We start from the raw sequence: 57,671 nt of genomic DNA on the forward strand, positions 1-57,671 counted from the left end.
TATTACCAATAAGTAATAGTGTTTTTGTTTTTAATGCCATTATATTTCTATTTGTAACGGTTATAATTAATTCATCACATGACATGTTGTATTTTCCGCCTAAGCTGAATTATGACTTTATCAATCTATTGAGGTTTGCCATGACAGAACAACATCATAATCATTTTCACGTTGGTCAAATTATTGAAAACCACCCATTTGCAGCGGGAGATGGTGCTGTTCTGGAAATGTTCCGCAATGATATGACGAACGTTGTATTCATCGGTTTAGAAAACATCACTGAAGATGAGCAACAATTACTATCTCAATCAGGCGCAGAGTTTGGTGTATTAAGCACTGAAAATGGCGGTTGTTTAGTGGTACTGAAATTAGGTGAACTAGCCTTTGATATTCAGTTTAATGCAGCAGTGATCCCTGATGAATTTCTTGCGCAACCAGCAGAAGATACAACAACACTGACATTAAATATGATGGCGGTAGATACTCGCAGTAATGAAATGAAAGTGATCCGTGAGTTTTCATTACCAGCTGAGATCAGCCAAAAAATGATCGCAGTTGTTAACAAGCAGCGTGAAATTAACGATGCGATGGCAGTAAATGCAGAGAATATGCACTTACTTAATACCATCAGCACTGAAGAGCTGCTAAAACAAATTACTCTAACGCAGATCCAAAGTGTCGTCGCACCAAGCTGTAGCTGCGGTCACGATCATCACCACCATCACTAAGCTTTGAAAGATTTTAAAAACACCGCCTTGTGCGGTAACACCTATCACTTAAGAAATTGATTGGTTGCACGATCTTTCAGATAGTTAAAAATACCCTCAGTTTTGCAAAACTGGGGGTATTTTTTATGTTGTCACATTGGCTCATTGATGTAGATGCGTTTGCAGCACCAGAATCACTCTCATTATTTCAAAGAGACTTACCTCTTGAGTGGATTCAACAAGCATTAGATGAAACCAATAAGGCCAGTATACGCAGACGAAAATTACCTGCGGAATTGGTTGTTTGGTTAATCGTTGGAATTGGCCTATATCGTAATAGATCGATAACCGATGTCTTGAATAAACTTGATTTGCAATTATCGCGATCACAAGGTGATTCTATTGCACCAAGTGCTATCCCTCAGGCGCGAAAACGATTGACAGCACAGCCTCTAAAAGCACTTTTCTCACTCACTGCCAAATATTGGACGAAAGCCGAAGATAGCGGAGACACATGGAAAGGCTTACGCCTTTTCTCTGTCGATGGAACTCAATTTAGAAGTCATGATACTCCAGAATTAGCGAGTCACTTTCAGTATGTCAAACACGGTAAGATACAGCATACAGAATACCCTATCGTCAGGTTATGTGCTTTATGCTCCCTTCGTAGTCGATTAATACACAACGTAGCATTTGGTCCCAGCAATATTGGTGAAGAGAACTATGCTAAACAGCTTATATCCTCAATAACGCCAGATTCTTTAACTATTTTTGACCGATGTTATCTTGGCGCCGAGTTGATGATTAATTGGCAACGTCAGCATGATTCGAGTCATTGGATGACTCCAATTAAATCAAATACGCGATATACCGTCATTAAGCAGCTTGATGAAGCAGGACGAGATTTGATTGTAGAAATGGATGTATCCAAATATGCAAGAGCTAAAGACCCAAGCCTTCCTGAAAAATGGCAAGCTCGATTAGTGCTTTATCCAGAAAAAACTCAAAAATATCATATCCAAGGGCTTCTTACTTCCTTAGTTGGTGAGCATTATAGCTATCAAGCTTTGCTTGATGTTTATTTCGAACGTTGGGAGATAGAAAACAGTTATGGTGAAATAAAACATGACATGCTTGAAGATGAAATATTATTGCGTAGTCAATCAGTAGAAGGTATTGAGCAAGAAATATGGGGAATATTGATAGCTTATAATCTTGTTCGCTTAGAAATAAGTAGAATAGCGGCAGAAGCGAATGTTTCACCATTACGGATAAGTTTTATGATGGCGTTAAGAGATATTCAAGATGAATTAATGTGGTGTGCCATCGCTTCGCCAGGTTCAATTCCTCAAAAACTGAGAGCAATGAGAAAACAAGTAAAGCGTTACATATTACCTGAAAGAAAAAAACGGCCCAAGCAGAGAGCCGTTCGTATCAATAAAACTCGTTATCCAGTTCGTTCCAAACACCTTAAGTGATAGGTGTTAGCCTTGTGCGGTGTTTTTTTTCATCTGAATAAACTGATGTCGTTATGATCAGAAAACGTAAGATGCACCGAAGACAAAAGCATTATTGGTATTATCGGTACCATTTCCTTGATTGCGATACTCAAAGTAAGGCTGAACACCTAAGCGAGTCCAAGTGGCACGAAGCTCGTGATCCATTGAGTTATCAGCATCCCCATCATTTCGTACATAGACATTGTTATAACTCAGTGCGAGCTGTTCTGTTGCACTATAGCTAATGCGGTTATCAAAACGAATTTGATCTTCACCGTCTTTCACAAAGTGATAGCGCGTTCGGTTACTGATTGAAATACCATTATCGAAGTTATAACCAATTTTCACTAAAGGGCGCTCCTGCACCGTTTCACCGTTATTGATTAAATGGTGATAACCAATCGCCACCCATAGATGATCATTAAACGCGTAGCTTTGCTCAATACCTAATGTGATGTAAGGGGAATAACCTTCACGCGCGTCTTGAATCGTATCGTCGTCGTATTTACCTAAAGAGATGCCATCAAACTCAGTCAAAATGGTGGTGCCTGTATCAAAGGTATGTCCAGCCTCAAGGGTAGATGTAGCATTAGGTTGTGCATCGGTATGGAACTGCACATTACCTGTGACATAGGAAGAGTCGGCAAATGCATTTGATGCGAATACGATAGGTAGGATGCTTAGAGTTAGAATCTTTTTCATGCTTAATTTCCTTTGTTAAATAAAGCGCACTATGCGTTCAGGCTGGGGCTGATTTGTGGCTTAAAAATTAAATTGTTTAGGCTTGTAATCATCTTGCGAGAATTATTTGGCTTAGAAAATCGCAGTGAAAAAGAGTGAGATCTTGAGCAAAAATAAAGCAGATAAAAGAACTTAAATGTTTTTAATCAGTTGGTTATAAAAAGTAAAAAAAGCTAATAGATGTAAAAAGGTGACGTTGATTGCCTTTATTGATCAGAAATCACCTATAAAAAGTATGGAGATCACGCCAGTTTTAGCTTTTAGTTAATTTTAGGGGTGAAATAAGCGATCTGACTCACGAATAAATAGCACTATATTCACTTGTTTTATGTGTATTACGGCTAGCGAATAATTGTGATCTCATTCGATAAACAAGAAAACAATGTTTTTTATTTGTTTTCTTTCGTGCTGACTTATTATAAAAATAAACTCAAGAGTTTACTTTTTGTTGAGGTTTACCATGAAAAAAGCGATTGTTGGCGTGTTACTCGGGTTTATGGCGATGACATCTCTTCCTGCACAAGCAGATAAGTGGGGAGATTGGGGTGAATGGGGCGCTCGACAAAAAGGACGCGTTGAACGTGCAGCTATTTGCGGTCGTGATGGTTATATCTTTAGAGTGAGAGATGCTTTTTATGTTGCGAAGTACCAATCAGGAAAACGCTTTGCGGTTGGCGTTCCTGTGAAGGCACGATTTGGTCGTAACAAATGGGTCAAAATCGAAGGGATCAAAAATGATGAGTACTACATTCTAAAAGGAAAGTACTACAGCATTGCCAATGCAAAGGCACAAGCCTGTAATTTATGGTAAACCTCGCCATTTAGTCTACTGACATTGAAAGTGGTGTTGAGACAATCAATCTAGCTATTGCAAAAAGGGCTTTGAACAACTGCTGTTCAAAGCCCTTTTCTAAATTCATTTCTTCAGTAAGAAGTGCAATGTCTTACTTGTTGTTGCCGCTTTTGTATAGAGAAGAAAAAGCTGGAGTGTATAGAGCAACAATTTTATTTACGATGCGAGTCATGGAATTACCTATAAAGTTTAAGCTGTTTTTTACTGTACAACCTTCGCCCAACCCTGAGATATATAGGCATTCGGTCGTGTTTCGATGCGCGCCATTATAGGTATTTTTATTAGCGTGAAAAATGAAAAAAACTAGTATTTTGATATTAGTTTTTCTAATGAATTGGTGGTGTGTGTTGATAAGTAAAAATACGCTTTTAAGCTGAGCTATTCCGGTATCGTTGATAAAAGTAATACCATAAAAAAAGGCGATGTATTTCACTACATCGCCTTATCTATATTAGGTTCGTTTTAATGCTTAGCGCATTGTCACGAATTCCTCAGAGCCTGTTGGGTGAATAGCCACAACGCTATCAAAATCAGCTTTCGTTGCGCCCATCTTCATCGCTACACCAAAGCCTTGGATCATTTCGTCAACCGCGAAACCAATACCGTGTAGACCGACTACTTTCTCGTCATCGTAAGCACAGATCAGCTTCATCTTACATGGTTGACGGTGCGCAGTAACGGCTGTGTACATTGCTGTGAAGCCTGACTTGTACACTTTCACGTTTTCTTCGCCGTATTGCTCAATCGCTTCCGCTTCAGTAAGGCCGATAGTACCAATTGGTGGGTGGCTAAATACCACTGTTGGAACTAACTTGTAGTCCATCTTCGCATCAGGTTTGTTGTTAAATAGACGCTCAGAAAGCTGGCGACCTGCTTTAACAGCAACAGGCGTTAGTTCGATACCACCTTCCATGATATCGCCTACACAGTAGATACCAGGAACGTTAGTTTGTTGGTATTCATCAACTTTGATGAAACCACGGTTATTGGTTTCAACACCCGCAGCAGCTAGGTTGATGGCATCTGTGGTTGGCTCACGACCGATAGCCCAGATCAGTACGTCAGTGTTGTGTGATTCACCGTTTTCAAAGTACAGCGTGATTGAGCCGTCTTTTTCTTTCACTACTTCTTTTGGCACAGAGTGCGTATGTAGTGATGGACCTTCAGCAGCCATAACTTCAACTAGCGTATCTACAATCATTGGATCGAAGCTACGTAGTGGTGATTCTTTACGTACGAACAGGTGAGTATCTGTACCTAGTGCATTTAATACACCTGCGATTTCAACTGCGATGTAACCTGCACCAATGATAGCGGCACGTTTTGGTTGCTCTTTTAGTTCGAAGAAACCGTTAGAGTCGATACCGTAGTGTGCGCCTTGGATTGCAGGAATTGATGGACGACCACCAACAGCAATAAGAATGTGATCAGCTGTGTAGTGTTCACCGTTTACTTCTACTGTTTTCTGGTCAACAAAATGGGCAAAACCGTTGATCACTTCAACTTTGTTATTGCCTAGTACGTTGTCGTAAGAAGTGTGGATACGGCTGATGTATGCTTCGCGGCTTTCAACCAGTTTGCTCCAGTCAAAACCTTTTACATCGACATTGAAGCCGTAATCTTTTGCGTAAAGGTGCATAGCTTCAGCGATTTGAGCGCCGTGCCACATTACTTTTTTAGGCACACAACCCACGTTTACACATGTACCGCCTAGTGCTTTTGCTTCGATAAGCGCTACTTTAGCACCATACATTGCAGCACGGTTTGCCGATGCAATACCGCCGCTACCACCGCCGATACAGATGTAATCAAAATGCTTTGCCATGACTTTACTCCGTTAATTCTTTTTGATGTTCAATACGAGCTATTGACCTAGTGTAATAAAGATTGGGGTGTCTGACGAGGATTTAAAATCGGAAAATACGATTGATTTGCTATAAATTCATCGATAATTGGGATTGTGGCACGGATTATTTGATACAGGCGGAGGGCTCCGCCTGTATTTTTCTGGGGTGGGAGGCTTACTCAGGCACAATCCACTCAACGGTATGATGACCATGATTTGGTGCAATGGCTTGTTGTAACCAAGGTAGAATTTCACGCATTTGGCTTTCTAGCTTCCATGGTGGGTTGATCACAATCATGCCTGAAGCTGTCATGCCACGCTCTTCACTGTCAGGTTCTACACCTAATTCGATTTGCAGGATTTTACGGATCTCTAGATCTTTTAAACCTTGGATCATCTTATCGATGGTCTCGCGATAAACCACAGGGTACCAAATTGCATAGGTACCCGTTGCCCAACGCTGGTGGCTTTGCTTGATCGCTTTTACCACATCTTGGTATTCGTGCTTTAGTTCGTAAGGGGGATCGATAAGTACCACACCACGACGCTCTTTTGGCGGCAAGCTGGCTTTTAGGCGAGCAAACGCATCTTCTTTATAGATCTTTACTTGGCGATCACCACGGAACTCTTGCAGTAGCAGTGGAAAATCACTTGGGTGTAGCTCAGTTAACACCATGCGGTCTTGGTCGCGTATTTGCGCTCGTGCCACTTTCGGTGAACCTGGGTAGTAACGTAACTCTTCACCGTCGTTTAGGGCTTTGATTGCCTCAATGTAGCTAGCAATTTCTGCTGGCATATCATCACGAGACCAAATTCGGGCGATACCTTGCTTAAACTCACCGGTTTTTTCGCTGCGCTCATCTTGCAGATCGTAACGACCAACACCTGAGTGGGTATCGTGATAGACGAAAGGTTTATCTTTTTGCTTGAGTGCATCCAGAATTAAGCTTTGAACAATGTGTTTAACCACATCGGCATGGTTGCCTGCGTGGAAGCTGTGACGGTAACTCAGCATGAAATCAGTCTCTATCAGTGTATAAAGGAAGGGTTATAGCGCCGTATTATCGTTAATTCTCAACTATTATCCAACTATGGTGCGACGCTTTCGGTTTTTCATCGGATGTGAAATGCCGTATTGCTAATAATTTTCACTCCGTAAATAGCGCTAAGGATTGAAATTTACCCGTGGTGGGCGCATGTTAAGAATAAGATAAAAATAAAGGAAACGCTTATGTCCAACCCATTATTGACGATGACAGATTTGCCACCGTTTGCTCACATCAAGCCTGAGCACATTAAACCTGCGGTAGAAAAAGCCATTGCAGATTGCCGTGAAAACGTTGAATCCGTATTGATGGAAATGGCAGAGCCGACGTGGGAAACCATTTGTGCGCCATTAGCTGAAACGGATGATCGCTTAAGTCGTATCTGGTCACCGGTTGGACACCTGAACGGGGTGAAAAACAGCCCTGAGCTGCGTGAAGCGTATGAAAGTTGCCTACCATTACTGTCTGATTACAGCACTTGGTTAGGTCAGCACAAAGGCTTATACGAAGCGTATAAAGCACTAAAAGCAAGCGATAAATTTGCTGAGCTTAGCAAAGCACAGCAAAAATCAATCAAAGATGCCTTAAAAGAATTTGAGCTATCAGGGATTGGTTTGCCAGCTCAAGAGCAAGCTCGCTACGGTGAGATCAGCAAGCGTTTATCTGAGCTATCTTCTAAATTCAGCAACAATGTACTTGATGCCACCATGGCGTGGAGCAAGGTGATCACAGATGTTGAGCAGCTAAGCGGCCTACCTGAATCAGTATTGCTCGCAGCGAAAGCTAACGCAGAAGCCAAAGGCGAAGAGGGCTATTTATTTACCCTAGATATGCCATCTTACCTGCCTGTTATGACCTACTGTGATAACCGCGAGTTACGTGCTGAAATGTATGAAGCTTTCGGTACTCGTGCATCGGATCGTGGTCCTAATGCTGGTGAGTTCGATAACACCGAAGTGATTGCTGAGAAGTTAAAACTAAGCCATGAGCTTGCACGCATGCTTGGTTTTAATAGCTACAGTGAAAAATCACTGGCAACAAAAATGGCGGAATCTACTGAGCAAGTACTTGGCTTTTTAAACGATTTAGCTGATCGCGCAAAACCTCAAGGTGAGCGTGAAGTGGCTGAGCTTCGTGACTATGCTCGTAACGAGTTCGGTGTTGAAACATTAGAGCCGTGGGATTTTGCATACTACTCAGAGAAGTTAAAACAACACCGTTACAGCATTTCTGATGAAGAGCTTCGTCCATACTTCCCTGAGAAGAAAGTGGTAGCTGGTCTATTTGAAGTGCTTAAGCGCGTATTTGGTCTTGAGATTAAAGAGCGTGATGGTGTGGAAGTGTGGCATGAGTCGGTGAAATTTTACGATATCTTCGACAATAAAGGCACACTACGTGGCAGTTTCTATCTTGATCTCTACGCTCGTGAGCACAAGCGTGGCGGTGCATGGATGGATGAATGTGTGGTGCGTCGTACACGCATCGACGGTAGTCTACAAACGCCAGTCGCTTACCTAACCTGTAACTTTAACCGTCCAGTGGGTGATAAGCCTGCGTTATTTACTCATAACGAGGTAGTAACCTTATTCCACGAAACAGGTCACGGTATCCACCACATGTTAACGCAAGTGGACGTTGCAGCCGTTTCGGGTATCAACGGTGTGCCATGGGATGCGGTAGAGCTACCAAGCCAGTTCTTAGAAAATTGGTGTTGGGAAGAAGAAGCGCTAGCGTTTATTTCTGGTCACTATGAGACAGGCGAGCCGCTACCAAAAGCAATGCTGGATAAGATGCTGGCGGCGAAGAACTTCCAATCAGCGATGTTTATTTTACGTCAGCTTGAGTTTGGTCTGTTCGATTTCACGCTATACACCGAATACGATCCAGAAGTGGGTGCACAGGTGTTAGATACCTTATTTAAAGTGAAATCACGTGTATCAGTGGTTCCAAGCCCAGAATGGGGACGTTTCCCACACAGCTTTAGTCATATTTTTGCTGGTGGCTACAGCGCAGGCTATTACAGCTACTTGTGGGCGGAATTATTGTCTTCTGATGCGTTCTCACGCTTTGAAGAGGAAGGAATTTTCAATCCGCTAACAGGACAAGACTTCTTAACTTGTATCCTTGAGCAAGGTGGTAGTGAAGAGCCAATGGCGCTATTCAAACGCTTCCGTGGTCGAGAGCCTGAGCTAGATGCAATGCTGCGTCATAGCGGTATTACAGGTTAATGTAATAAGTGCAGTGAGTGACTGAGGATGGTCACTTGCTGCATGCAATTAGTGTAGAGAGCAGTATTCATGGATAGATACGGGGCGATAGCTCGCCAGTCAAAAGGATTTAGCCTCATCGAATTGGTTATCGTGATTGTCATTTTAGGCATTCTCGCCGTCACTGCAGCCCCGCGATTTTTATCTATTTCATCAGATGCAACCAAAGCGTCGCTAAACGGCATAGCTGGTAGTGTGCGTACCGTGATTGATTTGGTGGAATACAAAGCCATTATGCAAGGCAAAGAGCATCAATATGGTGTGGAAGTCGATGTGGATGGTAATAAAATCTTTACCTACTTTGGAGCTCCTCGCGCTAAATGGACAGCAGGTAGTGATCATGATGGTTTGATGACGATTATGACGCAGGATTTTAAGTACTTAGGTAACGCAAGTGGCTTTAGCAAAGATAAGGTTGAGACAACACCTTGTACTGATGCAGAGTTCTGTGTGATTGATCAAATTCGCCCTGGTAAGGTGTTTCCTGAGACTGATGGTTGGTCGCTGGCAATTATACCGCAAGGTAAAACCCTGCAAGATAAGTGCTTTGCATATTATTCTGCCAAAATGGATGAAGCCACTCAGCAAGTGCTATCTAAGAAAATTTCTACTCAAGAAGATGGTTGTTAACACTGATATTTTCTAACGCTAATTGAGATAAAGAAAAGGCTCCTAACGGCTGTCTCTTATACACAAATCCCTAAGCCAATGCTTGGGGATTTTTTTGAACTAATTTTATGTTTCATGATCTGATCATCTAAGCAATGATAAGGATGATTATGATGACCTATATAGAACCAACTCTTTGGGCTCAAAAACAATTCGGTCAAGCCGATCTTAATGACCCAAGACGCACTCAAAGACTCGTTGCTCTAGCTACCTCTCTGGCTGAACAACCTGGTATCCCTATCTCAAAACTCATCATCTCCCCAGCCGATATGGAAGGGGCTTATCGCTTTATTCGTAATGACCAAATCAAAGCAGAAGATATTGCAGAAGCTGGATTCTATGTCACAGCACAAGAAGCTTTTGAACAACAAACACTGCTTGCATTGGAAGATACCACTTCTCTAAGTTACTCACATCACAGCATACAAGATACACTCGGGCATTCCAATCAAGGTAATCGACACCGAGCAATGTTCGTTCATTCAACGTTGCTTTTTGCTCCCGAAACTCACACTGTAGTTGGTTTAATCGAACAACAACGCTGGACCCGAGATATTGAAAAACGTGGTCAAAGACACCAGCATGCAACTCGACCATACAAAGAAAAAGAAAGTTATAAATGGGAACAAGCATCTCGCCATGTTGCAGAGCGACTAGGCGAGAAAATGTCAGAGGTTATTTCTGTATGTGATAGAGAAGCCGATTTATTCGAGTACCTCACTTACAAGCACGAGCAACAACAACGATTTATCGTTCGCTCAATGCAAAGTCGCTGTATCGAGGAGCATGATAATCGTCTTTATGACTACGCTTCCAAGTTGTTATCAGCAGGAAGCAAAGAGCTAAAAATACCGCAAAAAGGCGGTCGTAAGTCCCGCACGGCTCATCTAGACATCAAATATGCTCCCGTGACACTTAAGTCTCCCGCTAATAAAAAAGAGTTCGATAATATCTCTCTCTACTATGTTGGATGTATAGAGCAAGGTGAGAGTGACGACAAGCTCGCATGGCATTTACTGACATCAGAGCCTGTAACGAACAAAGAGGAAGCACTTAACATCGTCAGTTATTATGAGCGTCGTTGGCTGATAGAAGATTTTCACAAGGTTTGGAAAAGTGAAGGCACGCAAGTTGAACAACTGAGAATGCAAAGTAAAGATAACTTAGAAAGGCTCAGTGTTATTTTGGCATTTATTGCTACTCGTTTACTCCAGTTAAGATTTATGAACGAATCTAAAGAGTTATCTAGTAGCTGTTGTGAACGGGTGTTAAAAGGTAAAGCGTGGAAGCTTATGTGGTTAAAATTGGAGAAGAAAAAGCTGCCCAAAGAAGCACCAAATATATCGTGGGCTTACAAAAGTATTGCACGGTTAGGTGGTTGGAAAGATACCAAGCGGACGGGTCGCGCTTCTGTAAAGACATTATGGCAAGGATGGTTTAGGTTACAAACCATCCTTGAAGGATATGAACTAGCTAAGTCTCTTGAACACAATGACTTGTGATCAAGAGACAGACAGATGGTCGCCTTTTTTGATCGTATTTGATACTTAGTCTTGTGACGTTACCACCATTGGTCAACCCATGTCAGTTTGACGGGTCGCTTCTTGGTGCAGTTCACTGCGGGTCAGTGGGTTGTTGATCAACCATTTGGCGGGCAATAGCAGGGTAATTTTTTCCCCGTCGACTTGCAGGCTAAATGGTGCCAAACAACGAGTATCACGACGATGACAAACAATCACCGCAATACGTAATAGACGCAGTAAACGGGCTGCACTTTGTGCTGATAACGCATGTTGTTCAGGTAAGCTGGTGAGTGGTCCTGTGTAACGACGCAAGATCTCAGCCAGCAAGTTACGCTGTGCGCGGGTAAAGCCTGGTAAATCAAGGTGCTTGATCAGATAAGCCGCATGCTCTGCGCTTTTCTTAAACTCAATACTAGCGCCGATTTCGTGCAGTTTTACTGCCGCTTCCAAGATGTTTTGTGCTTGTGGTTCAAGTTGCCAATTCGGGCATTGGCTTAACATCGACATTGCCATGTCGTTGACAATATCGGCATGTTCGGTATCAATTTGGAAGCGTTGTTGGACACTCTCAATGGTACGGGTACAGACATCATGATGGCGCATTTGATCCATCATTTCATACACCATACCTTCACGCAGTGCGCCACAAGCTAAGGTCATAGATTCGATTTTTAATGACTCAAATAGTGCGATTAAAATCGACAAACCACTTGGGAATACCAAGGCACGTTCAAGGGTGAGACCTTCAATATCAAGATCTTCTAGACGTTCATACTGCATGGCTTGACGTTGTAAACGCTTTAGCTTTTGCAGGGTGATAATTTCATCCATCCCTTGTGCAAGCATGATTTCTTGTAGCGCTTGAACGGTACCACTGGCACCTACACAGCTTTCCCAGCCCAGCGCAGTGTAACGGTCGATGATAGGTTCAATGGCTTCTTTTGCACCATTGATCGCTGCATCGAAGTTTGCGGAGGTCAAGCTGCGATCTTTAAAGTAGCGCTCAAGCCAAGTGACACAGCCAATTTTAAGGCTAGTGAGGGCACTTGAATCAAACCCTTCACCGATGATCACTTCGGTACTGGCGCCACCAATATCGACCACTAAGCGTTTATCGCTACCACCAGAGGTATGCGCCACACCTTGATAGATAATGCGGGCTTCTTCTTCACCCGGAATAATGTTGACCGGATAACCAAGGATCATTTTCGCCTTGGAAAGAAATTCTTCTGCGTTCACCGCTGTGCGTAGCGCAGCTGTACCGACGATACGGATATGATCTGCTTTGATATCTTGTAAGCGTTCGGCAAATAGCGCTAAGCAGTCTAGACCGCGCTGCATCGCTTCTTCACTGAGTACGTTCTGGCTGTTAAGACCAGCAGCTAAACGCACTTTACGTTTAATTTTAGCTAACGTCTGAACACTGCCATTCACTTCGCGCACGATCCACATGTGGAAACTGTTTGAGCCTAAATCGATAGCGGCATAAAGCGGTGATACTGAATTTCTTTCCATAGACATACTTACTTCTAATTATTATGCAGGCTTATTGTTTTGGGGACGACGGCGATTATTACGCGAACGTTGTTGTCCCTGACCTTGGCCTTGGCGTTGAGTATTACGGCGACTACCTTGGCGCGGATTACGCTGTAAGCGGATCGGTGCTGGTAGATCTTCTAGCAGTGCATCGGAATCATATTTTGATTGTGGGATACCGTGTTCGATGTAGGTTTCGATCGTCGGTAAGTTAATCGCGTATTCTTCACAAGCAAAGCTGATAGAGTGACCGCTTGCGCCTGCACGACCAGTACGACCAATGCGGTGTACGTAATCTTCTGCATCGTCTGGCAGATCGTAGTTAAACACATGCGTTACTGCAGGAATATGTAAACCACGGGCTGCAACGTCAGTCGCCACTAAGATATCAATATCACCTTTTGTGAATTGATCAAGGATACGCTCACGTTTTTTCTGTGGTACATCGCCAGTCAAAAGACCAACACGGTGACCGTCAGCAGCTAGGTGACCCCAAACATCTTCACAGCGGTGCTTAGTGTTAGCGAAGATAATTGCACGCTCTGGACATTCTTCTTCGATTAACGTTTGTAGCAAACGCATTTTCTCTTGATTTGAAGGGTAGAACAGCTCTTCTTGAATGCGGTGACCTGTTTTTTGCTCAGGCTCAACAATCACGCTTTCAGGGCTATTCATGTGCTCAAACGCAAGCTCTTTCACTCGGTATGATAGGGTTGCCGAGAACAATAGGCTTAAACGCTCAGTTGGTGCTGGCATACGGCGGAACAAGAAGCGGATATCTTTAATAAAGCCAAGATCGAACATGCGATCCGCTTCATCAAGTACAACAACTTGAATGCTATTTAGCTCAATAACACGCTGCTTGTAGAAATCAATAATACGGCCACACGTACCGATCAAGATATCTACGCCTTCATCAAGAATCGCTTTTTGCTTCTCGTAAGGTTCACCGCCGTAAGCAAGACCAGCCTTAAGGCCTGTGCTCGCAATCAGAGAAGATGCGTCGTTATAAATTTGGATCGCCAATTCACGCGTTGGGGCCATGATAATGGCACGCGGTTGATTGGTTTTGCGATGCGCAGGCGCTGCAGTCTCCAGTAAGTGGTTAAAAGTAGCGGTTAGGAAGGCAATGGTTTTACCCGTACCTGTTTGAGCCTGTCCCGCAATGTCGTGGTCAGAGAGCATAACTGGCAATGCCAAGGCTTGGATCGGGGTGCAATTATGGAACCCTTTATCTTCCAATCCTTTTAAAACTAGAGGGTTTAACCCTAGCTCGGCAAATTTCTGCTCTGTGATGTGAGTCGTCTTCATTGCTATAGAATATCAGCTTAGGGTTGCAATACGAAACGTATTCCATTCAAATAGGAGATCGATTTGCTGGTCAAAATAAGATCGGCTAACAAAATCAACTGTTGGAGTGGAAGATGAGCGACAAGATTGTGCAGCTTACAGATGCGAGTTTTGACACTGATGTTATCAATGCTGCTGGCCCTGTATTAGTCGATTTTTGGGCTGAATGGTGTGGTCCATGTAAAATGATTGCCCCTATTCTTGACGAAATCGCTGATGAATACGAAGGCAAACTGACTATCGGTAAACTAAATATCGATCAGAATGCGGGTACACCACCAAAATTTGGTATTCGTGGTATCCCGACATTACTACTGTTCAAAGACGGTGGTGTAGCGGCAACGAAAGTTGGTGCATTGTCGAAAACTCAGCTTAAAGAATTCCTAGACGCGAACCTTTAAGTGCAATTATTACAAACCATGGACAATTTCTAAGTTGTGCATGGTTTGTCTAACGTCTATGCTAGACGGATAGAACGTTTAGTGTTACCTTAGCGCACAGAAATTACATTTTCGTTCATTTCTTGACCAGGCCCTATTGGTCATCCTTATCTCAACTAATATAGAACCCCGATTTTGACAGACAAGAAACCCACCACTATGAACCTTACAGAACTGAAGAGCCAACCGATTTCTAAGTTGGTTGCACTTGGCGAAAGTTTAGGATTAGAAAACCTTGCCCGCTTGAGAAAGCAAGACATCATCTTCTCCATCCTCAAGCAACATGCGAAAAGTGGTGAGGATATTTTTGGCGATGGTGTTCTAGAAATTTTACAAGATGGCTTCGGCTTCCTACGTAGTGCAGATAGTTCTTACCTTGCTGGCCCAGATGATATTTACGTATCTCCAAGTCAAATCCGTCGTTTTAACCTTCGTACTGGCGATACTATTGCCGGAAAGATCCGTCCACCTAAAGACGGTGAACGTTACTTCGCACTACTGAAAGTTAACGAAGTAAACTACGACAAGCCAGACAACGCCCGCAACAAGATCCTATTTGAAAACCTTACACCGCTACACGCAAACTCTCGTATGCGTATGGAGCGTGGTAACGGCTCTACAGAAGACATCACCGCACGTGTTCTTGATTTAGCATCACCAATCGGTAAAGGCCAACGTGGTCTGATCGTTGCTCCGCCAAAAGCGGGTAAAACCATGCTACTTCAAAACATTGCGCAAAGTATTGCCCACAACCACCCTGAGTGTGAGTTGATGGTATTGCTTATCGACGAACGTCCTGAAGAAGTAACAGAGATGCAGCGCCTAGTTAAAGGTGAAGTGATTGCATCAACGTTCGATGAGCCAGCATCTCGTCACGTACAAGTGGCAGAAATGGTAATTGAAAAAGCAAAACGTCTAGTTGAGCACAAGAAAGATGTGGTTATCCTACTTGATTCAATTACTCGTCTAGCACGTGCATACAATACCGTTATTCCTTCATCTGGTAAGGTACTAACAGGTGGTGTTGATGCTAACGCGCTACACCGTCCTAAGCGTTTCTTCGGTGCTGCACGTAACGTAGAAGAAGGCGGTAGCTTAACTATCATCGCAACAGCGCTAGTAGATACTGGCTCTAAGATGGATGAAGTTATCTACGAAGAATTTAAAGGTACAGGTAACATGGAACTTCACCTTTCTCGCAAGATCGCTGAGAAACGTGTATTCCCTGCTATTGATATCAACCGCTCTGGTACTCGTCGTGAAGAGCTATTGGCGAAAGCTGATGAGCTACAGAAGATGTGGATCCTACGTAAGATCGTTCACCCAATGAGCGAAACTGACAGCATGGAATTCTTAATTGATAAACTATCAATGACGAAGACTAACGATGAATTCTTTGATGCGATGCGTCGTCAGAAATCATAATACGCTGTACTGAGTCACAGATTTTGAAAACGTCGCCTACGGGCGGCGTTTTTTATTGACAGAAATCACCTTGTACTGCGATGGTATGGGCAAGGAAGAAGAGTTTTACTTCGTTAGGGAGGCGTTATGTTACGACATTGGTGTGCACTAGGCCTGCTGATAGCCTCGGCATTACAGCCTGTTTCTGCGACAGAAATTACCGAAGCGAAAATCCAGCATATTAAGCAAATGCCACAATTTGTCGCTCATATTGAAGCGCTCAAACCTTATTACGATCACAGTGATTTTCAGTCATTGGAAATTCTGCTTGATCAACTCCCGCCATTAACTCAAGAAGTGGCTCGTAGCCAATTGATCAAATACGCCGATGAAGTCGGTAGTTTTAACACTGCTCGTATTGCGTGGCTGAAAATTCAAGCGAAGCGACAATCACCGTTTACCATTACCGAGCAAGGTGATGGTTATACCGTTAACCGAATGGCTTTCTTTTATAGTAATCAAGCCAACGGATTGCTGCGTGAGTGGAAAAAAGACTTAGTGAGCCAGCGTGCTGTGATTAATTTAGAGCGTGGAAAACTGACGTTATCTGAATGGCTAAAAGGCGATTTAGAACAGCAACAGAAGCGCAGCCAAGTGATAGCACGTGCGATCCCGCAATTATCACCGCCCGCAATTAATGCGCTAGTTGAGCAGTTTCATTCTGATCCTCAGCTGATTTGGCTGCCAGATAACAGCATCTTAGCCACCTTAGCTGCACACTCTAATGATGCGAAGTTATATGATGTGTTATGGCGTCGCCGTACTGATCAATACAGCTTGGCGGAATTAACCCGTTTATCTCAAATTACTGCTTCAGATTTTGTGGTAGACCAATTAATTGCAGCAACGGCGAATCCTTCTTTAAAAGAGCCTGCATACCGCGCCTTAACCAGTTTTAAGCCATTGTCAGATACAGCCAAAACCTTTTTACAGAATCAGTTAGGTAATGAAATAGAACGTTTGTTGATCACGCCTCACTTGCTTAAGCAAGGCCATGGTCACTGGTTGCAACAACTCTTAACCGCTAGCAGTGATCCTGATTTAGTTGCTCATATTGAAGAGCTGTTATCGATGGACTCTGTGTCTACAATTAAACCCTAACCCCTTTATTTACTAGGGTTATAGCCAGCTTAATTGAAACATCTTGTGGTTAAATTAGACCGCAGAACGGGTGTTTTAGCCTCTACAACTGGTTATACTAGCGAAAATCATTCTCATCACTACGCTGTTATTTTCAGTTATGGCGTAGCTCAATCGTGGTATCAGATATGAAATTCAAGGATCTGCGAGACTTCATTGCGTATTTAGAGCAAAACGGGCAATTGAAGCGAATTAAACAAGCAGTCGATCCCGATCAAGAAATAACGGAAATTAGCGATCGCACTTTACGTGCTGGTGGCCCTGCGCTTTTGTTTGAAAATCCTATTGGTTACAACATGCCTGTGCTTGCCAACTTGTTTGGTACGCCACAGCGTGTAGCGATGGGAATGGGGCGCACAGAAGTTAAAGAGTTGCGCGAAGTTGGTAAATTATTAGCGTATTTAAAAGAGCCCGAGCCACCTCGTGGTTTTCGTGAAGCGTTAGATAAGATCCCCGCATTTAAGCAAGTGCTGAACATGCCCGTGAAACGCCTACGTAACGCACCATGCCAAGAAATTGTGTGGCAAGGTGATGAGGTTGATTTAGATAAAATCCCAGTGATGAGCTGTTGGCCTGATGATGTGGCACCATTGCTAACATGGGGCTTAACTATTACTAAAGGCCCACATAAAAAGCGCCAAAACTTAGGGATTTATCGTCAGCAAAAAATCGCAAAAAATAAAATCATTATGCGCTGGTTAGCTCACCGTGGTGGTGCGTTAGATCTACGTGAATGGATGGAAACTCATCCCGGTGAGAAGTTCCCAATTACAGTCGCTTTTGGTGCTGATCCTGCCACGATTTTAGGTGCAGTAACGCCAATTCCAGATACCTTATCTGAGTACGCATTTGCAGGCTTACTGCGTGGGCGTCGTACTGAAGTGGTGAAAAGTTTAACCAATGATTTAGATGTGCCAGCAAGCGCTGAAATTGTCATGGAAGGCTATATCGACCCTGAAGAATTTGCGGATGAAGGCCCGTATGGCGATCACACGGGTTACTATAACGAGAAAGAGCGTCATCACGTCTTTACTATCACGCATATCACCATGCGTAACGATCCGATTTATCACAGTACTTACACCGGTCGTCCGCCCGATGAGCCTGCGGTATTAGGTGTGGCACTGAACGAAGTGTTTGTGCCGATTTTGCAAAAGCAATTTCCTGAGATAGTTGATTTCTACCTGCCACCTGAAGGTTGTTCATACCGCATGGCGGTGGTGACGATGAAGAAGCAATATCCGGGTCATGCCAAACGTGTGATGATGGGCGTATGGTCTTTCTTGCGTCAGTTCATGTACACCAAGTATGTGATTGTGTGCGATGAAAGTGTCGATGCCCGTAATTGGGACAGTGTGGTGTCTGCGATGACAACTCACATGGAGCCTGTACGTGACACATTGTTCATTGATAACACCCCAATTGACTCATTAGATTTTGCTTCGCCTGTGGTTGGGCTTGGTTCTAAAATGGGCTTAGATGCAACGGTGAAATGGGATGCTGAGCTTGCTAGTACATCATCGACTGCAGCCAAATATGATGAGCAATTTGATGTTGAAGCGGGCATTGCTGCTTTGCGTGACGCTTATCCTGAGATCATTGATATTGACTTACCGACGGCAAGTAAGCAGCAGATGGCGATTGTAAGTATTACCAATACCGAAGCGGATCAAGCACAGCGTGTGATGCAAGGTGTTTGGGACTTCATGGCGCAGTTTAGTGATGCAAAATTTGTCATCTTGTGTGATCAAGACGTCAACGTGCGTGATTGGAACGATGTTATTTGGGCGATCACTACACGTATGGATCCTAGCCGTGATACGGTACAGCTAGCGCCAACATTAGACCAAAGTAGTAAGCTTGGACTAGATGCTACTAATAAATGGCCTGATGCTGTGGCACGTGAATGGGGCAACCCAATAGTTAAGAATCCGCAAGTTGTCGCAAGAATAGATGCGATTTGGGACCAACTTGGGATCGAGAAGTAACGGTTTATCGCTATACTGAGCGGTAGAGTGAGTATTATTTATTGCTGCTTCAAATAGTCAGTAGTAAGAGAAAATTATGTATCAAGTACGCCTGTTGCCAAACAACATCACCTTTACTGCGTCAACGCAGCAAACGGTATTACAAGCAGCGCTCGACGCAGGCATTACTTTTCCCAATCGCTGTCAGGTAGGGGCATGTGCTATGTGTATGTGCCGTAAAACATCCGGTGAAGTGAGTTATCAGTTAGAGCCAATGCTCACTGAAAAAGAACAAGCGGAAGGATGGATTTTTACCTGCCAAGCGGTAGCGGAAAGTGACTTGGTGTTAACGTTAGACTAGAGGAAAACCATGTCTATCCAGTGCGAAGTAAAGTCAGTACAACCCTTAGCCGCGAACACGTATCGCATTTTGTTAAAGCCTGAGCAGGCGATTGATTTCAAAGCGGGACAATACCTGCTTGCGGTAATGGGCGAGAAAGATAAACGTCCATTTTCAATTGCTAGTAGCCCATGCCGTGAAGGCGAGCTTGAGCTACATATTGGTGCGGCAGAGCAAAATGCGTATGCATTAGAAGTCGTAGAAGCGATGAAAGCGGCATTAGATTGCAATGAGCCTGTCGTGGTTGATGCAGCCCACGGTGAAGCATGGCTGCGCCATGAAAGTGAGCGTCCACTACTGATGATTGCAGGTGGTACTGGTTTTTCTTATATCCGTAGCATGCTCGATAACTGCATTAGCCGTGGTTTAACTCAGCCTATCTTCGTTTACTGGGGCGGTCGTGGTATCGATCAGCTATATGCCAATGAAGAGATGCAGGCGTTAGCGGCAAAACACGGCAACATCACCTATGTGCCAGTGGTTGAAAATGCCCCTGAAAATTGGTCAGGCAAAGTCGGTAACGTATTGGATGCGGTAGCAGAGGATTTTGTTTGCTTATCAGCGTACGACATCTATGTTTGTGGTCGTTTTGAAATGGCTGGTGCGGCGCGTGAACGTTTCTGCAATGAAAAAGGTGCGCACCGCGAACACATGTTTGCCGATGCCTTTGCTTTTATCTAAGTAATAAAGATTCATTAAAAAGCCAGCGTTAACGCCTGTCTCTTGATCACAAGTCATTGTGTTCAAGAGACTTAGCTAGTTCATATCCTTCAAGGATGGTTTGTAACCTAAACCATCCTTGCCATAATGTCTTTACAGAAGCGCGACCCGTCCGCTTGGTATCTTTCCAACCACCTAACCGTGCAATACTTTTGTAAGCCCACGATATATTTGGTGCTTCTTTGGGCAGCTTTTTCTTCTCCAATTTTAACCACATAAGCTTCCACGCTTTACCTTTTAACACCCGTTCACAACAGCTACTAGATAACTCTTTAGATTCGTTCATAAATCTTAACTGGAGTAAACGAGTAGCAATAAATGCCAAAATAACACTGAGCCTTTCTAAGTTATCTTTACTTTGCATTCTCAGTTGTTCAACTTGCGTGCCTTCACTTTTCCAAACCTTGTGAAAATCTTCTATCAGCCAACGACGCTCATAATAACTGACGATGTTAAGTGCTTCCTCTTTGTTCGTTACAGGCTCTGATGTCAGTAAATGCCATGCGAGCTTGTCGTCACTCTCACCTTGCTCTATACATCCAACATAGTAGAGAGAGATATTATCGAACTCTTTTTTATTGGCGGGAGACTTAAGTGTCACGGGAGCATATTTGATGTCTAGATGAGCCGTGCGGGACTTACGACCGCCTTTTTGCGGTATTTTTAGCTCTTTGTTTCCTGCTGATAACAACTTGGAAGCGTAGTCATAAAGACGATTATCATGCTCCTCGATACAGCGACTTTGCATTGAGCGAACGATAAATCGTTGTTGTTGCTCGTGCTTGTAAGTGAGGTACTCGAATAAATCGGCTTCTCTATCACATACAGAAATAACCTCTGACATTTTCTCGCCTAGTCGCTCTGCAACATGGCGAGATGCTTGTTCCCATTTATAACTTTCTTTTTCTTTGTATGGTCGAGTTGCGTGCTGGTGTCTTTGACCACGTTTTTCAATATCTCGGGTCCAGCGTTGTTGTTCGATTAAACCAACTACAGTGTGAGTTTCGGGAGCAAAAAGCAATGTTGAATGAACGAACATTGCTCGGTGTCGATTACCTTGATTGGAATGCCCGAGTGTATCTTGTATGCTGTGATGTGAGTAACTTAGAGAAGTGGTATCTTCCAATGCAAGCAGTGTTTGTTGCTCTAAAGCTTCTTGTGCTGTGACATAGAATCCAGCTTCTGCAATATCTTCTGCTTTGATTTGGTCATTACGAATAAAGCGATAAGCCCCTTCCATATCGGCTGGGGAGATGATGAGTTTTGAGATAGGGATACCAGGTTGTTCAGCCAGAGAGGTAGCTAGAGCAACGAGTCTTTGAGTGCGTCTTGGGTCATTAAGATCGGCTTGACCGAATTGTTTTTGAGCCCAAAGAGTTGGTTCTATATAGGTCATCATAATCATCCTTATCATTGCTTAGATGATCAGATCATGAAACATAAAATTAGTTCAAAAAAATCCCCAAGCATTGGCTTAGGGATTTGTGTATAAGAGACAGGCGTTAACGCTGGCTTTTTTGTCTCTGAAGTAGGGGATTAAGCGGTAGCTTGTGCTTTGCGTTTAACCCAAGTTTCGTTGATCCACAGTGACAACATGATAATGATACCGCCGATAATTAAGCGCGGATAATCCACATCTCGATTCCAAATCACAATATTCACAATCAATCCGGCAGGGACTAATGCGTTATTCATGATTGCCAGTGCGCCCGCATTGACTTGGGTCGCCCCTTTATTCCAAATGAAATAACCAACCCCTGATGCAATGACTCCAAGATAAATCAACACACCCCATTGCACGTCTGTGGTCGGCAATTTTGCGGTATTACCAAATAATAGAAACATCGGTAGTGCGACACAAATTGCGCCGATGTAGAACCAACCGAACACCGTATGCTGCGGTAGATCTGTGCTCTCTTGTTCCATAATACGTTTATAACCAACTTGTCCGATGGCAAAACACAGGTTAGCGCCTTGAACGATGAAAAAGCCAATGATGAAGTCTTGGTTAATGCCTTCAAACTTAATAACGGCGGCACCCAGTACGGCAATGGCTGCGGTTAATAAATACCAAGGTGAGAACTGCTTGTGCAGCGCATCATAAATCAAGGTGACGTAAATCGGCGTGAAAATGGTAAATAGCAGCACTTCAGGTACGGTGAGATACAAGAAAGATTGGTAATAAAAGCAGTACATAATGCCAAGTTGGAACGCGCCAATGACCATGAGTTTGAGCGCTAACTTGGGAAGGATGTGTTTAAAGCGCAGAAATGGCAAAAAGACGAGGACGGCAAGGCTGACACGGGTGAGAACGGAGAACCAAGGATCAACCTGACCTGCTAGGTAGACGCCAATTAAACTAAAAGAAAACGCCCACAACAGGGTGATAGCAGATAAATATCCCATTCGTTACAACATCCGTTCAATCAATTAAGGATGCTCAGTGTAACTAAAGATAATGTTATCGCCTACGGCAGTGACAGTGGAAAGTAACAGGTATGAGCAGCAGCCAAAGGATCTGGCTGCTGGATGACAAGTCGGATTATTTTAGCGGTACCATCAGTAAGTCGACAGGTGTGCGGCTTAATAGCTGACGGGTAGAAGACAGGATTTTGCTCCAGAAATCTTGGTGGTGACCACAGATCACCAAGTCGATATCCATGTTCTTAATGGCATTGCAAATTTCTTCACTCAGATCGCCACTGCCAACCAAAGTATGGGCAACAGGATAATGAGCTTCTTGCGCTAAACGATGAAGTTGCATTTGAGCATCACTTTCAGCACGCTCGTGCATTTCTGCTAAATTAATATCAATTAATCCAGTGTAGAGATCGGCATAATCAACATCGATATGGATCAGAGATAATTTCGCATCGAGCGCTTTAGCCAGTAGTGCTGCTTTGTGAACCAAAACTTCACTATCTTCTGATAAATCAATGGCGGCAAGGATATGTTTGTAGACCATTAGCTGACACTCCATCTTCATTTGTTTGATTCATAGTAGCACTGAGAATGGAGCAAAAATATCGGTTTGGTCGCATCTTGTTGCGTATTTTGCGGTAAATTATTTTTCACAAACAACAAAGCGTTTTTGTTGTTATTTTCGTATCTTATGAAAGTTAAAGACAATTATCTCAGTATTTTTTTTACGTTAGTTGCATTCTAAACAATGCGCAGTGACAATGTCTTGATTACACTTAAACAAACAGGAGTAGTGCAATGTTAGCCAAGGCTATGGTGGATAACCTAAACGAGCAAATCAATTTAGAATTTTTCTCTTCTAACCTGTACCTGCAAATGAGCGCATGGTGTGAAGATAAAGGTTTTGAAGGTGCTGCCGAGTTTCTACGCGCTCATGCCGTTGAAGAAATGGAGCATATGCAGCGTTTGTTTACTTACGTAAGTGAAACAGGTGCAATGCCAATTTTAGGGTCAATTGCAGCGCCTAAGCATGAATTTGCTTCGCTAGGTGACGTGTTCCGTGAAACATACGAGCATGAGCAGTTGATCACCAAGAAAATTAACGAGTTAGCGCATGTTGCATTTACTACGCAAGATTACTCAACCTTTAACTTCTTGCAGTGGTATGTGGCAGAGCAACACGAAGAAGAAAAACTGTTTAAAGGCATTTTAGACAAAATTGAATTAGTCGGTGAAGACGGTAAAGCACTATTCTTTATTGATAAAGATTTAGCAGCAATGGCAAAAGCAGAGTCTACATCTGTTATGGATTCACAAGCCTAATATTGATAGGGAGCCAATTTGGCTCCCTTGTCTCCCGGTGAGTGAATCATCAATTTTTGGGGAGAGAAAAAGATGAGTAGTGATGCATTTCTTTTCGCGCTATTTTTAGTGGCGGTCGTTAATACTTCTCGTTATATCAGTACATTACGTACTTTGCTGGCGGTAATGAGAGAGTGCGATCCTTTGCTTTATCAGCAAGTTGATGGACGCGGTTTCTTTTCTTCTCAAGGTAATGTCAGCAAGCAAATCCGCTTATTTCACTATATTCGTAGTGAGCAATATAAAAAGCATCATGATCCGGTGTTCATGGCAAAGTGTATTAAAGTGCGCAAACTTTTCGTCCTTGCCAGTACCTTTGTGATTGCTTTCTTTATCTCGATTTTTGCGGTGGCTTTCCTCGGTTACTGATCTCTCTTCGACAGATACCTAAAAACCTACCTTTTAGGCTGGCTTTGCGCCGTGCCTGATGTTTAGTATGATCTCAATATAATATGATTGATAGGCTATATAGGTAGCCTATTTTTATGCATTGCGCTAACTATAGAGAAACAGAAAGGTATGGAAAAATTCATGCATTGGTGGGCGTCTTTAGAAAAAGGCGCATCTGTCGATTGGATGTATAACATTGGCTTATTGTTACTATTAAGCTCGGTGTTATGGGGTGGATGGATCCTATTATCACGTCGTTTATCTACAGTGGCAGAAAAGAGCCAGTTTATTTGGGATGACGCGCTGATCAGTGCCATTCGTGCGCCAATCACCTTATGTATTTGGGTGTGGCCGGGCTTACTGTCACTGGGTATTTTGGTCGATAATTTAACCACGTATTCCAGCAGTTCATTATCAACAATCCGCCATTTATTGATCATCTGGACGATTGTTTGGACCCTGTTTCGCTTAATAGCCAATATGGAGCACACCATATTGGAAAACCGTCCGCAGCGTGATGCGACCACGGTGAATGCGATTTCCAAGATATTACGTCTGATCGTAATGGTGTTTGGTGGCTTAATTGCCATGCAAAACCTCGGCTTGAGCTTATCGGGTTTATTAACCTTTGGTGGTGTCGGTGGTTTAGTGGTCGGTATGGCAGCCAAAGATCTACTGGCTAATTTCTTCGGTGGCATGATGCTGTATTTTGATCGCCCGTTTAAAGTCGGTGATTGGATCCGAAGCCCAGATCGCCAAATAGAAGGCACGGTGGAGAAAATTGGTTTCCGTATGACCATTATCCGCACCTTTGATAAGCGTCCCTTGTATGTGCCGAACTCGGTATTTAGCTCAGTGGTGGTAGAAAACGCCTCTCGCATGCTCAACCGCCGTATTAAGCAAAGTGTCGGTCTGCGTTACTGTGATGCAGCAGTGGTCGGTGATGTGGTGCGTGATATTAAAACCATGCTACAAAATCACCCTGATATAGATACCCGTCAAACCTTGATTGTGAGCTTTGATACTTATGGTGCCTCGTCGCTTAATATCTTGGTGTATACCTTTACCAAAACGGTTGAGTGGATTAAATACAAAGACGTGCAACAAGATGTGATGCTTAAAATTGTGGAGATTGTTCATTCACACGGTGCGGACTTTGCGTTCCCAACCACAACATTAGATATGCCTGCAGCGGCATCTACGGCATTGGCGTCGATTGAGCGGGTTCAGCAAGCGTAATAGGTTTGCTATCAGGATAAATTATTACGGTTGGTATTACGCCATTAGGTAGGTAAAATAGCCGCCGCAAGAGAGAAAGGATGCTAGCGTTTAGCATCCTTTTTTCGTTTTTCCTTGGTGTTTTTGAAAGGCAGAGAGTAATTCATGGCAAATAAATACGATGTCGTCATTATTGGCGCTGGCGCAGCTGGGCTGATGTGTGCAGCAGAAGCTGGCAAGCGTGGTCGCTCTGTATTAGTGGTCGATCACGGTAAGAAGCCAGGGCGTAAAATCCTGATCTCAGGTGGCGGTCGTTGTAACTTTACCAATATGGATGTGGCTGCGAACAACTATGTTTGCCGTAATCCGCATTTTGTGAAATCTGCGCTATCTCAATACACCCAATGGGATTTTATTGGCATGGTATGCCAGCATGGGATTGATTATGAAGAGCGCGATCATGGTCAGCTATTTTGCTTAGATTCCGCCAAAGATATTGTCCAAATGCTGTTGGCTGAATGCGATATGCCAAATATTGCTCAGCGTTACCAAGTTGATGTCCATAGCATTGCAAAGACCGAATCTGGATTTACTCTAGGGCTTAACACTGACACTGTCAGTTGTGAATCGCTGGTGGTAGCAACCGGTGGCTTATCAATGCCGAAGCTGGGCGCAACCCCGTTTGGTTATCAAATTGCTGAGCAGTTTGGCTTGAAAATGATCCCAACCACCGCAGGTCTTGTGCCGTTTACGTTGCATGTTGAAGATAAAGAAGCGCTCGCGGATCTATCTGGTATTGCCGTGCCAGCGGTGGTGGAAACCGAAGATGGTACGTCGTTTAAAGAAAATTTATTGTTTACCCACCGTGGTTTGTCAGGCCCTGTGATTTTACAGGTATCGTCATACTGGAAGCCGGGACAAAAGATCACTGCTGATTTACTGCCGCATTTAACCTTGGCAGATACACTCAATGAGATGCGTGAAGCACATCCGAACCAAAGCTTGAAGAACTCGCTGTCTCGCTTACTGCCGAAGCGTTTAATTGAAGCGTTGATTGAGCGCGGTGATGTAGAAGATAAGCCGTTAAAGCAGCTTAATCATAAAGAGCTCGCGTTATTGAGTGAATACTTCCACCAATGGCAAATTGCTCCTAATGGTACAGAAGGCTATCGCACTGCTGAGGTGACATTAGGTGGTGTTGATACTGATGAACTATCCTCAAAAACCATGGAAGCGAAGAAAGTGAAAGGTTTGTTCTTTGCTGGTGAAGTAATGGATGTGAGTGGCTGGCTTGGTGGCTATAATTTTCAATGGGCATGGAGCTCAGGTTATGTTGCTGGACAGTATGTTTAATTGAGTCATTAAAAATTATTTGTCATCAGATAAATTAATTTAAGCGATTAATATTGATATCACCGTATTTAGATAAATTATTTAAATGGGTGATATCAACGAGTTAACGTTATTATTAGAAATAATAAAAAATAAACCTTTACAATAATAAGTTCTAAGCCAATAATGGCGTCGCTCTGTTGTTCAGAGTTATTAATGAAACATCAAGTAAAAGTAAAACCTCAGAATTCCTTCGTTATTGTTGTCATCCTCAGTGTTTCCCTTAGCTTCATCGTCACATTCAATAATTCAAGCTTTCAGCGCATCGTATTATTTACGATAAACACAATGAATTTTAAATAAAATAAGGGACACAATTATGTCACTATCTAAATCAACTGGTTCTGTTAAGTGGTTCAACGAAGAGAAAGGTTTTGGTTTTATTACTCAAGACAATGGCGGTGCTGACGTATTCGTTCACTTCCGTGCTATCGCTTCTGAAGGCTTTAAAACACTAGCTGAAGGTCAAAAGGTTTCTTTTGATGTTGAGCAAGGTCAAAAAGGCTTACAAGCTGCTAACGTTGTAGCTTTATAAGAATTTTAATTAGCGCAAGCAGTGAATAATGTTTGCGCTGATTTAAGTAAAAACAATCAGTTATACAGTATCATAGTAAATAATAACCACTTTCTATATCTGCTTTTTTGTATTTGTCGTTACGTTCCTATTTCCCGCGTTACCCTATAATCAATCGATTTATTCTCACTCATCTGTCATGACTTGCGCCTTAAAAGATATCTTTTAATGGGTTTAAGTTAATCACAAAGCTAAGGATATGCTTATGTCTCGATCTATTGGTCGTAAACGATTTTGGTTTCAACAAAGTCGCCATACAAATACATTTAATAACACTAAAAAAGAAGCAGTAAAATAATGAATGTTAATTTTAATTTAGTAAAAAACAATCACTCATGGAATTCTACTATTCACCAATTAAACAGTGATGTTTTAACCCGTCATGTGTTAATGAAAGGGGATGTCGATAACGTTGATATTTCATTTTCTTATTGTGAGAAGACCTGTAAAGGTAAAAAAAATTCAGATAATGCGATTATCGGTAATTTTTCTATCACTTTTTAATACTCTAAGGGTATTAAAATAATCGAATATAGTTATTCGTTTATTTTAATAATCTTACTCGCTGAAAATTGAAATTTGTCATCTTTTTCGTAGAAGAAAACTGTTTATCGCTGCATTTATGTTGTTTTATCCGTGTTTCCCTTTGCTTTCTCGATAGTTCAAACATCGTTATTTCGGCCGTCGCGTGTTGCGACACCTCAATGAAATAAACATAAGGGACACACTATGTCTAATAAAACACTTGGTTTAGTAAAATGGTTTAACAAAGAGAAAGGTTTTGGTTTTCTAACTCAAAACAATGGCGGCGCTGATGTCTTCGTTCACTTCCGTGCAATCGCTTCAGAGGGTTTTAAAACCTTAACTGAAGGTCAGAAGGTCTCATTTGATGTTGAGCAGGGCCAAAAAGGTCTGCAAGCAGCGAATGTTGTCTCGCTTTAATATCTTATAGATAAAAAGAATGCTGGCTAAGGCCAGCATTTTTTATATGTGTGCAATAACGAGCGTCTAATCAATATGAGGTTAAGTACTTGTTCAGTTTTAATTTTATACCTTATAAGTATTACCTTGTACGCGACAAAGACTACGTGACGTGTAGCAGGGATATAAAGATAAAGCTGCAGGGAAGCGGCACAAATTGCTCCACTTGATTGCTCATACTCTCCATTCGTAGTTTATTCTCTCCTAAGCTTCCTATTTAAAACATCCTTAACTGCTCCGCTGGTTTATTTGTCGAAAACAGCTCTCAATTGTTATTAGCATTAGTTATTGGGCGCATAAAAAAATCCCCACTCAGAGAGCGGGGATTTAGGGTAGTCACGTTATCGAATTACTCGATTCGGGTGCTTATTTTTTGATACATAGAACGTGGTATTTACCGTTCTCGATCTCTGCACCTTCTGTTTCGTGTTCGAAACCAGGGAATTCAGCATCCCAAGCTTCTAGTGCTTTCAAGTACTGGATTTGAGGACTTGTTTCGTCACCGAAGTTCTCACCACCCATTAGCATTGGGATGCCTGGTGGGTAAGGGATCACTGAGTGCGCTGCAACACGACCTTCTAGTTTATCCGATGGTACTAGCTCTACTTCGTTAGACACGATGTGCTGGTAAGCAGTACGTGGTTTCATGTCCATTTCTGGAAGAGTAGAGTAAGCTTTGTTTAGTACTTGGCTTGGGTTGTGACGTACTAGGTATTCAAACATTTGGTTACCTAGATCTTTCAGACCAAGACCTTTGTAAACTTCTGGAGCAGATTCAACTAGCTCTGGAAGAATTGTTTCTAGTGATGCGTTTGCATCGTAGTGACGCTTGAATGACAACAGTGTGTTGATCAATGTGTCACGTTTACCTTTAGTAATACCCATTGAGAATAGGAACATTACTTGGAAGTCAGTAGTACGAGTAGGTACGATACCGAAACGGCTTAGGTATGCAGTAACTAGTGCTGCAGGTACACCTGTTTCTAGGAATTCGCCTTTGTCGTCAAGTCCTGGAGTTAGTAGGCTAACCTTGATTGGGTCAAGCATACACCAGTCGTTGTCGATCTCGTCAAAACCGTGCCATTTGTCGCCTGGGTTTAGTTTCCAGTTTTCTTGGATAGTCATTAGCGCTTCAACAGAAGCATCTTCAAACTTCACTTTGTCACCGTTAGTTTCAGTAACAGTTTCTGCGTTCCAAGGCTTGAAGAACCAGTCGTTTTCGCTTGTGTAGTCGTTGAATAGCTGACGCATGTTTTGACGGAAGATGATCGCTTCGCGGTTTACTTCGTCAGTTAGTGTCTTACCACTCTCGCCCTTCATCATGTTCGCCGCAATGTCGTTAGACGCACAGATTGCGTATAGAGGCGATGTAGATGTGTGCATCATGTATGCTTGGTTGAAGCGATCGAAGTCGATTGCATCTTCACCGTTACGTACGTGGATGTATGAAGCTTGAGATAGTGCGTTCAATAACTTGTGAGTTGAGTGAGTCGCAAATACTGTTGGGCCTTCGTGGTCTTTAGCATCGCCACGCATCGCAAAGTGACCCTTGTAGATAGGGTTGAAGCGAGCGTAACCGAACCATGCTTCGTCCATGTGAATACGGCTAGAGCTATCAGCTAGTAGCGATTCAGTCACTTCTGAGTGGTAACATAGACCGTCGTAAGTACAGTTAGTTACTACAGCGTAGCTTGCTTTTTTCTCATCAGCGTTGAATGGGATTTCAGCAGCATCAGCTTTCTTAGCAATGCCTTCTTTGCTCATTTGAGCTTGGCTGATTGGACCGATGATACCGTAGCAGTTACGGCTAGGAACCATGTAGATTGGTCGTGCACCAGTTAGGATCAGACCTTGCTCGATTGATTTGTGACAGTTACGGTCAATGATCGCGATGTCGTCATCTTTCAAACATGCTTGCATGATTGTACGGTTTGAACCTGAAGTACCAACGATACCTGAGTAAGATTGGTGTGCACCGAAGATCTTAGATGCTTCAACTTCTGAATCTTTGAATGCGCCGCTGTGGTCAAGTAGTGAACCTAGAGAAGCACGTTCGATACCCATATCTGTACGGAATAGGTTCTCACCGAAGAACTTGTAGAACTGGTTACCAGCAGGTGTCTTAGTGAAACCGATACCACCTTGGTGACCAGGTGCAGACCATGAGTACTCATGGATGTCGTTGTAGTGCATCATCGCTTTCATGAAAGGAGGTAGCACTTGTGAGCGGTAACGACGCATTGCTGCAACGATACGGCCTGCAACGAAGTCTGCAGTGTCTTCTAGTACTGAGTAACACTCATCAACACGTTCCATTAGCTGGCGGTTGTTTAGGATAGAAGTACGTGCGCGTTCTGCTAGTAGGAATACTGGCACCTCAGCTTGACGTGCTTGTAGTGCTGCTAACAGATCAACTTCTTCGTGAGAGTTAACAATTTGTTCTTCAGTTTTGTCTAGTGCAAGTACAAGGCTGTCGATTTGAGAAGCCATGATTACTGCACGCGCATCTTCGTAAGAAGTTGCTGTTACGATTTCGATAGTGCGGTCAGAAAGTTCTTTAATAAGAGACTTAGTCGCGCGGTCAGCGTAGCTGTTTGGAATAATGTTTTGGTGCTCGATAACGAGTGCACGCATTTTATTAGTACTATTGTTCATAATAACGCCTGAATAAAATGATTGGTTGGCAGGTACGAAAGTCCGCAACATAAAAATTATGTAGTGATTAAACGTCGTGCCGAATATTTCAGGAGGGGAATAAATAATGTCGGTTATTAATTTTTAATTTTAATAAGAGACGTATTTTTATTTATTCCCGTATCCCTTTAGGTTGTTATTAATAAATTTCTTTAATATCGAATTTATTAAATCTTAATTAGTTTGCTTTTACTTCTGGTTTAGTATCGCGTGCTGCGATGAAACCGTAGAAGATGTAACCGAATAGAGTCAAGATAGTGCCGCCGAATACTGCTGTTGCACCACAAGCGTATACACCGTAGATACTGTAGATAACTGCTAACGTACCCACAACAGCGCCTAAGCGGTATTGTTTTGGTGTAACCATGTTTTTGCGTAGCATTACTTCCAGACCTGTCATAGATAGGATGTAAGGCACCATGTTGATAAATACTGCTAGGTTTAGTAGCGCGTTGAACTGGTTAATCAAGTCTGGAGAAATTGTCATCATCGCTAGTGCAAGTTCAGCAACTAACATGATTAACATACCAGCGATTGGCGCACCTGCTTTGTTTGTTTTAGCGAAGATTTTAGGGAATAGACCTTCATCTGCCGCAGCTTTTGATACTTGAGCGTTGGTGAACTGCCAACCTAGTAGCGAACCGATACATGCGATTACTGCTGCTAGTGTAACGATGTTACCTACTGTTGGGTTAAACATGTGGCTAAATACTAGGCCAAATGGTGCAGTAGATGCTGCTAGTTCTGCGTTAGGAATAATACCTTGGATAACACCAGTAGAGGCAATGTAGATAACCGCTGCGAAACCTGTACCGAATAGAACGGCTAGTGGTACGTTACGCTCTGGGTTTTCAACTGCATCAGAGTTAGCACCCGCAGATTCAATACCTAGGAATGCCCATAAAGTCAGTGCGATACCTGAAGATACAGAGTGCATTGTAGTGTCGTGATGTGGGTTCCATGCGCTCATGAAAGTTTGTGGATCGAACCACCACCAACCGATAACAGATAGACCTAGTACAGGTAGGATGATACCCCAAACAGTGAATGCTGAGATTTGACCTGTGATCTTAGGACCACCGAAGTTAGCAACCATAGTTAGAATAAGTACAGCACACACACCGAAGAAAGTGTGCATTGGTGTATCTAACCAAGGCATGAATGGCTTGATGTAACCAACAGCTGATACGGCGATTGCTACACAACTAATTACAAGACATACATAGTATGTGTAAGAAGAGATAAAGAAAGATGATTTGCCGTGAGCTTCTTCCGCGTAAGCTGACATGCCGCCAGAACGTTTACAGAAAGCACCACATTTAGCGAATGTGTAAGCAATACACATTGCACCTAATGCTGTAACTACCCAAGATAGCATTGAGATTGCACCAACTTGAGCCAAGCTCGCTGGTAGCATAATAATACCTGAACCCATCATATTAACTGCTACAAGAACAGTTAATCCGACTAGACCCATTTTTTTAGTGCTAGTATCTGATGACATATATTCACCTATGATTAAAAGATAATAACAATTAATAAAAATTTAATTGTTATCGTGATATTCAATTAATGTGTTCAAAGGTGATTTCAATAATAACGTTAAACTTATTACTTATTATTTTCTAATTGGGGGAAGTAATTAAAAAATAACTCATATATAAATCTTAATGAGTAAGAGTTATATATGAGGGCGAAATCATTTGCCCCTTGAACGAGGTGTATAATGCGACTGTTTTGTTGAAAAAAAAACGTTAAATTCGGAATGAAACGTTCCATTTTTAGTGCTAAAAATGGAAAACAGTATCGTTATTCGATCAGTCATTTTCGACAATAAGTCGACTGCATAACTCATTAGTGTTCTATGTATCACAAAAATAATTCACAATAACAATGACTTGTACATTGCATAGATCATTATTTATCACACAAAAAATGCTTAAAAAGTGAATATGGAAAATATAGTTATGCATAATTAGTGCAGTTAAATGCCTTTTGTATGACATTTATTTTTTTCTTAATGGGGGTTAAGTTTTGCTTAAAAGCGAAAATAAGCTGTTTTTGAGCAAAAAATCGCTTTTATTTTGACCTATGTGGTTTGTACTTAAATAAGGTGTTCATTTTTCGTTAAGTTTAAATGGAATATGAATGGTTTTTTTAATCGTTTTTTGTAATAAAAATAAGCAAACATTTTAATATTTACCCCAAATTATAATATTATTCCTATAAAGTATACTTGTGTTTGGGTGGTAATTGAGTGTGAAAAACAAATTAGGCTTTACACTGATTGAACTCGTAGTAGTGATTGTTATTTTAGGTATTCTCGCGGTAGTCGCAGTGCCTAAATTTATGCAAATACAATCAGATGCGCGTAAAGCTGATTTACATCAACTGGCTGGTACATTGCAATCAACAGCAGCAACCGTAAATGCTAAAGCCATGGTTGAAGGCAAAGAGACAGCACTCAATGGTACGGTTGATGGTATTTCAATTGCTAATGGCTACCCTACTGCAACTGAAAAGGGCATTGTGAGTGCGCTATCGTCACCAGAATCCTGGTATCGCTACCCTATAGATATGAAAAAGCTGGCGTTAGGCGATCATTTTTGGAGTGATTGGGCTGGCAGTAAATTACAACTGAATATGGGTATGATGGTCTTTTCGCTTAAAGATCTATCAGGGCTGACGCAAAAGCAGATCTTAGATAGCCACTGCTATGTCATATATACGGATTTAGCCGCTGGTGCAGAAAAGTCAGCACCAGATAACGATTCTGCCGATAGTTATGATGATGCGAAGGGTGGATGGCGGCATAAGCTTTATCAATTACATAAGCGAATTTGGCAGAAAGGGATTTGCCCTTATGTATTTAAGCTTATGAAGCTTGATGGCTACTTTACTATTTGTCATAGCGAAGATAACCATAAAGAAGCAGACACACCTGACAAAATGAATTTGATCAACGCGCCCACGATCACTGTGGTTGATGATAAGTGTTGATATAAAGAGGCAATAAAAAAGGCGCTATGTAGCGCCTTTTTCTATTTTTTCGCATTATGCTGGGGTGACGCGGGACGTACCATCAGCGGAGATATTGATTTGTACACGCTCACTACGATGGAATAGCACGTTAGGGTTAACCTGCTGAACAATAGAAACGGTACGACCACTATCTAGCTTAATGGTTAGGTTTACACCATTACGCTTAGTCACTTCATTACCTGCTTCGTTACCTAGGTAACCGCCTAATAGTGCACCGCCAATTGCCGCGATTTGCGAGCCAGTACCACCGCCTACACCTGAACCTAGGATGCCACCAATGGCACCGCCAGCAAGGGTACCAATACCGTTACCATTACCATTTAGTGTCACACCTTGAGTACGTAGCACTGTACCGTAATACACTTCTTGCATTTGGCGTGCATCGTTAACATTGTAAGCATTACCGTAAGGGTTGGCTGCACAGCCTGCTAGACCTAAAGTAGACAGGATCACTGTCAGAGCAAGGATCTTCGTTTTCATTTTATTTCTTCACTAAAAATACAGTGTTTAAATATTGAGTGTAATTTGAGCTTATTCGATAAGAAAAGAAAGCGCGAAAACTCATATTACAAAAACAATAAACGTAAGGTGCTGAATATATTACCGCGTTTTTGAATGACCACTTTTATCAGCATGGAAAGTTGCAATAAATGCATCGAAATAGTGCTGTAATTGGGACGCTTCATCGGCTAATTGCAGTGCATCAAGCAAGCTTATCCCCACCTCACAAGTACAAAGATTACCGTCTTGTTGATTACGTCGTAGGGCGTAATTAGATGCTTGCTGCGGGGTTAATGCTAAGCGTGGTAGCGCACTGAGCCACGGGCTTTTTCGTACCATTTTCTTTGCTTCTTGCCATGTTGCATCAAGAATAATAAAGAGGGGAATGGCGCCCTTTGACGTTGAAGCGAGTGACACACTTGGATGCTCATCATCGCTAGGGAAAACTAAATAAGCGTGATAACGGGGATCGCGCAGTTGCTCAATTAACTGTGTTGGCGGCTCGGTGCGCTGCCATACATCTACACGGCAATGAGGCAAACTGTTCAGCATCAATTTGCCTGTGTTAGTGTCTTTATTAAGTTCACGAGGATGGGTTAATAAAACAAAGTGAGCAGAGCATTGCAGTGCGGGCTCATACTCGCAAATACAGTTGTGTTGAAAGCCACAACGAGGGCATGACATGGGTATTTCTCCTAACCTCAAAGACATCCGAAGTGTGGCATAAACTTTACCGTTAAGTCACGGTTGTGAGACGTTAATCTTGCTTAGTTAGTACCAACCCGTTGGTGCCTAAATGGTATTTCTGACCATTAACGGTTTCTTCTGTTGCTGTCAGCTGTTGCTTGCTTGGATCAAAGGTATAAATACGCTCGCTATTCAATCCATGGTGTGAGGTCATATTCACTTGCAGCTGGGTGTCACTGAGAGCTTGCCAGTTCCCGTTTTCTTTTAGACTTGGATCGCCATTGGTGTATTCATAAGTGGTGGTGGCAGTGTGATCCCCTTTGAGGCTCAAGTGAGTTGTTAAGCCCATTTCTGGCGCACTTTGATATTCACCCACCCAAGTACTATTACTCTCGTCGCCACCAAAACTCAGGCTGCTTGGTAACCAGCTAGCACAGCCTGTTAATGTGGTTGCAGCAAAAATAAGGGCGAGTGGTAACCGTGAAACTGTCATTTTATTCTCTCTATGGTAGGCTCAAATTCATGAGGAAGTTGGCAATCGTGGTATAACAAAATGGCCTATTGGTTATTCAAAACAGAACCAGACACATTTTCTATAGACACCCTAAAGCAGATGAAAGTTTCACCTTGGGAAGGGGTTCGAAACTATCAAGCCCGTAATATGTTACGTGATGAAGTAAAATTAGGGGATCAGATCTTCATTTATCACTCATCGTGTAAAGATGTTGGGGTGGTGGGTATTGCTACCGTTACCAAAGCATCGTATCCCGATCATTTTCAGTTTGATCCCGAAAGCCCGTATTTTGACCCGAAATCTGATCCTAACAACCCACGTTGGTTTATGGTCGATATCGAGTATCAACGCCATTTACGTTTAGTCAGTTTAAAGCGTATGAAAGCTAACCCCGCCTTAGCAGACATGCCATTAGTGAAAAAAGGCAGTCGCTTAAGTGTGATGCCTGTAACCGAGGCACAATGGCAGGAAATCCTGACCATGACAGGGCAGTTCTAATACTCTAAAAGAGCTTAACAACTGAAATAAAAAAGGCTGCGCGAGGCCTGTCTCTTATACACAAATCCCTAAGCCAATGCTTGGGGATTTTTTTGAACTAATTTTATGTTTCATGATCTGATCATCTAAGCAATGATAAGGATGATTATGATGACCTATATAGAACCAACTCTTTGGGCTCAAAAACAATTCGGTCAAGCCGATCTTAATGACCCAAGACGCACTCAAAGACTCGTTGCTCTAGCTACCTCTCTGGCTGAACAACCTGGTATCCCTATCTCAAAACTCATCATCTCCCCAGCCGATATGGAAGGGGCTTATCGCTTTATTCGTAATGACCAAATCAAAGCAGAAGATATTGCAGAAGCTGGATTCTATGTCACAGCACAAGAAGCTTTAGAGCAACAAACACTGCTTGCATTGGAAGATACCACTTCTCTAAGTTACTCACATCACAGCATACAAGATACACTCGGGCATTCCAATCAAGGTAATCGACACCGAGCAATGTTCGTTCATTCAACATTGCTTTTTGCTCCCGAAACTCACACTGTAGTTGGTTTAATCGAACAACAACGCTGGACCCGAGATATTGAAAAACGTGGTCAAAGACACCAGCACGCAACTCGACCATACAAAGAAAAAGAAAGTTATAAATGGGAACAAGCATCTCGCCATGTTGCAGAGCGACTAGGCGAGAAAATGTCAGAGGTTATTTCTGTATGTGATAGAGAAGCCGATTTATTCGAGTACCTCACTTACAAGCACGAGCAACAACAACGATTTATCGTTCGCTCAATGCAAAGTCGCTGTATCGAGGAGCATGATAATCGTCTTTATGACTACGCTTCCAAGTTGTTATCAGCAGGAAACAAAGAGCTAAAAATACCGCAAAAAGGCGGTCGTAAGTCCCGCACGGCTCATCTAGACATCAAATATGCTCCCGTGACACTTAAGTCTCCCGCCAATAAAAAAGAGTTCGATAATATCTCTCTCTACTATGTTGGATGTATAGAGCAAGGTGAGAGTGACGACAAGCTCGCATGGCATTTACTGACATCAGAGCCTGTAACGAACAAAGAGGAAGCACTTAACATCGTCAGTTATTATGAGCGTCGTTGGCTGATAGAAGATTTTCACAAGGTTTGGAAAAGTGAAGGCACGCAAGTTGAACAACTGAGAATGCAAAGTAAAGATAACTTAGAAAGGCTCAGTGTTATTTTGGCATTTATTGCTACTCGTTTACTCCAGTTAAGATTTATGAACGAATCTAAAGAGTTATCTAGTAGCTGTTGTGAACGGGTGTTAAAAGGTAAAGCGTGGAAGCTTATGTGGTTAAAATTGGAGAAGAAAAAGCTGCCCAAAGAAGCACCAAATATATCGTGGGCTTACAAAAGTATTGCACGGTTAGGTGGTTGGAAAGATACCAAGCGGACGGGTCGCGCTTCTGTAAAGACATTATGGCAAGGATGGTTTAGGTTACAAACCATCCTTGAAGGATATGAACTAGCTAAGTCTCTTGAACACAATGACTTGTGATCAAGAGACAGGCGCGAGGCAGCCTTTTTTGATCGATTAGCGCTTATGCTTTTGCTAATAAATGCGCTTCAAGGTAGTGAGCAACCGCTTCATCAGCATTAGAGCCAATTACTTCGTTGTCTGGTAATGCTTGTTTTACTTTGTCGTGAGAAGTGCCCATAACCAGCCCTTTACCAGCCATCGAGAGCATCTCCGCATCATTCATACCATCACCAAAAGCAATGCAATCAGCCAAGGTTAAATGAAGAGCTTTAGCAACCGCTTGTAATGCATCACCTTTGGACACACCTGCATCCATTATTTCTAAACACCAAGGGGTTGAGAAGGCAATGTTCGCCTTATCACCAAAGCTTTCGTTAAACGCTTGTTCCCATTTTACGAGCTTGTCGTGATCCTGGTCATCACGGGTTAGGAAGACTTTTAACACGTTCTCTGTTGGTGGGTTTTCAACATCGTAAAGGTGGTAGCTAAAGCTATCGTGGAAATCACGCAGCGCTTCATTTTCATGGTTTAGCATCCAGCGATCACCTTGGTACATGTGAATGTGCAGATCGGGATCGTGTTTTGCCATCTCAACCACACTGCGGATCACCTCTGGGCTCAGTGTTTGTTGGAATACAAGGTTGCCATCAGCATCATGTACACAAGCACCATTTGAGGTGATCATGTAGGCTGGAATACCTAATTTTTCACGCATTTCAGCGACATCAATATGGTGTCGACCTGTGGCAAACACGAAATGTTTATCTTGTTGATGGAGGCGCTGAAGCACGTCTCGAGTGTAAGGTGCAATTTTGTGAGCAGGGGTAAGCAGGGTGCCATCTAGATCTGAAGCAACAATTTTAAACATGTGAACTCTCGATAGTAAAACAGGCGAAACGGGTATAGTGAATGCCAGAGGGAACTTTCATTCTAGATCAGCTTTATGACGAAAAAAGAGGCTAAAGTAGGATATTTAGACTTCCGCTTTTATCTTGCTTGATAAAAGCGGCAAGCTGTTTAAAAGGCTAGGCGAAATGGTGCAAGATAGCAGTTAATGCTTGGTGACGTAGCGGATCGGATTCAAACAAGATCTCATGGCGTGAGCCTTGGATGATTTGAAAATCACATTGCCCTTGTCCTTGATTCGCCGCTTGGCTAAAGCGTACTTGGCTAGCGTTATCAACGATCTTATCTTCACTGCCTTGCAGTAACAGCACAGGGATAGTGATATTGCTTGCTAGCTTAATGGCCTGACGTGCCGCTTTGATACTTTCCCATACCCAGTGATTGCTCGCGCCACCGATACGTAATGCTGGCTTTTGATCATACAGCTCACGGAACCATTGATAGCGCACTTTACTGTGAGTGAGTAAGTTGCCATCAAACGGTTTGGCATAATAAGGTTTTTGACCAATGGCATATCGTGGTGTGCTAGAGAAACATTCGGTGATCCCAATTAATGCTTCAGCTAATGGTTTGAGATGAGGTTTAACATAAATGCCGTGCATGGGCGCACTAAGTACGGCGCGATCAAACAGTTGAGGGTAACGGGCGAGCAATAAACTGGTAATGGCGCCACCCATGGAGTGACCTAAAATGAAATGTTGCTTATACCCTTGGGGTTTTACGATGTTTTCTACGAACCAATTGAGATCGTCAACATAATCATCAAACTGCTCGACATAGCCCATTTCTTTATCTTCAACTAAGCGATCTGAAACTCCTTGACCACGGTGATCGAGCGAGTAAATATGGTAGCCTTGCTGGATAAGATCATAAAACAGCTCTTGGTATTTCCAGTAGGTTTCTACTCGGCCATTGACCACCACAATCACTTTATCACTGTGTCCCGGCGTTAAACTTACCCAACCTAATTCACATTGCTTAACACCAGTAAAGCGTCCTTCGTGACGTTGTTGCCACATTTGATTGATATGGGTAGCCATGGTGCTGGGGAAGTGTTCTTCTTGTGAGAAGGTGGTGCAAGTTGAAGGTTGGCAAGTCATTAAAGCGTGTCCGGCATTATCTGTTTGGGCAAGCATCACAGTAAATGATGGCGTAGTGATTGTGTTGAATGGGTAAGCATCGTTACTTTGCACAGTATACCTTATTTATCCTTATCAGAATAAGTATTGCGATATTGCTTTACATACTCATATCAGGTTATAAACGCAATTTATAAATGTCATAAATACTTCACAGAGATCAAATGAGCATTGATGTTTGGTTGGCTTACTTGTTAGCCGCAATTGTGTTTAGTTTTGCCCCAGGCTCTGGCACCGTTAATTCGATCAGTAATGGGATGGTTTACGGCTGGCGTAAGTCATTAGCATCCATTATTGGCTTACAGCTTGGTATGGCTGTTCATATTATTTTAGTCGGTATAGGGCTCGGTGCGATTGTTGCTGGCTCAGAATTGGCATTTACCGTTATCAAGTGGCTCGGTGCGGTATATTTAGTTTGGCTGGGTATTCAAAAGTGGCGTGAGAAATCAGCACTGTCATTAGCTGATCGCGACACCACGGTATCGGCTGCAACGTTATTTAAGCGAGCGATTTTTGTCAATTTAACCAATCCTAAAACCATTGTGTTTTTGGTCGCGTTATTTCCTCAATTTATCAACCCATTAGCACCTCAATTACCCCAATTACTGATTTTAGGTATCACGACATTAGTGGTAGATGGCTGTGTAATGTTATTTTACGTGCTGTTAGCATCGCGTTTTACCCGCTATATTCGTTCAACGACGGTAATGACACGTTTAAATCGTTTATTTGGCTCCATGTTTATTGGGTGTGGTGCTTTATTGGCTTTAGCTCGGGCTTAAGTAATAACTAGAGGAAAGGGTTAATGTATTCCTATGTTGCTTGTCAGCCTATTTTTAATCGTAAACAGCAGACGATTGGCTACGAACTATTATTTCGAGATGGTGAAAGCAATGCTTTCCCTAATATCGATGCTAATGAAGCGACATGCCGTTTAGTCATGGAAAACTACATGGCTATCGGGGATAACCGTTCCTACAAGGGACAGCGTAATTTCATTAACTTTCCTGATCATTGCTTGATTGAATTAATGCCACTGTTACTACCCAAAGATAAGGTAGTGATTGAAATTCTTGAAAGCTGTAGCCCTAGCGATGAATTATTGCAGGCGGTAAAACATCTTCATCAAAAAGGCTATGTATTTGCCCTTGATGATTTTGATTGCTGCCCAGAGTGGCATCGATTCCTGCCTTATATTTCGGTAATTAAATTAGATTTACTGGCGCTGGGCGTTGAAGCGTCATGCCAATATGTGCTTGATAATCAGCATTTAAAAGCTAAATTCTTAGCTGAAAAAGTTGAGACTTATGAGGATTACACAAAAGCGCAAGCGGCAGGTTTCCACCTCTTCCAAGGCTATTTCTTTAGTAAACCTGAAGTGCTGAAAAGCCGTAAAGTGGCACCATCAGAGCTTACCACGGTGCAACTATTGCATGAAATTGCCCATGATCCGGTCGACTTTACTCGAATTGAAAACATCGTCAGCCGTGATGTGTCTTTATCGTATTTATTGCTGCGCTACGTTAATACCGTCACGAAACGTCTTCGCACACCGATTAGCTCATTTCGCCAAGCCTTGGTGTATTTAGGTGAAGATAATTTACGGCTATTTATCGGGGTGGTGGCAACAGCACATGCGGCATTAGAGAAGCCCAAAGAGCTTTACTCGTTGTCATTATTACGCGCAAAGATGTGTGAATTAATGGTGACCAAAGGGGGCGTTGGATTACGCTCCGAGCAGGCGTTTTTAGCTGGCATGTTCTCACTGTTAGATGCACTGCTTGATAACTCGTTAGATAGCTTGCTTGATATGATCCAGCTACAACCGGAGATTAAATCGGCACTGTTACAGCGCAATGGGCGTTTAGGTTTGCTACTGGATGTGGTTGATGCATTTTGTACAGCAGATTGGACGCGAGTGTCGATTTGCTGTCAGGTATTAGGTATCAAAGAAGAAGTGGTACACGAGAGCTACTTAGCAGCCGTCGAGTGGGCAGATAAGTGTACGGCGGTGAACTTAAAACGCTAAAAAAATGGGGGCTATGTAGTCTCGCCCCCGAATAGGAATCGTAATGTTATAAGTGTGAGTCAGAGGGCTCCGCACCGAGGCTACGATGCGAAAAGAGCTAGGTATGATCTGACTAAATTCATACCTGCTTTAGGATTTGTTATTGCAACTTATTGACGGTAAGCGTTAAGCATCCATAGCAATTTTTCTTGCTCACGAATGTAATCACCCATCAATGCAGCGGTACCTTCATCGTTAGCATCACCCGCTTCTGCCAAAATTTGGCGCTCTAAGCGAAGTAAAATACTAAAGCCATTCACTAAGCCTTCAACACATTCAGTACCTTCTGTTGCATTGCGATGCTCTTTGATATCGCTTGCGGCTAGGTAACTGCTAAAGCTGTGATCTGGGGTGAAGCCTAAAGTTAAGATACGCTCTGCAAGTTCATCGATTTTTAGCTGAAGATCGGTGTAAATCTCTTCAAACTTCACATGAAGTTCAAAAAATTGTTGGCCTTTAATGTTCCAGTGGTAACCACGGGTATTCATGTAAAGCACTTGGTAATCAGCTAAGAGTTTATTGAGGTCTGCAGCCAAAGCTTGTGCTTTTTGGGTATCAAGACCAATTAAATTCATTTCGCTAGTCATACTGCTTTCCTCACTCATTCGATAAATCTGTTAGATAAAGGACGCTGCCTTTACGTTGATGGAGCCAGTATAGGTAATCTTTGGTGATAGGTATAACTGTTAGGTTCTATTAAACCAATAGGTTTTAGCTATTTAATCGGTAGTGTTATTGGTCTGGTGCTATTGATTGATATAAGCCGTTTGCTCAATTGCAGATAAGAAAAAGCCACCTGACAGGATTCGGCAATTGTCAGATGGCTTTAATAAGTCTTTATTATTAGGCTGCGATTAAATCGCCGTGGCAGTTATCGCCATAACAAGGTGTTACACCGCAAATACGGTTACCTGCGTCTTTACCCATCGCATAGCCATGCTCAAGTTTATCGAGATTACGAGTTAAACGACCCACTTGAAAATCGTTATTAGGGGCAATCACGGTGATCTTACAATCTTTCGGTGGGTGATTAATAAAATCAAGTGCGGCGTTATAGCGTTGTGCACGCTTGATCACCGCATCAGCAAATGCAGGGTGATCATGGAACATGGATTTAATTAACCAAGACACCTTAGTTTCAGGTTTATGAAAGCCTAAAGGTTTTGATAGCACGACAGTAATATCACGGGCGCCGCGGCGGTAGGCTTCAATCACAGGGATCGAATCTGCGACACCGCCATCACTCATTGCTACGCCATTAATAGTAGGGTTATGGCGATAAGCAATGGGTAAGGCGCAAGTGGCTTCCATCACTGGTGTCAGGTTATTGCGTGTCACTTCAATGTATTCCGCTTCGCCCGTTTCTAGATTTGTTGTAGTGGCAAATAAAGGAATTTGGCGTTGCTCGTACTTGTACAAGTTAAGCGGTAAATGGCGAGTGCTGGTGCGCCATAGCCAATCAATGTCAGTCAGATGACCGCCGTGAGTAAAACGTGAGAAGTTAATAAACTCAGGATCACGGGAATACTCGGTAATGATTTTATGACTACGACCGTAGTTACCACACAGGTAGCCAATTAAATTGGTTGCCCCTGCAGATACACCAATCGCAAAATCAAAGTCTAAGTAGTTATGATCGAGAAAGGCATCTAATACACCACTAGCGAAAATACCGCGCATTGCACCGCCTTCAACAACCAGTGCTCGTGAATTTTCTGCTGTGCTCATAAAACTACCCATAACTAGAATTAAGTGACCGATGTCACAAGAATAAAACTAGCTAGGCAACAGTTACAGTCGGTTTTTCTTATCAGTGTGATAGGAAAAACTTAACCTTTTTCTGCTGGTGTTGCGGTCACGCTTTGACTCAGTACCTTAATACACTCAGAAAGGGCTGGGTTTAAGGTTTTACTGGCGGGATAGCACAGCCCTAAACGGCGGAACATGCGTGGTCCTTCTAGCGGTACCGTCACCAATTGATTGGCACTTTCTAGCACGCCAGTCGGGAGAAACGAAATGCCAAGCCCTGCTTGAACCAAGTGCATGACTTGGGTTTTATGCTCTGCCTTTGCCACTAAGTTTACTGATAGGCCATCACATGCCAGTAGTCCTATGGTTTGCTGGTGGGCTTCGCAAGGCGGGCACTCAATAAAATCATGTTGGTGTAATTGCTCAGGGGTGACAGATGTTAAGCTCGCAAGTGGGTGATCGGGCAACATGCACAGCACATAGTCTTCATCCCATAGCGGCAAAAAGATCTCATCTTCAGCCTTGAACATATCGAGGGTTAAGCGCGCATCTGCTGGCTTGTCATGATCAACCAATTCGAGCGATAAGTTGGCAATGTTGTGGTGTAAGGTCGCAAACACTTTCGCCAGCTGGCTTTGGCTGAGATCGGGGAAGTTTGCCAAGGTCAGTGGTAATCGCTCAGTACGCTGTTGGAACAATTGCGGTAGGGTATTTACGTCATTGAGTAAACGGATCGCTAATGGATATAAGTAATGAGCTTCATCGGTAACATCGACCCCTTTTTTATGGCGCAAAAACAGGACGGTATTCAGCTCTTGCTCTAGCTGTTTGATACCGTTGGAAATCGACGGTTGAGACACAAAGCAGCGCTCAGCGGCAAGGGTAATATTTTTCTCTTCATAAACCGCAATGAAAAAGCGTAGTAGTCGTAAATCCATCGTAAGTAACCTTCTATGATGCTAAGTGAGCAGGTTATCACAGCAATAGGATTTAGCGGGAAATAGACGTAAAAAAGCCGGACATCATGTCCGGCTAAATGGGAGAGGTGATTAACCTGCGATGTTATAGTAAGTATTAGCGCCAGGACCTACTGGGATACCCAGTACGAACACCCACACATAGAACATGATGCTCCAACCAATCACGAATACAATCGAGTATGGCAGCATGGTTGAGATCAACGTACCTAGACCTAGGTTCTTCTGGTAACGAGTGGCTACAGCTAGGATCATACCGAAGTAGCTCATCATTGGAGTAATGATATTGGTTACTGAGTCACCGATACGGTACGCCGCTTGGATCGTTTCAGGCGCGTAGCCTACCAGCATTAGCATTGGAATAAAGATAGGTGCAGTTACTGCCCACTGTGCTGATGCTGAACCAATCATAAGGTTGATAAAGCCACACATTAAGATGAAGGCGAAGAACAGCGCTGGAGCAGTTAGACCAATCGATTGTAGGAAGTCTGCACCACCAACTGCGAATACTTGACCGAAGTTCGTCCATTTAAAGAACGCCACGAATTGTGCTGCGAAGAACACCAGTACAATGTACATACCCATTGATGACATCGACACTGACATCGCGTTGATCACATCACGGTCGTTCTTCATCGTGCCAACGACTTTACCGTAAACAAAGCCTGGAATTGCGAAGAACACGAAGATAAATGCCACGATACCTTTAAGGAACGGAGAGCCTGCCACTAAACCAGTTTGTGGGTTACGTAGAATACCGTCAGCAGGCACAATCGTCAGTGCTAGTAGTGCTGCAACAGCGAGGGCTGCAAGACCAGCCGCTTTCAAACCTTTCTTTTCAAGCGCAGTCAGTTTGCCCATTTTATCTTGGCTTAAATCATCACTGGCTTCAGAAGCGTCGTATTTGCCGAGTTTCGGCTCAACGATTTTCTCAGTAACGAATGCACCCATGATGGTGATAGCAAAGGTTGAAGCAAACATGAAGTACCAGTTCACTTCTGGGCCAACAATGTAGTTAGGATCGATCATTTGTGCTGCAGTTTGGGTAATACCCGATAGCAGTGGATCAACTGTACCTAGTAGTAAGTTAGCACTGTAACCACCTGATACACCAGCAAAAGCGGCAGCAAGACCTGCTAATGGGTGACGACCTAGCGAGTGGAATAGCATTGCTGCAAGTGGAATAAGTACTACGTAGCCAAGCTCAGAGGCAGTGTTAGAGATAATACCGGCAAATACCACAACCAGCGTTACCATGCGACGAGACGCGCCCATTACCAAACCACGCATCGCAGAAGATAATAGACCAGAATGTTCTGCAATCGCCACACCTAGCATAGCAACCAGCACCGTACCTAGTGGTGCAAAGCCAGTGAAGTTTTTCACTAGGTTTGCCACGATAAGTTGTAGACCTTCAGCGTTAAGTAGGCTGACCACATGGATCATACCGTCCGCGGCACGACCTGCTGCACCTTCTGGGCGTGGATCGGTAACAGAAACGCCAAAGTAACAAGCAATGCCAGAAGCGACTAAGATCGCGATACAGAAAATAGCAAAGAGGGTAATTGGGTGCGGTAATAGGTTACCTAACCATTCCACAGTATCGAGAAAACGCGTAAAGAGCGTCTTTTTAGGTTGCTGTTGTTGTGAAGCCGATGAGTGCATCACTACCTCCGTTATAGTTTTAATCCCATCAATGGGTACTGCTTTTGTAAGCAAGATGTTATCTTGATGTTTAATGTGAAATCAATGTTAAATTGTGTCCAAATGTAAATGTATGCTTTATAACGCTTTAAAAATAACCAAATACAAAATTATTGATTAGTTGTTAAATCTTGATGGTAGGGATAATGAAAGTGACTGCTGATGTGATTAGATAAACCAATGATACAGAGAGCTATCCATAGCTTTTTTTGATGATAAACCTAAGAAATCGATATTTTTCACTTCTATCAATCCGACCTATAGTGGATACATCAACAACATGCAGGCCTGTTGAATATTTTTCGAATTACCAAAGTAGGAAAGTCTTATGTCTAAATCATTAGTTGTTATTACAGGTGCAAGTTCAGGTATTGGTGAAGCGACAGCGCGTCAACTGTCAGCTGAAGGCTACCCATTATTATTACTTGCGCGTCGTGTAGAACGCATGGAAGCAATGAACTTACCTAACACCTTATGTCGCCAAGTAGACATCACTGATGTTGCAGCGGTAAAAGCAGCGATTGAAGAAGCAGAAGCGAAGTTTGGCCCTGTGGATTGTTTGATTAACAACGCAGGCATCATGCTACTTGGTTTAGCTGATGAGCAAGATCCAGCAGAATGGCAGAGCATGTTCAACGTTAACGTGATGGGTATGTTGAATGGTATTCATGCTGTGTTATCTGGTATGAAGTCACGTAAACACGGTACTGTAATTAACATCAGCTCAATTGCTGGTCGTAAGACATTCCCTAGCCATGCTGCATACTGTGGTACTAAATTTGCGGTGCATGCGATCACTGAAAACATTCGTGAAGAAGTGGCTGATGATAACGTTCGCTTTATTACTATCGCGCCGGGCGCAGTAGAAACTGAGCTACTTAGCCACACTACCAGCGATGAGATTAAAGCAGGTTACGAAGAGTGGAAAGAAGGCATGGGCGGTGTGATTGCACCTCAAGATATAGCGAATGCGATTAGCTACGCTTATAACCAGCCACAAAACTTATGTATCCGCGAAATCGTATTGGCAGCAACTCGCCAACAACCATAAGTTTATTAACTGGGGTTAGCATGTCAGTGTGCTGTCAGTAATGTTAAAAGCACCACGCTTACTCAATACATGTTATTGATCCCCTGTTATATTTAAAGAGGAGTTATTGATATCAATGATGTCGATAATTCCTCTTTTTTGTATCAGAGGGAAAGGTGATGAGAGAAAAGGTTTGGTATTTTGATCTGCTGCGGGTAGTTGCTGCCGTTGCAGTCGTGGTGATCCATGTTTTAGGTCCTTATCGGGAACAATTAGGACAAATACCTGATTGGGAGTGGATCACTGCGATCACCTTTAACAGTTTTAGCCGTTGGGCGGTGCAGGTATTTATTATGATCACTGGGGCCTTAATGCTCAGTGATGAGCGTCCTTTTGAAGGGCGTTACTATTTAAAACGTCGGGTTGGTAAAGTGCTGATCCCGTTTGTGGTGTGGTCAGTGTTTTATGCGTTCTTCTCTGCGTTTTCCGCTTCAGGCACCAACTTTGCGACCAGTTGGAAGCTCCTGACTGACATGCCTTTTCATGAAACCTATTATCACCTGGGTTTCTTCTATTATTTTATTCCGTTGTACTTAATTGTGCCTTTCTACCAATGGGCAATTCAACGTATGGAGCCGGGGCAAGTCAAAGGTGTGGTCATGGTATGGTTGGTGATCACCGCTTCGTACTTATTCCATATTGATGGGCTATGGAGCGAGACTTACTTGCTTTACAGTGGCTATTTGATCTTGGGTTATTGCTTGTATAAATATCACTGGCCGCCAATGGTATTGTTGATCCCATTAGCCATAGTTGCACTGTTGATCACTGATTATAGGGTTGTGAGCCATAGTTTAACGGCTGGCGAATATAAAATCGGGCGTTGGTTATCTTATAAGACAATCAATACTGCAATTGCTGCTGCTGGCGTGTTTGTTTTATGTCGTTATATTAGTGATAAATTGGGTGATACAAGCCGTGAAAGATTATCAGTTATTAGCCGTCATAGCTTGGGGATCTATTTGCTCCATCCGATCTTTTTATGCTACAGTGCGTAATTACGATTGGTACTTTGCAAATCCACTTATCGCCATTCCTTTCTGGACGCTGGTGGCGGGTGGTTTAGCCTTTGCGACCAGTTGGCTATTAAGCCGCAGTACCAAAACAGCATGGTTGGTGCCATAAATAGAAAAAGCCTGACACTGTCCTGTCTCTTATACACAAATCCCTAAGCCAATGCTTGGGGATTTTTTTGAACTAATTTTATGTTTCATGATCTGATCATCTAAGCAATGATAAGGATGATTATGATGACCTATATAGAACCAACTCTTTGGGCTCAAAAACAATTCGGTCAAGCCGATCTTAATGACCCAAGACGCACTCAAAGACTCGTTGCTCTAGCTACCTCTCTGGCTGAACAACCTGGTATCCCTATCTCAAAACTCATCATCTCCCCAGCCGATATGGAAGGGGCTTATCGCTTTATTCGTAATGACCAAATCAAAGCAGAAGATATTGCAGAAGCTGGATTCTATGTCACAGCACAAGAAGCTTTTGAACAACAAACACTGCTTGCATTGGAAGATACCACTTCTCTAAGTTACTCACATCACAGCATACAAGATACACTCGGGCATTCCAATCAAGGTAATCGACACCGAGCAATGTTCGTTCATTCAACGTTGCTTTTTGCTCCCGAAACTCACACTGTAGTTGGTTTAATCGAACAACAACGCTGGACCCGAGATATTGAAAAACGTGGTCAAAGACACCAGCATGCAACTCGACCATACAAAGAAAAAGAAAGTTATAAATGGGAACAAGCATCTCGCCATGTTGCAGAGCGACTAGGCGAGAAAATGTCAGAGGTTATTTCTGTATGTGATAGAGAAGCCGATTTATTCGAGTACCTCACTTACAAGCACGAGCAACAACAACGATTTATCGTTCGCTCAATGCAAAGTCGCTGTATCGAGGAGCATGATAATCGTCTTTATGACTACGCTTCCAAGTTGTTATCAGCAGGAAGCAAAGAGCTAAAAATACCGCAAAAAGGCGGTCGTAAGTCCCGCACGGCTCATCTAGACATCAAATATGCTCCCGTGACACTTAAGTCTCCCGCTAATAAAAAAGAGTTCGATAATATCTCTCTCTACTATGTTGGATGTATAGAGCAAGGTGAGAGTGACGACAAGCTCGCATGGCATTTACTGACATCAGAGCCTGTAACGAACAAAGAGGAAGCACTTAACATCGTCAGTTATTATGAGCGTCGTTGGCTGATAGAAGATTTTCACAAGGTTTGGAAAAGTGAAGGCACGCAAGTTGAACAACTGAGAATGCAAAGTAAAGATAACTTAGAAAGGCTCAGTGTTATTTTGGCATTTATTGCTACTCGTTTACTCCAGTTAAGATTTATGAACGAATCTAAAGAGTTATCTAGTAGCTGTTGTGAACGGGTGTTAAAAGGTAAAGCGTGGAAGCTTATGTGGTTAAAATTGGAGAAGAAAAAGCTGCCCAAAGAAGCACCAAATATATCGTGGGCTTACAAAAGTATTGCACGGTTAGGTGGTTGGAAAGATACCAAGCGGACGGGTCGCGCTTCTGTAAAGACATTATGGCAAGGATGGTTTAGGTTACAAACCATCCTTGAAGGATATGAACTAGCTAAGTCTCTTGAACACAATGACTTGTGATCAAGAGACAGGACACTGTCAGGCCTAATGATTAATCACGCTTTAGCGCAAAATGCATGAACTGGTGACCACGATAAGTCATGGTACCTTTATCGCCCGGGTTTAGGGCGTGGTAATAATGGATACCCACCATAAATTCACGTTTAGGACCGCCAGCGATAGGCTCAACGTAAATCCAATATTCTTCATCTTCTTCACCTGGATGAGCGCCGATGACTTTGTTGCTTTGTTTATCAAGGATCATGACATCCAGTTTTCGCTCTGGCGCATCAAGCCCTAATGTATGGCGACGATAGCTAAAAATGAAATAGCCAAATGAGAAGATAAATAGAATGCAAATTGCCACAATGATCCCTGTTGGCATAAGGCTTACTCCTTGAAAGATGAAAGACAGTCTTGCTGGTTATTATTCACAATCAGGGGGATATCACTAATCAATGGGTAGAAAAGCGTGATCTAACCGTAACAAAAATAAGATAACTTTACGTAAGCTATCTTGCATATTGGCACTTTAGTTGTAAGGTAAATATGAGGCATCAACAAGGAGTGGGCTCATGGTCGATATTGAGCAAGTAATTGATCGTTCAAGACGTATTGAAGATTTATTACGTCACCATTATCACGCCAAAGGTTCTGATCTTCAGCAATTGATTGGCAGTTGTGAAGATCGTTTACCCCATGACGTGTTAGTGAAGCTAGAAAAGGTCGCTGAACTCAATAAACAATTTACATCGTCAGATGGTCGAGTTGATTCGAGTGATGAGTTCATTCAGCTGTGTAATTGGTGTGAAAAGGAGTTAGCACCGCGCAGTAGTCGTCTCGTGTGGGGCGTGGCAATTACATTACTGTGTGGTTTCACGTTAGCCGCAATATGGTTTTATACCGTGAATTGGCATCATATTAAGCTCTAAGTGCTAAATTACTCTATTTTTATCTAAGCCCGATGTAGCAATGCGTCGGGTTTTATTTTGCGCTAAAACAGAGATATTGATGTTATTTGGTGCAATTTAGGCTGGGGTGTGAAGCAGATAAAAAAATGGCGCCAGAAGGCGCTATTTTTTCGAGTTGGGAAAATCTTTTAGTAGAGAATCGGTAGTGTCATTAGGCCAACAACTACAGCAATCATCATAAGTCCTTGTTTTTGAGAAGAAGTGAACATATTGTCATCCTTTTTTTTGTTAACGTTTTATCTTGACAAAAAGAATAACATTTTTTTTACCAATTAGGCAACATCAAGCCTTGAAAATAAAGATAAAAACATTTTTCTATCAAGATAAAAGCCTCGAATAGCCAAATAAACAGTGTTTTTCTTATTTTTTCATAATGTAATATTTTGTTGATTTTATATTTTACTTATTTAACCTTTTGTTTTTATTGGTGTTGTGTTGTTGTTTTTAGTTTGGGTTGATTTTGTTTTTCATTTTATTGGTAAAACTAAGCTTATTGGTCTTATGGTATGAATATATCGCTTTATCAATAATAACCTTGTTGTTCATTTCTCTTTTTATAACGAAATTCAATCAAACCCTTTCTCTATATTCTTCTTTTATCTAGAAAAAGCAGGTTTTTAGATAAAACTTTTCATTCCATGGGCGAATACTTTCTTGTTTGTTCTTTGAAGATAGTAATTAGTTTTCTATAACGTATTGTTTATTAATTGATATTTGTGGCTTTGGTTATGTGAAGAGAGAGGCGGGTAAGTTCATGCTTTGTTCGTATCTTTATTAAAATAGAAGAAAATAATGCTCTAAGAATGGGAAACGTTTGCTTTGCATTGTTTTGCTGTTCTCTATGTCAGTTTTTTTAGGCTTTGTGATCTCAGAGTAAAGAATTTCCGATTATTGAGATAACAAAGGCTATGATATTTAGTCACTGTTACAAGAGCTATTAGAAGGGATGTAATCGGCACTTATGTGGTTATGTATTATTTTGTTGGCTGTGCTTCATATCATGGCAGCATATCTCGGACCTCGCTGGTTGTTCTACGTCAGTAAGCCATTAACGGTTATTTTGATGGTGGTAGCTTGCTTATGGAGCGGGGTCCCAAGCTTCTATTATTGGGCGATCATCGTTGGGCTATGTCTATCGGTATTGGGGGATATTTATCTGATGTTGCCGCAAGATCGGTTTATTGCGGGTTTAATCAGTTTTTTCCTCGCGCACGTTGTTTATAGCGTTGCTTTTGTGAGCCAATGGCAGGGGCATGTCGGCTGGTGGCTACTCGCGCTCTGCATCGCAGTGGGTGTCGTGGTATTTTTATTATTGTTGCCTTACTTGGGTAAGTTACAAATTCCTGTCGCGTTATATATGGGTGTGATTATACTGATGGCATATACAGCCGGGCAATTTTGGTTGTTATCTCACAGCCAAGCGGCACTGTTAGCTATGGTAGGCGCCGTGTTGTTTGTCTTATCTGATCTAACATTAGCGATTAATCGATTTAAACAGGAATTTACCGCTTCAACGGCGATAATTATGTCGACATACTTTATTGCTCAAGGGCTGTTTGTGGGATCAGTGCTTGCGCTGTAGCGAAAGTGTCATTTGAGGAGTACTTATGTCTGAGCAATGGCAATGTATATATAGCGCAAGTAATAGCCTTGAGGCGCACAGTGTTAAAGGGTTATTAGAAAGCGAAGGGGTCAAAACGCGCTTAACAGGAGAGGCCTTAGGCGCTGCAATTGGTGAGCTGCCTGCAAATGTGGTCGAAGTGAAGGTGTGGGTTTCACCGTGGCAATGGCAGCGAGCACAAGTGATTGTGAGTGATTACAAACGTAATGATTATCACGATTGGTGTTGTAGTCAGTGTGGTGAAGTGAATCAGGGGCAGTTTGAATTGTGTTGGAATTGCCAATGTGATCGCGACCAGCATTAACGTTCAGTTACAAGACAATAAAAAAGCGAACTTGTGAGTTCGCTTTTTTGTTTTATTCTATGTCACATCATGTGCTTACGACGGATATCGAGTAGGGCAAAGATACCAAAGATAAGTATCGACCACTTCTCCCAACCGGACATATTAATTTTATCGCCAAATGCGCCGATAAAAATAAGCATTTGTAGACCGTGCATCATAAACAAGAACGCGGTCATGATATATAACGCCATGGCTGCCACGCCAGGGAATGGGTGAACAATATTTATCAATAGCACCAGCCAAACAAAAGCAATGACCAGCTTAGCGATAAGTATTAATGCCTTCATGGTTCCTCTCTAGCAAATAAGCGATAGCAAACCTGTCCTGCTGTTTTTTCACGGTGCAGGTGCCAATGGCTTGGCGTTGTCAGGTTGCCTAATTCCTTTTCGGCTTCAATATAAATCATTGCATGGGGAGCAAGCCAGCCGTTGTTTTCCAATGCTGTGATCACGTCTTGAATAAGATCTTTTCTAAAAGGAGGATCAATAAAGATTAAATCATGTGCACTGCCTGGTTGTGACAGAAATGCTAAGCTGTCACCATTAACCACTGTCGCATTTGTTGCACCAACGGTTTTTAAATTTTGCTCCAATTGATTGGCAGCTTTTTTGTCGAGTTCAAGCATCGTGACGCTTTCTGCACCACGAGAAAGAGCTTCAAAACTTAAACCGCCGCTACCAGCGAACAGATCAAGGCATTTAGATTGATAAATGTCTTGCGCTAACCAGTTGAAAAGTGTTTCTTTTACACGGTCTGTGGTCGGACGTAGTCCTTCGACATCATGAACGGGTAATTTGCGTCCACGCCATTGTCCGCTAATGATGCGAACGAACCCGCCAGGACGATTATTTTGTGGTTTGCGAGTTGTTTGTTGTCTACGCTGCGTCATAGATTTTTTTGACCGTTGAGAAAATGATAGTATACACCTGTTTTTAGGCTGCAAATTGTACCAATCAAGCGCTAGGATTCGCCAATGGCAGAAAAAAAGAAACGCGGATTATTTTCATGGCTCGGATTTGGCTCTGAAGATAACGATGCTCAAAAGGAACAAACTACTGAACAATCAGTAGTCGATGGGGCTACAGAAAGCCCTGAATCAACACATTCCTCTGACGAGGCAACAGCGAAAGTTGAGCATAATGAAGATGTTCAAACTGACGACTTAGCTGCAACAGAGCAAGAGAAGATTGCTAAGACCGATGATGTCGAATTGGCAGAGACGTTGCAAGTAAATGACGCTGAAAAAACACACGTTGTTGAAGAAACGGTAACGGAAGCGCCAGAAGTCTCATCAGAGCTTGAGCCATCAGCACCAAGTAAAGATGCAAAAGAAGACGAGGCAGAGTTAACTGCGCCAACAGAGGTTGAAAGTGAAGCAGCCCCTGAAGACGTAGAAGCCAAGCCTGTTGAGCAAGAAAAACCAAAATCGGAAGGGTTCTTTGCCCGCTTAATGCGTGGTTTAAAGAAAACCAAGACCAATTTTGGTGCAGGTTTCTTCGGTCTATTTAGTGGCAAGAAAATCGATGATGAACTGTTTGAAGAGCTGGAAGAGCAGCTATTGATTGCAGATGTCGGCATGGATACCACGCTGAAAATTATCGAAAATCTGACCGATAAAGCATCTCGAAAGGAACTTAAAGACGGCGAAGCCCTCTATGGTTTACTAAAAGATGAATTGGCAGACATGCTAAGTAAAGTAGAGCAACCTTTGGTTGTTGATACTAGCAAGAAGCCGTATGTCATCTTAATGGTAGGCGTTAATGGTGTCGGTAAAACTACCACTATCGGTAAGCTAGCGAAGCAATTCCAATCTGAAGGTAAATCCGTCATGTTGGCAGCAGGTGATACATTCCGTGCGGCGGCTGTTGAACAGTTGCAAGTATGGGGTGAGCGTAACCACGTTCCTGTTGTAGCGCAACATACTGGTGCTGATAGTGCTTCAGTGATCTTCGATGCTATTGAATCGGCAAAAGCGAAGAACATTGATGTAGTTATTGCCGATACCGCAGGTCGCTTGCAAAACAAAGGCAACCTAATGGAAGAGCTACGTAAGATTGTTCGCGTAATGAAGAAGGTGGATATCGATGCCCCTCATGAAATTATGCTAACCGTTGATGCGGGCACCTACCAAAATGCGATCAGCCAAGCTAAGTTGTTCAGTGATGTGGCTCCGGTATCGGGGATCACGATCACCAAATTGGACGGCACAGCAAAAGGTGGCGTAATTTTCGCTATTGCAGATCAGTTTAATATTCCTATTCGTTACATCGGTATCGGAGAGGGCATTGATGATCTCCGTCCATTTGCAGCAGATGAGTTTATTGAAGCGTTATTTAGCGATGAGGAATAAAGCGTGATTCGATTTCAGCAGGTAAGTAAAGCTTATCGTGGCGGTAGGCAAGCCCTACAGAAAGTAGATTTCCATCTACGTCCAGCAGACATGGCTTTTTTAACCGATCACTCAGGTGCCGGTAAAAGTACCCTGCTGAAATTAATTTGTGCTTTAGAACGCCCAAGTGATGGTCAGATCTGGTTTAACGGTCATGACATCACGCGTTTACCCAATAAGCAGATCCCATTTCTGCGCCGAAATATCGGCATCATTTTCCAAGATCACAAGCTACTGATGGATCGCAGTGTGTACGACAACGTTGCATTGCCATTACGTGTTGAGCAAGTGCCGGAAAATGACATCAAGCGTCGTGTTTGTGCGGCGCTTGATAAAGTCGGATTGTTGGATAAAGCCAAGTGTTTGCCAATCCAACTTTCCGGTGGTGAGCAACAGCGTGTGGGTATCGCCCGCGCTGTTGTGAACAAACCTATGTTACTGCTTGCCGATGAGCCAACCTATAACTTAGACCCAGATCTATCACAGCAAGTGTTGCGCTTGTTTGAAGAATTTAACCGTGTTGGGGTAACCGTATTAATGGCAACCCACGATACGTCATTATTAGCGAGCCGAGATTATCGTCGCTTTGATCTACAAAAAGGAAACCTAAGGGAGTTGAGTCATGGCGCGTAAATCGACTAGTTTCTTTGCGATTCATCGCCAGCAAGGTGGGGCTGCGCTAAAAGATATGTTCCGTCGCCCATTAGGTAACTTTTTAACCCTAGCGGTATTGGCCTTTGCTCTTACGCTACCGTGTACCTTCTACCTAATGGCAAAGAACATCACTGTAGTGGCTGATTCTTGGCAAAACCCAAGCCAAATCACCGTATATCTGAATAACAAAGTCAGTGATAGTGACGGTGAAGCCTTTGCTGACAGCATTAAAAAGTGGCCTGAGACGGAAAGTGTTCGATACATTTCAGCGGCGCAAGGATTAGAAGAGTTTCGTTCTCATGGTGGTTTTGAAAAAGCACTGAGCCTGTTTGACGCTAAAGATAATCCACTTCCAGCGGTGATCATTGTTAAACCCGCTCCTGATTGGCAGAGCGATGTACAAGCCCGCGCACTTGCTGACAAGCTAGGCAAAGAGCCACTGGTGAATGAAGTGCGTTTAGATAGCGATTGGCTACAACGTTTAGCGGCGATTCAAGATCTAGCGATTACGCTGGCAATGCTAATGTCTGGCTTGATGCTATTTGCGGTATTTTTGATTGTGGGTAATACCCTGCGCCTACAAGTACTAAGTCATAAAGATGAAATCCAAGTGATGAAGATGGTGGGTGCAACAGACAGTTACATCCTACGTCCTTATCTTTATGTCGGTGTTTGGTATGGCTTAATTGCCGCTGTGATTGCGTGGATCTTAACGGCAGTGGTGACATTGCTGCTTGATGAAGCGGTAGCGAAGCTTGCCAACCTCTATGGCAGCAATTTTAGAATGATCGGATTGGGCTGGGATGAAAGCTTAATAATGGTTATGCTAGCAGCGTTTTTAGGCTTACTAGCAGCAAGATTGTCTGCTGGACGTCACCTAAAGGAGATCGAACCGGTGTAAATTGTCGTTTATATCAGTTTCGATACAGCTTTATTGATTAATGATGCCTGTAATTCATATTCATTTGTGCTTCGGCTTGCAATTGGACTATGTTTACAGGCATTATTGCAGGTTCACGTAACGTAAGTTGGCGTTTATTTATCGTTACGATAGAACAAAAATAGTACAAAACACGCGAGGTCTTTGAATGTCAAAAGAGATGTCTGCAATGGCTCTGGTATCAACGGACAGTTTGGATAGTTATATTCAGACCGTAAACCGTTATCCAATGCTCACGCCAGAACGTGAGAAAGAGTTAGCTGAACGTCTGCATTACGATGATGATATTAACGCTGCGAAAGCATTGGTAATGTCGCATCTGCGCTTCGTTGTGCATATTGCTCGAGGTTATTCTGGTTACGGCCTGCCGATTGCTGATCTTATTCAAGAAGGCAATATTGGTTTAATGAAAGCGGTGAAACGTTTTAATCCTGAAGTTGGGGTTCGCTTGGTTTCATTTGCAGTGCATTGGATCAAAGCGGAAATTCACGAATACGTACTACGTAACTGGCGTATTGTGAAAGTAGCGACCACCA

At 42.7% G+C, this 57,671-nt stretch carries 55 protein-coding genes and 1 pseudogene (1 of these 56 only partly in view); 34 read left to right on the forward strand and 22 right to left on the reverse strand.

Going from position 1 to position 57,671, the window contains the following annotated elements; translation table 11 throughout:
• The first annotated feature begins 140 nt into the window (after window positions 1-140).
• On the forward strand, window positions 141-728 hold the full coding sequence (locus Q7674_RS07075) for a hypothetical protein (RefSeq protein WP_008988270.1): 588 nt from the start codon (window positions 141-143) through the stop codon (window positions 726-728).
• 125 nt (window positions 729-853) lie between these two features.
• A complete protein-coding gene (locus Q7674_RS07080; protein WP_045066500.1) occupies window positions 854-2,185 on the forward strand; it encodes an IS4 family transposase in 1,332 nt (443 codons plus the stop codon).
• A gap of 57 nt (window positions 2,186-2,242) precedes the next feature.
• On the opposite strand, the gene Q7674_RS07085 is transcribed toward Q7674_RS07080, so the two are convergent.
• Window positions 2,243-2,908: an oligogalacturonate-specific porin KdgM family protein gene (locus Q7674_RS07085; RefSeq protein ID WP_045066430.1), complete on the reverse strand. Its 666-nt coding sequence runs from the start codon at window positions 2,906-2,908 to the stop codon at window positions 2,243-2,245.
• Between the two features lie 499 nt (window positions 2,909-3,407).
• On the opposite strand from Q7674_RS07085, the gene Q7674_RS07090 reads away from it, so the two are divergent.
• On the forward strand, window positions 3,408-3,758 hold the full coding sequence (locus Q7674_RS07090) for a hypothetical protein (RefSeq protein WP_305423397.1): 351 nt from the start codon (window positions 3,408-3,410) through the stop codon (window positions 3,756-3,758).
• Window positions 3,759-4,269: 511 nt separating this feature from the next.
• Here the strand turns inward: Q7674_RS07090 and gorA are convergent.
• Together gorA and Q7674_RS07100 are read right to left on the reverse strand one after the other, a co-directional pair.
• Complete coding sequence (gene gorA, locus Q7674_RS07095) at window positions 4,270-5,625, reverse strand: glutathione-disulfide reductase (RefSeq protein WP_305423399.1); 1,356 nt, start codon at window positions 5,623-5,625, stop codon at window positions 4,270-4,272.
• Between the two features lie 196 nt (window positions 5,626-5,821).
• On the reverse strand, window positions 5,822-6,661 hold the full coding sequence (locus tag Q7674_RS07100) for a 23S rRNA (adenine(2030)-N(6))-methyltransferase RlmJ (RefSeq protein ID WP_045066437.1): 840 nt from the start codon (window positions 6,659-6,661) through the stop codon (window positions 5,822-5,824).
• 216 nt (window positions 6,662-6,877) lie between these two features.
• Between Q7674_RS07100 and prlC the strand changes: the two genes are divergently transcribed.
• The 3 genes from prlC (at window position 6,878) to Q7674_RS07115 (ending at window position 11,130) form a co-directional block, all read left to right on the forward strand.
• Entirely contained in the window at window positions 6,878-8,920 is a 2,043-nt protein-coding gene (gene prlC, locus Q7674_RS07105; RefSeq protein WP_107229736.1) for an oligopeptidase A, read from the forward strand.
• Window positions 8,921-8,989: 69 nt separating this feature from the next.
• Window positions 8,990-9,589: a type II secretion system protein gene (locus Q7674_RS07110; RefSeq protein ID WP_045066438.1), complete on the forward strand. Its 600-nt coding sequence runs from the start codon at window positions 8,990-8,992 to the stop codon at window positions 9,587-9,589.
• 152 nt (window positions 9,590-9,741) lie between these two features.
• Window positions 9,742-11,130 carry an IS4 family transposase gene (locus Q7674_RS07115; protein ID WP_305422587.1) on the forward strand — a complete coding sequence of 463 codons (1,389 nt, stop codon included), beginning with the start codon at window positions 9,742-9,744 and terminating at the stop codon, window positions 11,128-11,130.
• 72 nt (window positions 11,131-11,202) lie between these two features.
• Here Q7674_RS07115 and gppA read toward each other — a convergent pair whose 3' ends face one another.
• Both gppA and rhlB read right to left on the reverse strand, forming a co-directional pair.
• Window positions 11,203-12,666 (reverse strand): guanosine-5'-triphosphate,3'-diphosphate diphosphatase, encoded by a 1,464-nt coding sequence (gppA, locus tag Q7674_RS07120; RefSeq protein WP_305423401.1) that lies wholly within the window; start codon window positions 12,664-12,666, stop codon window positions 11,203-11,205.
• 21 nt (window positions 12,667-12,687) lie between these two features.
• Entirely contained in the window at window positions 12,688-13,998 is a 1,311-nt protein-coding gene (rhlB, locus tag Q7674_RS07125) for an ATP-dependent RNA helicase RhlB (RefSeq protein WP_305423403.1), read from the reverse strand.
• Between the two features lie 113 nt (window positions 13,999-14,111).
• On the opposite strand from rhlB, the gene trxA reads away from it, so the two are divergent.
• The 6 genes from trxA (at window position 14,112) to fre (ending at window position 20,129) form a co-directional block, all read left to right on the forward strand.
• A complete protein-coding gene (gene trxA / locus Q7674_RS07130) occupies window positions 14,112-14,438 on the forward strand; it encodes a thioredoxin TrxA (RefSeq protein ID WP_008988261.1) in 327 nt (108 codons plus the stop codon).
• Window positions 14,439-14,636: 198 nt separating this feature from the next.
• On the forward strand, window positions 14,637-15,902 hold the full coding sequence (gene rho, locus Q7674_RS07135) for a transcription termination factor Rho (protein WP_008988260.1): 1,266 nt from the start codon (window positions 14,637-14,639) through the stop codon (window positions 15,900-15,902).
• Between the two features lie 126 nt (window positions 15,903-16,028).
• Window positions 16,029-17,042, forward strand: coding sequence for a hypothetical protein (locus Q7674_RS07140; RefSeq protein ID WP_045066390.1), 1,014 nt, complete (start codon window positions 16,029-16,031; stop codon window positions 17,040-17,042).
• A gap of 167 nt (window positions 17,043-17,209) precedes the next feature.
• Entirely contained in the window at window positions 17,210-19,069 is a 1,860-nt protein-coding gene (ubiD, locus tag Q7674_RS07145; RefSeq protein ID WP_045066389.1) for a 4-hydroxy-3-polyprenylbenzoate decarboxylase, read from the forward strand.
• Window positions 19,070-19,142: 73 nt separating this feature from the next.
• Complete coding sequence (locus tag Q7674_RS07150) at window positions 19,143-19,409, forward strand: 2Fe-2S iron-sulfur cluster-binding protein (protein WP_043129103.1); 267 nt, start codon at window positions 19,143-19,145, stop codon at window positions 19,407-19,409.
• Window positions 19,410-19,418: 9 nt separating this feature from the next.
• A complete protein-coding gene (gene fre / locus Q7674_RS07155) occupies window positions 19,419-20,129 on the forward strand; it encodes an NAD(P)H-flavin reductase (protein WP_045066387.1) in 711 nt (236 codons plus the stop codon).
• A 46-nt stretch (window positions 20,130-20,175) separates the two neighbouring features.
• Here the strand turns inward: fre and Q7674_RS07160 are convergent, their stop codons facing one another.
• From Q7674_RS07160 to Q7674_RS07170, 3 genes are all read right to left on the reverse strand, one after another.
• A complete protein-coding gene (locus tag Q7674_RS07160) occupies window positions 20,176-21,564 on the reverse strand; it encodes an IS4 family transposase (protein ID WP_305424111.1) in 1,389 nt (462 codons plus the stop codon).
• Window positions 21,565-21,704: 140 nt separating this feature from the next.
• Window positions 21,705-22,574, reverse strand: a complete 870-nt coding sequence (locus Q7674_RS07165) for a carboxylate/amino acid/amine transporter (RefSeq protein ID WP_045066243.1) — start codon at window positions 22,572-22,574, stop codon at window positions 21,705-21,707.
• Window positions 22,575-22,710: 136 nt separating this feature from the next.
• Window positions 22,711-23,133, reverse strand: coding sequence for a universal stress protein (locus Q7674_RS07170; RefSeq protein WP_008988254.1), 423 nt, complete (start codon window positions 23,131-23,133; stop codon window positions 22,711-22,713).
• A 254-nt stretch (window positions 23,134-23,387) separates the two neighbouring features.
• Here Q7674_RS07170 and ftnA point away from each other — a divergent pair, with 254 nt between their 5' ends.
• The 7 genes from ftnA (at window position 23,388) to cspE (Q7674_RS07205) (ending at window position 28,467) form a co-directional block, all read left to right on the forward strand.
• Window positions 23,388-23,912, forward strand: coding sequence for a non-heme ferritin (gene ftnA, locus Q7674_RS07175; RefSeq protein WP_008988253.1), 525 nt, complete (start codon window positions 23,388-23,390; stop codon window positions 23,910-23,912).
• A gap of 72 nt (window positions 23,913-23,984) precedes the next feature.
• Window positions 23,985-24,320, forward strand: coding sequence for a universal stress protein UspB (gene uspB, locus Q7674_RS07180; RefSeq protein ID WP_008988252.1), 336 nt, complete (start codon window positions 23,985-23,987; stop codon window positions 24,318-24,320).
• Window positions 24,321-24,470: 150 nt separating this feature from the next.
• Window positions 24,471-25,580 carry a mechanosensitive ion channel family protein gene (locus Q7674_RS07185; RefSeq protein ID WP_008988251.1) on the forward strand — a complete coding sequence of 370 codons (1,110 nt, stop codon included), beginning with the start codon at window positions 24,471-24,473 and terminating at the stop codon, window positions 25,578-25,580.
• A gap of 144 nt (window positions 25,581-25,724) precedes the next feature.
• Complete coding sequence (locus Q7674_RS07190) at window positions 25,725-26,912, forward strand: BaiN/RdsA family NAD(P)/FAD-dependent oxidoreductase (protein WP_045066242.1); 1,188 nt, start codon at window positions 25,725-25,727, stop codon at window positions 26,910-26,912.
• Window positions 26,913-27,270: 358 nt separating this feature from the next.
• Complete coding sequence (cspE, locus tag Q7674_RS07195) at window positions 27,271-27,486, forward strand: transcription antiterminator/RNA stability regulator CspE (protein WP_008988249.1); 216 nt, start codon at window positions 27,271-27,273, stop codon at window positions 27,484-27,486.
• Between the two features lie 336 nt (window positions 27,487-27,822).
• Complete coding sequence (locus tag Q7674_RS07200) at window positions 27,823-28,029, forward strand: hypothetical protein (RefSeq protein WP_305423407.1); 207 nt, start codon at window positions 27,823-27,825, stop codon at window positions 28,027-28,029.
• A 225-nt stretch (window positions 28,030-28,254) separates the two neighbouring features.
• Window positions 28,255-28,467 (forward strand): transcription antiterminator/RNA stability regulator CspE, encoded by a 213-nt coding sequence (cspE, locus tag Q7674_RS07205; protein WP_045066241.1) that lies wholly within the window; start codon window positions 28,255-28,257, stop codon window positions 28,465-28,467.
• A 405-nt stretch (window positions 28,468-28,872) separates the two neighbouring features.
• Here cspE (Q7674_RS07205) and adiA read toward each other — a convergent pair whose 3' ends face one another.
• Window positions 28,873-31,161 carry an arginine decarboxylase gene (gene adiA / locus Q7674_RS07210; RefSeq protein WP_080562910.1) on the reverse strand — a complete coding sequence of 763 codons (2,289 nt, stop codon included), beginning with the start codon at window positions 31,159-31,161 and terminating at the stop codon, window positions 28,873-28,875.
• Window positions 31,162-31,378: 217 nt separating this feature from the next.
• Window positions 31,379-32,704, reverse strand: a complete 1,326-nt coding sequence (gene potE, locus Q7674_RS07215; RefSeq protein WP_008988245.1) for a putrescine-ornithine antiporter — start codon at window positions 32,702-32,704, stop codon at window positions 31,379-31,381.
• A gap of 755 nt (window positions 32,705-33,459) precedes the next feature.
• On the opposite strand from potE, the gene Q7674_RS07220 reads away from it, so the two are divergent.
• Complete coding sequence (locus Q7674_RS07220; RefSeq protein ID WP_305423410.1) at window positions 33,460-34,200, forward strand: type II secretion system protein; 741 nt, start codon at window positions 33,460-33,462, stop codon at window positions 34,198-34,200.
• A 54-nt stretch (window positions 34,201-34,254) separates the two neighbouring features.
• Here the strand turns inward: Q7674_RS07220 and Q7674_RS07225 are convergent, their stop codons facing one another.
• From Q7674_RS07225 to Q7674_RS07235, 3 genes are all read right to left on the reverse strand, one after another.
• On the reverse strand, window positions 34,255-34,722 hold the full coding sequence (locus tag Q7674_RS07225) for an outer membrane lipoprotein (protein ID WP_305423412.1): 468 nt from the start codon (window positions 34,720-34,722) through the stop codon (window positions 34,255-34,257).
• 120 nt (window positions 34,723-34,842) lie between these two features.
• Entirely contained in the window at window positions 34,843-35,427 is a 585-nt protein-coding gene (locus Q7674_RS07230; protein ID WP_045066239.1) for a tRNA-uridine aminocarboxypropyltransferase, read from the reverse strand.
• 73 nt (window positions 35,428-35,500) lie between these two features.
• A complete protein-coding gene (locus Q7674_RS07235) occupies window positions 35,501-35,923 on the reverse strand; it encodes a COG3650 family protein (RefSeq protein ID WP_008988240.1) in 423 nt (140 codons plus the stop codon).
• Window positions 35,924-35,983: 60 nt separating this feature from the next.
• On the opposite strand from Q7674_RS07235, the gene Q7674_RS07240 reads away from it, so the two are divergent.
• Both Q7674_RS07240 and Q7674_RS07245 read left to right on the forward strand, forming a co-directional pair.
• The gene (locus Q7674_RS07240; RefSeq protein WP_045066238.1) at window positions 35,984-36,442 is read left to right on the forward strand and encodes an EVE domain-containing protein; all 459 of its coding nucleotides are present in this window, start codon (window positions 35,984-35,986) and stop codon (window positions 36,440-36,442) included.
• Between the two features lie 150 nt (window positions 36,443-36,592).
• Window positions 36,593-37,981 (forward strand): IS4 family transposase, encoded by a 1,389-nt coding sequence (locus tag Q7674_RS07245; protein ID WP_305424111.1) that lies wholly within the window; start codon window positions 36,593-36,595, stop codon window positions 37,979-37,981.
• Between the two features lie 43 nt (window positions 37,982-38,024).
• Here the strand turns inward: Q7674_RS07245 and Q7674_RS07250 are convergent, their stop codons facing one another.
• Both Q7674_RS07250 and Q7674_RS07255 read right to left on the reverse strand, forming a co-directional pair.
• On the reverse strand, window positions 38,025-38,831 hold the full coding sequence (locus Q7674_RS07250; RefSeq protein ID WP_045066315.1) for a Cof-type HAD-IIB family hydrolase: 807 nt from the start codon (window positions 38,829-38,831) through the stop codon (window positions 38,025-38,027).
• A gap of 157 nt (window positions 38,832-38,988) precedes the next feature.
• Window positions 38,989-39,909: an alpha/beta fold hydrolase gene (locus Q7674_RS07255; protein WP_080892262.1), complete on the reverse strand. Its 921-nt coding sequence runs from the start codon at window positions 39,907-39,909 to the stop codon at window positions 38,989-38,991.
• A gap of 263 nt (window positions 39,910-40,172) precedes the next feature.
• Between Q7674_RS07255 and rhtB the strand changes: the two genes are divergently transcribed.
• The gene (rhtB, locus tag Q7674_RS07260; RefSeq protein WP_045066317.1) at window positions 40,173-40,790 is read left to right on the forward strand and encodes a homoserine/homoserine lactone efflux protein; all 618 of its coding nucleotides are present in this window, start codon (window positions 40,173-40,175) and stop codon (window positions 40,788-40,790) included.
• 23 nt (window positions 40,791-40,813) lie between these two features.
• Window positions 40,814-42,037 (forward strand): EAL and HDOD domain-containing protein, encoded by a 1,224-nt coding sequence (locus tag Q7674_RS07265; protein WP_045066318.1) that lies wholly within the window; start codon window positions 40,814-40,816, stop codon window positions 42,035-42,037.
• Window positions 42,038-42,186: 149 nt separating this feature from the next.
• On the opposite strand, the gene Q7674_RS07270 is transcribed toward Q7674_RS07265, so the two are convergent.
• From Q7674_RS07270 to Q7674_RS07285, 4 genes are all read right to left on the reverse strand, one after another.
• Window positions 42,187-42,663 (reverse strand): Dps family protein, encoded by a 477-nt coding sequence (locus Q7674_RS07270; RefSeq protein WP_045066320.1) that lies wholly within the window; start codon window positions 42,661-42,663, stop codon window positions 42,187-42,189.
• A gap of 256 nt (window positions 42,664-42,919) precedes the next feature.
• Window positions 42,920-43,804 (reverse strand): patatin-like phospholipase family protein, encoded by an 885-nt coding sequence (locus tag Q7674_RS07275; RefSeq protein ID WP_045066322.1) that lies wholly within the window; start codon window positions 43,802-43,804, stop codon window positions 42,920-42,922.
• 101 nt (window positions 43,805-43,905) lie between these two features.
• The gene (locus Q7674_RS07280; protein WP_008988232.1) at window positions 43,906-44,763 is read right to left on the reverse strand and encodes a LysR family transcriptional regulator; all 858 of its coding nucleotides are present in this window, start codon (window positions 44,761-44,763) and stop codon (window positions 43,906-43,908) included.
• A gap of 111 nt (window positions 44,764-44,874) precedes the next feature.
• The gene (locus Q7674_RS07285) at window positions 44,875-46,467 is read right to left on the reverse strand and encodes an AbgT family transporter (RefSeq protein WP_305423417.1); all 1,593 of its coding nucleotides are present in this window, start codon (window positions 46,465-46,467) and stop codon (window positions 44,875-44,877) included.
• Between the two features lie 367 nt (window positions 46,468-46,834).
• Here Q7674_RS07285 and Q7674_RS07290 point away from each other — a divergent pair, with 367 nt between their 5' ends.
• The 3 genes and pseudogenes from Q7674_RS07290 to Q7674_RS07300 all read left to right on the forward strand — a co-directional run bounded on the left by Q7674_RS07290 (window position 46,835) and on the right by Q7674_RS07300 (window position 50,235).
• The gene (locus Q7674_RS07290; protein ID WP_023933906.1) at window positions 46,835-47,557 is read left to right on the forward strand and encodes an SDR family oxidoreductase; all 723 of its coding nucleotides are present in this window, start codon (window positions 46,835-46,837) and stop codon (window positions 47,555-47,557) included.
• Between the two features lie 158 nt (window positions 47,558-47,715).
• Window positions 47,716-48,721 (forward strand): annotated as a pseudogene (locus tag Q7674_RS07295) (acyltransferase).
• Window positions 48,722-48,846: 125 nt separating this feature from the next.
• The gene (locus Q7674_RS07300; RefSeq protein ID WP_305422587.1) at window positions 48,847-50,235 is read left to right on the forward strand and encodes an IS4 family transposase; all 1,389 of its coding nucleotides are present in this window, start codon (window positions 48,847-48,849) and stop codon (window positions 50,233-50,235) included.
• Window positions 50,236-50,266: 31 nt separating this feature from the next.
• On the opposite strand, the gene Q7674_RS07305 is transcribed toward Q7674_RS07300, so the two are convergent.
• Window positions 50,267-50,599, reverse strand: a complete 333-nt coding sequence (locus Q7674_RS07305) for a DUF2500 domain-containing protein (RefSeq protein ID WP_045068235.1) — start codon at window positions 50,597-50,599, stop codon at window positions 50,267-50,269.
• 190 nt (window positions 50,600-50,789) lie between these two features.
• Between Q7674_RS07305 and Q7674_RS07310 the strand changes: the two genes are divergently transcribed.
• The 3 genes from Q7674_RS07310 (at window position 50,790) to Q7674_RS07320 (ending at window position 53,110) form a co-directional block, all read left to right on the forward strand.
• Window positions 50,790-51,146: a hypothetical protein gene (locus Q7674_RS07310; protein ID WP_045066008.1), complete on the forward strand. Its 357-nt coding sequence runs from the start codon at window positions 50,790-50,792 to the stop codon at window positions 51,144-51,146.
• Between the two features lie 1,000 nt (window positions 51,147-52,146).
• Window positions 52,147-52,767: a lysoplasmalogenase gene (locus tag Q7674_RS07315; protein ID WP_045066007.1), complete on the forward strand. Its 621-nt coding sequence runs from the start codon at window positions 52,147-52,149 to the stop codon at window positions 52,765-52,767.
• Between the two features lie 25 nt (window positions 52,768-52,792).
• Window positions 52,793-53,110 (forward strand): putative signal transducing protein, encoded by a 318-nt coding sequence (locus Q7674_RS07320; protein ID WP_045066005.1) that lies wholly within the window; start codon window positions 52,793-52,795, stop codon window positions 53,108-53,110.
• Window positions 53,111-53,172: 62 nt separating this feature from the next.
• On the opposite strand, the gene Q7674_RS07325 is transcribed toward Q7674_RS07320, so the two are convergent.
• Complete coding sequence (locus Q7674_RS07325; protein WP_305423423.1) at window positions 53,173-53,439, reverse strand: DUF1145 domain-containing protein; 267 nt, start codon at window positions 53,437-53,439, stop codon at window positions 53,173-53,175.
• Window positions 53,436-54,041: a 16S rRNA (guanine(966)-N(2))-methyltransferase RsmD gene (rsmD, locus tag Q7674_RS07330; RefSeq protein WP_023933901.1), complete on the reverse strand. Its 606-nt coding sequence runs from the start codon at window positions 54,039-54,041 to the stop codon at window positions 53,436-53,438. Before rsmD ends, Q7674_RS07325 begins: the two co-directional genes overlap by 4 nt.
• A gap of 84 nt (window positions 54,042-54,125) precedes the next feature.
• Between rsmD and ftsY the strand changes: the two genes are divergently transcribed.
• The 4 genes from ftsY to rpoH form a co-directional block, all read left to right on the forward strand.
• Window positions 54,126-55,502: a signal recognition particle-docking protein FtsY gene (ftsY, locus tag Q7674_RS07335; RefSeq protein ID WP_305423425.1), complete on the forward strand. Its 1,377-nt coding sequence runs from the start codon at window positions 54,126-54,128 to the stop codon at window positions 55,500-55,502.
• Between the two features lie 3 nt (window positions 55,503-55,505).
• Window positions 55,506-56,174 carry a cell division ATP-binding protein FtsE gene (ftsE, locus tag Q7674_RS07340; RefSeq protein ID WP_305423427.1) on the forward strand — a complete coding sequence of 223 codons (669 nt, stop codon included), beginning with the start codon at window positions 55,506-55,508 and terminating at the stop codon, window positions 56,172-56,174.
• Window positions 56,164-57,096, forward strand: coding sequence for a permease-like cell division protein FtsX (gene ftsX, locus Q7674_RS07345; RefSeq protein ID WP_318494375.1), 933 nt, complete (start codon window positions 56,164-56,166; stop codon window positions 57,094-57,096). Before ftsE ends, ftsX begins: the two co-directional genes overlap by 11 nt.
• Before the next feature lie 187 nt (window positions 57,097-57,283).
• Window positions 57,284-57,671, forward strand: the 5' end (the start) of a protein-coding gene (gene rpoH / locus Q7674_RS07350; RefSeq protein WP_023933893.1) for an RNA polymerase sigma factor RpoH. It continues 473 nt past the right edge of the window; only the first 388 of its 861 coding nucleotides appear in the window; its start codon is at window positions 57,284-57,286; its stop codon lies off the right edge, out of view.

It is taken from the genome of Photobacterium leiognathi, assembly GCF_030685535.1.
GTDB lineage: Bacteria > Pseudomonadota > Gammaproteobacteria > Enterobacterales > Vibrionaceae > Photobacterium > Photobacterium leiognathi.

Bases quoted from the DNA above. Each gene is read 5' to 3' on its own strand.
- Q7674_RS07075 (WP_008988270.1), top strand. From the start codon at position 141: ATGACAGAACAACATCATAATCATTTTCACGTTGGTCAAATTATTGAA.
- Q7674_RS07080 (WP_045066500.1), top strand. From the start codon at position 854: ATGTTGTCACATTGGCTCATTGATGTAGATGCGTTTGCAGCACCAGAA.
- Q7674_RS07085 (WP_045066430.1), bottom strand. From the start codon at position 2,908: ATGAAAAAGATTCTAACTCTAAGCATCCTACCTATCGTATTCGCATCA.
- Q7674_RS07090 (WP_305423397.1), top strand. From the start codon at position 3,408: ATGAAAAAAGCGATTGTTGGCGTGTTACTCGGGTTTATGGCGATGACA.
- gorA (WP_305423399.1), bottom strand. From the start codon at position 5,625: ATGGCAAAGCATTTTGATTACATCTGTATCGGCGGTGGTAGCGGCGGT.
- Q7674_RS07100 (WP_045066437.1), bottom strand. From the start codon at position 6,661: ATGCTGAGTTACCGTCACAGCTTCCACGCAGGCAACCATGCCGATGTG.
- prlC (WP_107229736.1), top strand. From the start codon at position 6,878: ATGTCCAACCCATTATTGACGATGACAGATTTGCCACCGTTTGCTCAC.
- Q7674_RS07110 (WP_045066438.1), top strand. From the start codon at position 8,990: ATGGATAGATACGGGGCGATAGCTCGCCAGTCAAAAGGATTTAGCCTC.
- Q7674_RS07115 (WP_305422587.1), top strand. From the start codon at position 9,742: ATGACCTATATAGAACCAACTCTTTGGGCTCAAAAACAATTCGGTCAA.
- gppA (WP_305423401.1), bottom strand. From the start codon at position 12,666: ATGGAAAGAAATTCAGTATCACCGCTTTATGCCGCTATCGATTTAGGC.
- rhlB (WP_305423403.1), bottom strand. From the start codon at position 13,998: ATGAAGACGACTCACATCACAGAGCAGAAATTTGCCGAGCTAGGGTTA.
- trxA (WP_008988261.1), top strand. From the start codon at position 14,112: ATGAGCGACAAGATTGTGCAGCTTACAGATGCGAGTTTTGACACTGAT.
- rho (WP_008988260.1), top strand. From the start codon at position 14,637: ATGAACCTTACAGAACTGAAGAGCCAACCGATTTCTAAGTTGGTTGCA.
- Q7674_RS07140 (WP_045066390.1), top strand. From the start codon at position 16,029: ATGTTACGACATTGGTGTGCACTAGGCCTGCTGATAGCCTCGGCATTA.
- ubiD (WP_045066389.1), top strand. From the start codon at position 17,210: ATGAAATTCAAGGATCTGCGAGACTTCATTGCGTATTTAGAGCAAAAC.
- fre (WP_045066387.1), top strand. From the start codon at position 19,419: ATGTCTATCCAGTGCGAAGTAAAGTCAGTACAACCCTTAGCCGCGAAC.
- Q7674_RS07160 (WP_305424111.1), bottom strand. From the start codon at position 21,564: ATGACCTATATAGAACCAACTCTTTGGGCTCAAAAACAATTCGGTCAA.
- Q7674_RS07165 (WP_045066243.1), bottom strand. From the start codon at position 22,574: ATGGGATATTTATCTGCTATCACCCTGTTGTGGGCGTTTTCTTTTAGT.
- Q7674_RS07170 (WP_008988254.1), bottom strand. From the start codon at position 23,133: ATGGTCTACAAACATATCCTTGCCGCCATTGATTTATCAGAAGATAGT.
- ftnA (WP_008988253.1), top strand. From the start codon at position 23,388: ATGTTAGCCAAGGCTATGGTGGATAACCTAAACGAGCAAATCAATTTA.
- uspB (WP_008988252.1), top strand. From the start codon at position 23,985: ATGAGTAGTGATGCATTTCTTTTCGCGCTATTTTTAGTGGCGGTCGTT.
- Q7674_RS07185 (WP_008988251.1), top strand. From the start codon at position 24,471: ATGGAAAAATTCATGCATTGGTGGGCGTCTTTAGAAAAAGGCGCATCT.
- Q7674_RS07190 (WP_045066242.1), top strand. From the start codon at position 25,725: ATGGCAAATAAATACGATGTCGTCATTATTGGCGCTGGCGCAGCTGGG.
- cspE (WP_008988249.1), top strand. From the start codon at position 27,271: ATGTCACTATCTAAATCAACTGGTTCTGTTAAGTGGTTCAACGAAGAG.
- Q7674_RS07200 (WP_305423407.1), top strand. From the start codon at position 27,823: ATGAATGTTAATTTTAATTTAGTAAAAAACAATCACTCATGGAATTCT.
- cspE (WP_045066241.1), top strand. From the start codon at position 28,255: ATGTCTAATAAAACACTTGGTTTAGTAAAATGGTTTAACAAAGAGAAA.
- adiA (WP_080562910.1), bottom strand. From the start codon at position 31,161: ATGAACAATAGTACTAATAAAATGCGTGCACTCGTTATCGAGCACCAA.
- potE (WP_008988245.1), bottom strand. From the start codon at position 32,704: ATGTCATCAGATACTAGCACTAAAAAAATGGGTCTAGTCGGATTAACT.
- Q7674_RS07225 (WP_305423412.1), bottom strand. From the start codon at position 34,722: ATGAAAACGAAGATCCTTGCTCTGACAGTGATCCTGTCTACTTTAGGT.
- Q7674_RS07230 (WP_045066239.1), bottom strand. From the start codon at position 35,427: ATGTCATGCCCTCGTTGTGGCTTTCAACACAACTGTATTTGCGAGTAT.
- Q7674_RS07235 (WP_008988240.1), bottom strand. From the start codon at position 35,923: ATGACAGTTTCACGGTTACCACTCGCCCTTATTTTTGCTGCAACCACA.
- Q7674_RS07240 (WP_045066238.1), top strand. From the start codon at position 35,984: ATGGCCTATTGGTTATTCAAAACAGAACCAGACACATTTTCTATAGAC.
- Q7674_RS07245 (WP_305424111.1), top strand. From the start codon at position 36,593: ATGACCTATATAGAACCAACTCTTTGGGCTCAAAAACAATTCGGTCAA.
- Q7674_RS07250 (WP_045066315.1), bottom strand. From the start codon at position 38,831: ATGTTTAAAATTGTTGCTTCAGATCTAGATGGCACCCTGCTTACCCCT.
- Q7674_RS07255 (WP_080892262.1), bottom strand. From the start codon at position 39,909: ATGGCTACCCATATCAATCAAATGTGGCAACAACGTCACGAAGGACGC.
- rhtB (WP_045066317.1), top strand. From the start codon at position 40,173: ATGAGCATTGATGTTTGGTTGGCTTACTTGTTAGCCGCAATTGTGTTT.
- Q7674_RS07265 (WP_045066318.1), top strand. From the start codon at position 40,814: ATGTATTCCTATGTTGCTTGTCAGCCTATTTTTAATCGTAAACAGCAG.
- Q7674_RS07270 (WP_045066320.1), bottom strand. From the start codon at position 42,663: ATGACTAGCGAAATGAATTTAATTGGTCTTGATACCCAAAAAGCACAA.
- Q7674_RS07275 (WP_045066322.1), bottom strand. From the start codon at position 43,804: ATGAGCACAGCAGAAAATTCACGAGCACTGGTTGTTGAAGGCGGTGCA.
- Q7674_RS07280 (WP_008988232.1), bottom strand. From the start codon at position 44,763: ATGGATTTACGACTACTACGCTTTTTCATTGCGGTTTATGAAGAGAAA.
- Q7674_RS07285 (WP_305423417.1), bottom strand. From the start codon at position 46,467: ATGCACTCATCGGCTTCACAACAACAGCAACCTAAAAAGACGCTCTTT.
- Q7674_RS07290 (WP_023933906.1), top strand. From the start codon at position 46,835: ATGTCTAAATCATTAGTTGTTATTACAGGTGCAAGTTCAGGTATTGGT.
- Q7674_RS07300 (WP_305422587.1), top strand. From the start codon at position 48,847: ATGACCTATATAGAACCAACTCTTTGGGCTCAAAAACAATTCGGTCAA.
- Q7674_RS07305 (WP_045068235.1), bottom strand. From the start codon at position 50,599: ATGCCAACAGGGATCATTGTGGCAATTTGCATTCTATTTATCTTCTCA.
- Q7674_RS07310 (WP_045066008.1), top strand. From the start codon at position 50,790: ATGGTCGATATTGAGCAAGTAATTGATCGTTCAAGACGTATTGAAGAT.
- Q7674_RS07315 (WP_045066007.1), top strand. From the start codon at position 52,147: ATGTGGTTATGTATTATTTTGTTGGCTGTGCTTCATATCATGGCAGCA.
- Q7674_RS07320 (WP_045066005.1), top strand. From the start codon at position 52,793: ATGTCTGAGCAATGGCAATGTATATATAGCGCAAGTAATAGCCTTGAG.
- Q7674_RS07325 (WP_305423423.1), bottom strand. From the start codon at position 53,439: ATGAAGGCATTAATACTTATCGCTAAGCTGGTCATTGCTTTTGTTTGG.
- rsmD (WP_023933901.1), bottom strand. From the start codon at position 54,041: ATGACGCAGCGTAGACAACAAACAACTCGCAAACCACAAAATAATCGT.
- ftsY (WP_305423425.1), top strand. From the start codon at position 54,126: ATGGCAGAAAAAAAGAAACGCGGATTATTTTCATGGCTCGGATTTGGC.
- ftsX (WP_318494375.1), top strand. From the start codon at position 56,164: ATGGCGCGTAAATCGACTAGTTTCTTTGCGATTCATCGCCAGCAAGGT.